The 57,671-nt window shown below is 41.0% G+C and carries 43 protein-coding genes and 1 tRNA gene (1 of these 44 cut by a window edge); 18 read left to right on the top strand and 26 right to left on the bottom strand.

Translation table 11 applies throughout. The features are described from left to right. Window positions 1-513, bottom strand: partial view of an RNA methyltransferase gene (locus tag AACU25_RS27535; RefSeq protein WP_096581125.1) — the 5' portion only. It extends 234 nt beyond the left edge of the window; 513 of the gene's 747 nt are visible here — the first part of the coding sequence; it begins with the start codon at window positions 511-513; the stop codon falls past the left edge of the window. Window positions 514-1,501: 988 nt separating this feature from the next. On the opposite strand from AACU25_RS27535, the gene AACU25_RS27540 reads away from it, so the two are divergent. After that, window positions 1,502-2,710: a restriction endonuclease gene (locus AACU25_RS27540; protein ID WP_096581127.1), complete on the top strand. Its 1,209-nt coding sequence runs from the start codon at window positions 1,502-1,504 to the stop codon at window positions 2,708-2,710. A gap of 308 nt (window positions 2,711-3,018) precedes the next feature. Next, a complete protein-coding gene (locus AACU25_RS27545; protein ID WP_096584142.1) occupies window positions 3,019-5,565 on the top strand; it encodes a penicillin acylase family protein in 2,547 nt (848 codons plus the stop codon). Window positions 5,566-5,769: 204 nt separating this feature from the next. Here AACU25_RS27545 and AACU25_RS27550 read toward each other — a convergent pair whose 3' ends face one another. Beyond that, window positions 5,770-6,990 carry a tetratricopeptide repeat protein gene (locus AACU25_RS27550; RefSeq protein ID WP_096584146.1) on the bottom strand — a complete coding sequence of 407 codons (1,221 nt, stop codon included), beginning with the start codon at window positions 6,988-6,990 and terminating at the stop codon, window positions 5,770-5,772. A gap of 358 nt (window positions 6,991-7,348) precedes the next feature. Here AACU25_RS27550 and AACU25_RS27555 point away from each other — a divergent pair, with 358 nt between their 5' ends. Next, window positions 7,349-7,939 (top strand): chromophore lyase CpcT/CpeT, encoded by a 591-nt coding sequence (locus tag AACU25_RS27555; RefSeq protein WP_096581129.1) that lies wholly within the window; start codon window positions 7,349-7,351, stop codon window positions 7,937-7,939. 163 nt (window positions 7,940-8,102) lie between these two features. Further along, window positions 8,103-8,174, top strand: a tRNA-Cys gene (locus AACU25_RS27560). Between the two features lie 342 nt (window positions 8,175-8,516). Here AACU25_RS27560 and AACU25_RS27565 read toward each other — a convergent pair. Beyond that, the gene (locus AACU25_RS27565; protein ID WP_321206828.1) at window positions 8,517-8,831 is read right to left on the bottom strand and encodes a type I restriction-modification system subunit M N-terminal domain-containing protein; all 315 of its coding nucleotides are present in this window, start codon (window positions 8,829-8,831) and stop codon (window positions 8,517-8,519) included. A 1,038-nt stretch (window positions 8,832-9,869) separates the two neighbouring features. On the opposite strand from AACU25_RS27565, the gene modA (AACU25_RS27570) reads away from it, so the two are divergent. Together modA (AACU25_RS27570) and modB are read left to right on the top strand one after the other, a co-directional pair. After that, window positions 9,870-10,700, top strand: coding sequence for a molybdate ABC transporter substrate-binding protein (gene modA / locus AACU25_RS27570; protein ID WP_096581133.1), 831 nt, complete (start codon window positions 9,870-9,872; stop codon window positions 10,698-10,700). A 122-nt stretch (window positions 10,701-10,822) separates the two neighbouring features. After that, complete coding sequence (modB, locus tag AACU25_RS27575) at window positions 10,823-12,634, top strand: molybdate ABC transporter permease subunit (RefSeq protein WP_096581135.1); 1,812 nt, start codon at window positions 10,823-10,825, stop codon at window positions 12,632-12,634. A 568-nt stretch (window positions 12,635-13,202) separates the two neighbouring features. Here modB and AACU25_RS27580 read toward each other — a convergent pair. The 3 genes from AACU25_RS27580 to modA (AACU25_RS27590) all read right to left on the bottom strand — a co-directional run bounded on the left by AACU25_RS27580 (window position 13,203) and on the right by modA (AACU25_RS27590) (window position 16,604). Continuing rightward, a complete protein-coding gene (locus AACU25_RS27580) occupies window positions 13,203-13,394 on the bottom strand; it encodes a hypothetical protein (RefSeq protein WP_321206829.1) in 192 nt (63 codons plus the stop codon). A gap of 201 nt (window positions 13,395-13,595) precedes the next feature. Then, window positions 13,596-13,940, bottom strand: a complete 345-nt coding sequence (locus AACU25_RS27585; RefSeq protein WP_096581139.1) for a hypothetical protein — start codon at window positions 13,938-13,940, stop codon at window positions 13,596-13,598. Between the two features lie 1,866 nt (window positions 13,941-15,806). After that, the gene (gene modA / locus AACU25_RS27590) at window positions 15,807-16,604 is read right to left on the bottom strand and encodes a molybdate ABC transporter substrate-binding protein (protein WP_096581143.1); all 798 of its coding nucleotides are present in this window, start codon (window positions 16,602-16,604) and stop codon (window positions 15,807-15,809) included. 410 nt (window positions 16,605-17,014) lie between these two features. Here modA (AACU25_RS27590) and AACU25_RS27595 point away from each other — a divergent pair, with 410 nt between their 5' ends. Next, on the top strand, window positions 17,015-18,823 hold the full coding sequence (locus AACU25_RS27595) for an iron uptake porin (protein ID WP_096581145.1): 1,809 nt from the start codon (window positions 17,015-17,017) through the stop codon (window positions 18,821-18,823). Window positions 18,824-19,064: 241 nt separating this feature from the next. Continuing rightward, window positions 19,065-19,739 carry a hypothetical protein gene (locus AACU25_RS27600; protein ID WP_096581147.1) on the top strand — a complete coding sequence of 225 codons (675 nt, stop codon included), beginning with the start codon at window positions 19,065-19,067 and terminating at the stop codon, window positions 19,737-19,739. Window positions 19,740-20,540: 801 nt separating this feature from the next. Here the strand turns inward: AACU25_RS27600 and AACU25_RS27605 are convergent. The 3 genes from AACU25_RS27605 to AACU25_RS27615 all read right to left on the bottom strand — a co-directional run bounded on the left by AACU25_RS27605 (window position 20,541) and on the right by AACU25_RS27615 (window position 23,138). Continuing rightward, window positions 20,541-21,152: a Uma2 family endonuclease gene (locus AACU25_RS27605; RefSeq protein ID WP_096581149.1), complete on the bottom strand. Its 612-nt coding sequence runs from the start codon at window positions 21,150-21,152 to the stop codon at window positions 20,541-20,543. Between the two features lie 45 nt (window positions 21,153-21,197). Then, on the bottom strand, window positions 21,198-22,322 hold the full coding sequence (locus AACU25_RS27610) for an aldo/keto reductase (RefSeq protein WP_096581151.1): 1,125 nt from the start codon (window positions 22,320-22,322) through the stop codon (window positions 21,198-21,200). Between the two features lie 318 nt (window positions 22,323-22,640). Continuing rightward, the gene (locus AACU25_RS27615; RefSeq protein WP_096581153.1) at window positions 22,641-23,138 is read right to left on the bottom strand and encodes a bifunctional nuclease family protein; all 498 of its coding nucleotides are present in this window, start codon (window positions 23,136-23,138) and stop codon (window positions 22,641-22,643) included. 341 nt (window positions 23,139-23,479) lie between these two features. On the opposite strand from AACU25_RS27615, the gene AACU25_RS27620 reads away from it, so the two are divergent. Next, entirely contained in the window at window positions 23,480-24,160 is a 681-nt protein-coding gene (locus tag AACU25_RS27620; RefSeq protein ID WP_096581155.1) for a riboflavin synthase, read from the top strand. Window positions 24,161-24,427: 267 nt separating this feature from the next. Here the strand turns inward: AACU25_RS27620 and AACU25_RS27625 are convergent, their stop codons facing one another. Beyond that, window positions 24,428-25,990, bottom strand: a complete 1,563-nt coding sequence (locus AACU25_RS27625) for a M23 family metallopeptidase (protein ID WP_096581157.1) — start codon at window positions 25,988-25,990, stop codon at window positions 24,428-24,430. Between the two features lie 91 nt (window positions 25,991-26,081). Beyond that, window positions 26,082-26,894 (bottom strand): biotin--[acetyl-CoA-carboxylase] ligase, encoded by an 813-nt coding sequence (locus tag AACU25_RS27630; protein WP_096584149.1) that lies wholly within the window; start codon window positions 26,892-26,894, stop codon window positions 26,082-26,084. Between the two features lie 81 nt (window positions 26,895-26,975). Here AACU25_RS27630 and pgeF point away from each other — a divergent pair, with 81 nt between their 5' ends. Further along, complete coding sequence (gene pgeF / locus AACU25_RS27635) at window positions 26,976-27,779, top strand: peptidoglycan editing factor PgeF (protein WP_096581159.1); 804 nt, start codon at window positions 26,976-26,978, stop codon at window positions 27,777-27,779. A 393-nt stretch (window positions 27,780-28,172) separates the two neighbouring features. On the opposite strand, the gene AACU25_RS27640 is transcribed toward pgeF, so the two are convergent. After that, window positions 28,173-29,534, bottom strand: a complete 1,362-nt coding sequence (locus AACU25_RS27640; RefSeq protein WP_096573981.1) for an IS4 family transposase — start codon at window positions 29,532-29,534, stop codon at window positions 28,173-28,175. A 452-nt stretch (window positions 29,535-29,986) separates the two neighbouring features. Here AACU25_RS27640 and AACU25_RS27645 point away from each other — a divergent pair, with 452 nt between their 5' ends. The 6 genes from AACU25_RS27645 (at window position 29,987) to AACU25_RS27670 (ending at window position 37,035) form a co-directional block, all read left to right on the top strand. After that, entirely contained in the window at window positions 29,987-30,151 is a 165-nt protein-coding gene (locus tag AACU25_RS27645; RefSeq protein WP_190445910.1) for a hypothetical protein, read from the top strand. Between the two features lie 370 nt (window positions 30,152-30,521). Beyond that, entirely contained in the window at window positions 30,522-32,381 is a 1,860-nt protein-coding gene (locus AACU25_RS27650) for an NAD(P)H-quinone oxidoreductase subunit F (protein WP_096581161.1), read from the top strand. Window positions 32,382-32,522: 141 nt separating this feature from the next. After that, a complete protein-coding gene (locus tag AACU25_RS27655; RefSeq protein ID WP_096581163.1) occupies window positions 32,523-33,242 on the top strand; it encodes a carbonic anhydrase in 720 nt (239 codons plus the stop codon). A gap of 134 nt (window positions 33,243-33,376) precedes the next feature. Continuing rightward, complete coding sequence (locus AACU25_RS27660) at window positions 33,377-34,876, top strand: NADH-quinone oxidoreductase subunit M (protein ID WP_096581165.1); 1,500 nt, start codon at window positions 33,377-33,379, stop codon at window positions 34,874-34,876. A 156-nt stretch (window positions 34,877-35,032) separates the two neighbouring features. After that, entirely contained in the window at window positions 35,033-35,632 is a 600-nt protein-coding gene (locus tag AACU25_RS27665) for a CDP-alcohol phosphatidyltransferase family protein (protein WP_096581167.1), read from the top strand. An 83-nt stretch (window positions 35,633-35,715) separates the two neighbouring features. Further along, entirely contained in the window at window positions 35,716-37,035 is a 1,320-nt protein-coding gene (locus tag AACU25_RS27670) for a CO2 hydration protein (RefSeq protein ID WP_096581169.1), read from the top strand. Window positions 37,036-38,184: 1,149 nt separating this feature from the next. Here the strand turns inward: AACU25_RS27670 and AACU25_RS27675 are convergent. From AACU25_RS27675 to AACU25_RS27690, 4 genes are all read right to left on the bottom strand, one after another. Beyond that, window positions 38,185-39,360, bottom strand: a complete 1,176-nt coding sequence (locus AACU25_RS27675; protein ID WP_096581171.1) for an AbrB family transcriptional regulator — start codon at window positions 39,358-39,360, stop codon at window positions 38,185-38,187. Window positions 39,361-39,628: 268 nt separating this feature from the next. Beyond that, a complete protein-coding gene (locus tag AACU25_RS27680) occupies window positions 39,629-39,967 on the bottom strand; it encodes a hypothetical protein (RefSeq protein WP_096581173.1) in 339 nt (112 codons plus the stop codon). An 89-nt stretch (window positions 39,968-40,056) separates the two neighbouring features. Further along, complete coding sequence (locus AACU25_RS27685; protein WP_096581175.1) at window positions 40,057-40,443, bottom strand: nuclear transport factor 2 family protein; 387 nt, start codon at window positions 40,441-40,443, stop codon at window positions 40,057-40,059. Window positions 40,444-40,631: 188 nt separating this feature from the next. Then, window positions 40,632-40,997 carry a Lin0512 family protein gene (locus tag AACU25_RS27690; protein ID WP_045867512.1) on the bottom strand — a complete coding sequence of 122 codons (366 nt, stop codon included), beginning with the start codon at window positions 40,995-40,997 and terminating at the stop codon, window positions 40,632-40,634. Window positions 40,998-41,019: 22 nt separating this feature from the next. Here AACU25_RS27690 and AACU25_RS27695 point away from each other — a divergent pair, with 22 nt between their 5' ends. Then, entirely contained in the window at window positions 41,020-42,039 is a 1,020-nt protein-coding gene (locus AACU25_RS27695) for a S66 peptidase family protein (RefSeq protein ID WP_096581178.1), read from the top strand. 260 nt (window positions 42,040-42,299) lie between these two features. Here the strand turns inward: AACU25_RS27695 and AACU25_RS27700 are convergent, their stop codons facing one another. From AACU25_RS27700 to leuS, 10 genes are all read right to left on the bottom strand, one after another. After that, window positions 42,300-43,124, bottom strand: a complete 825-nt coding sequence (locus tag AACU25_RS27700; protein ID WP_096581180.1) for a hypothetical protein — start codon at window positions 43,122-43,124, stop codon at window positions 42,300-42,302. Between the two features lie 162 nt (window positions 43,125-43,286). Beyond that, on the bottom strand, window positions 43,287-44,642 hold the full coding sequence (locus tag AACU25_RS27705) for a DUF4910 domain-containing protein (RefSeq protein WP_096581182.1): 1,356 nt from the start codon (window positions 44,640-44,642) through the stop codon (window positions 43,287-43,289). 433 nt (window positions 44,643-45,075) lie between these two features. Further along, window positions 45,076-46,416: a glutamate-1-semialdehyde 2,1-aminomutase gene (locus AACU25_RS27710; protein WP_096581184.1), complete on the bottom strand. Its 1,341-nt coding sequence runs from the start codon at window positions 46,414-46,416 to the stop codon at window positions 45,076-45,078. A gap of 56 nt (window positions 46,417-46,472) precedes the next feature. Continuing rightward, entirely contained in the window at window positions 46,473-47,375 is a 903-nt protein-coding gene (locus AACU25_RS27715; RefSeq protein ID WP_096581186.1) for a phytanoyl-CoA dioxygenase family protein, read from the bottom strand. 600 nt (window positions 47,376-47,975) lie between these two features. Beyond that, window positions 47,976-48,533: a dTDP-4-dehydrorhamnose 3,5-epimerase gene (rfbC, locus tag AACU25_RS27720; protein WP_096581188.1), complete on the bottom strand. Its 558-nt coding sequence runs from the start codon at window positions 48,531-48,533 to the stop codon at window positions 47,976-47,978. Between the two features lie 35 nt (window positions 48,534-48,568). Then, window positions 48,569-49,222: a PIG-L deacetylase family protein gene (locus AACU25_RS27725; RefSeq protein ID WP_096581190.1), complete on the bottom strand. Its 654-nt coding sequence runs from the start codon at window positions 49,220-49,222 to the stop codon at window positions 48,569-48,571. Between the two features lie 354 nt (window positions 49,223-49,576). Beyond that, window positions 49,577-50,374, bottom strand: coding sequence for a sugar phosphate nucleotidyltransferase (locus AACU25_RS27730; protein ID WP_045873432.1), 798 nt, complete (start codon window positions 50,372-50,374; stop codon window positions 49,577-49,579). A gap of 230 nt (window positions 50,375-50,604) precedes the next feature. Next, window positions 50,605-51,870, bottom strand: a complete 1,266-nt coding sequence (locus AACU25_RS27735; RefSeq protein ID WP_096581192.1) for a class I SAM-dependent methyltransferase — start codon at window positions 51,868-51,870, stop codon at window positions 50,605-50,607. A 33-nt stretch (window positions 51,871-51,903) separates the two neighbouring features. Further along, window positions 51,904-52,932 carry an NAD-dependent epimerase/dehydratase family protein gene (locus AACU25_RS27740; RefSeq protein WP_096581194.1) on the bottom strand — a complete coding sequence of 343 codons (1,029 nt, stop codon included), beginning with the start codon at window positions 52,930-52,932 and terminating at the stop codon, window positions 51,904-51,906. Window positions 52,933-54,481: 1,549 nt separating this feature from the next. Further along, window positions 54,482-57,109 carry a leucine--tRNA ligase gene (leuS, locus tag AACU25_RS27745; protein WP_096581198.1) on the bottom strand — a complete coding sequence of 876 codons (2,628 nt, stop codon included), beginning with the start codon at window positions 57,107-57,109 and terminating at the stop codon, window positions 54,482-54,484. A gap of 87 nt (window positions 57,110-57,196) precedes the next feature. Between leuS and AACU25_RS27750 the strand changes: the two genes are divergently transcribed. Then, window positions 57,197-57,646 (top strand): gamma-glutamylcyclotransferase family protein, encoded by a 450-nt coding sequence (locus AACU25_RS27750; protein ID WP_096581200.1) that lies wholly within the window; start codon window positions 57,197-57,199, stop codon window positions 57,644-57,646. The last annotated feature ends 25 nt before the right edge of the window (window positions 57,647-57,671 follow it).

Below are 57,671 nucleotides of genomic sequence, written 5' to 3' on the forward strand. Positions count from 1 at the left end.
GGCTAATGTGGGTTGAGCTTCTGGTTGCTCGATAAATTGAGCCATTTCATAACAACAAATCGCTACCGCTGTTGCCAAGTTCAAGGATTGATAATTTTTATTGCTGGGAATTGTGACGAACCTTTGAGCATAATTTAATTCTTCGTTACTCAATCCCCTATCTTCCCGACCAAAAACCAGCGCTACTGGTTTTTCTGGTTCTGCGAGTAACCAAGGAAGTGCAGTGCGGGGATTTTCTAAAGGGATGTCCCAACTGCTAACTCTTCCCGTTGTGGCTATAACTCGAACACATCCTTGTAAAGCGGCTGGTAAAGTTTCCACCACCACAGCAGATTCTAAAATTTCTTTGGCATGAACTGCCATTTTCATTGCTTCCATCGACAGGCGATCGCATTGGGGATTGACGATTACCAGCTGATGCAAGCCAAAATTTTTCATTACCCTGGCGATTGAACCGACATTCATGGGGCCAGCTGGTTCTACCAACACAATTCTCACCCCAGCTAATCCCATTTTTTGCCTCCCGCTATCCCAGCTAAATCAAGTAATTCTCGTTATTTTACCTTTTGCGGAAGATTCTCCTAGAAATTATTTTCGCGATTTTGGCGGATGGCGTAATTTTTGTAGTGAATATCTAATATCAGTCTAATATCATGTTCTATAGGCTACCGATCAAAAATTAGGGCCAGCGTTACGCAGTTACGCTTAGACGCAAAGTAGTGAGAAAGTCGCAGTATATTCTCGGAGGCGCGATATATAGCGAGTTTCCCTCTCTGGCATTAATGATGTTAAGAAAGTTACATCTAAACTAGGAGGTGTTTTATTAGGATAGCGATCGCATCATCTTAGTAAGATTAGTATTTTTTTTGACACAAAATACTCTATGACTGATCAATACTTTTGCTCATGCTTGAGCAAGGACACACAAAGGTTGAAATTTAGTATGAAATTTAACTACTTTAAACTCAGAGTTTCAATAAATATCTGAGTAAATATTTGGTTAAGTTCAAAGAAATATTACAGCAACAATAAGATGTTTATTCTTTATACCTATATATAGCTATATGTTTATAGAATAAATTGAATAGCTCACTGTCAGTCAATAGTATAAGCTTCACAAGGGTTATGGTCATGATTTATCCTTTACTGGCAATGAACTTGTATTGAGCTAGACATCAGATAAATTTTTGTAGGAGGTTTTTTTATGTTGATGAAGTTATAAATATTACATAAAACTATGAGATTTTTACAGTAAAAAAAATGTGAAATCCCGGTAGCAATATCAACCAGAGTTGATGATCAGTAGACTAGCTTCTACAATTTTTTTGCTCAGTATTTCAATAGTTGAATTTTCAGTATTTTCACTGAAAAGCCATCTTGAATATATGATTGTTGGTTTCTTTTCGTCACGCTAGCATGATTATTTATAATCACGGGCAAATAAAATGTATCTTGCTACCATAAAAGTTTTTATGACCCCAGACATTAGGAGCTGCTAAAGATGAAAAAAGATATACCATCTAGTCTGGTTAAAGATACTGCCAAAGAGTGTGCTCGCTCTCATAGACAGAAGGAAATAGAAAGAAAACAAGCTACCAATAAAGCGAAGAAACTATTACAGCAAAAGAAAAAACTGCATCAGCCAAATTATTTAGAACAAAGATTGAGCGATGTTGATGAGATTAATGCAGAAATAACAGATTGGATAAATGAGTTGCAAACTATCTTAGAGCATACTCTAGCGGTAGAAGATATAGTTTCATTTGATAACTTGCGGATTCGCGATACATTCCCCGCAATGGAAACTCCTAAGCAATTATCAATGGCATTACCAAAACCCAAATTTTACAAACTGCCTGTGTTACCTAATTGGTTAATACAAAGGCTACCTTTTTTACAGCAAATATATCAGCAAGCTTTGCAAAATGCAGAATTAAATTATCAACTTGCCAAGCAGAAATATGAAGAAAAAGAAACTAGTCGCCAATTATCAATAGAGCGCTTAAAAGCCAATTATGAATGGCGTAAACATACCGCAATTTTAGAAACTAAAAAGCGCAATGCAGAAGTAGATGAATTAGAGGAAGCTTACTACGCTAGATTTGAAACTGCTGTAGTTCTTTACAATGAAATGGTATTGGAACGCTCAGAATATCCAACCTTAGCAGATTTGCAATACATATCCTATACCGATGAAAATAAGGTGGCGTTTCCACAGCAATTTCAGGTAGCTTATATCTCCGAAGCGAAACAATTAGTAATTGATTATGAACTCCCTGTGTGGAGAATTATTCCGACAATTGCAGAGTTGAGATACGATGGTGGCAAAGATGAGATTTACGGAATTCCCAGAACGCTACGAGAAATTGAGGAATTATATGAAAATATCATCGCGTCCATCACGTTAAGAACAATTAGTGAAGTTTTTGCAGCAGATTTAGGTCAACATCTAGATTGGGTTGTATTTAATGGCTTCGTCCAAAAATTAGACTCCAACATCAAAAAATCTATCCCTCTCAACTTAATTTCTGTGCGAGCCGCTAAAGAGATTTTCAGCAATCTCAATTTCACTACAATGGATAAACTTACTTGTTTGCGTAAATTAGGGGCACAGATATCATCACATCTCACTGCTATCCAACCAGTACAATCAATTGCTGATCTCAACATAGCGAATGCCAAGGTGAGATTACAAGAAGATATTGGTTAATGATAAAAGTTATATTTGGCTACTCATCGACTCCAAATAGGAATTTCATAAAAAGCTAAAAATTGTCTGGTAAGGAAGATATCGCCAGAAATTATGAGTCGAGGTGAGCAAATCAGGATTGAGTGTCGGGATTGCGTTTTCAGGGTGCAAGAATCGGTGACAGATGCAAAAGGGATGAGATAGAAAAATCTGCTGGAAAATACTCGCTTTTGAGCGATTAAATCTAAATCTTGTGTCGAGAGAATAAATAGCGCGCTCTAAGCAGTACAATGTCCGATGGTTTCATAAAATATGCCACGGCCCGCGCAATGAGAAGAGCCAAGAAGATTTGGTTGCAAAAGTTACTCAAAAAGACAATTATCTTACTATTATTATTGGGTTTATTAATAGTAGGATTTGCCACTTATACTGTAAGGCAATCCTTTCCCCAAGAAAATGGTGCGATCGCACTTGCTGGGCTAAAGGCTGAGGTGACAGTCCAACGTGATCAATGGGGCGTACCGCATATTTATGCTACCAACTCCCATGATTTATTTATGGCGCAAGGGTATATCCACGCTCAAGACCGCTTTTGGCAAATGGACTTTTGGCGACACATTGGTTCTGGGCGATTGGCAGAAATGTTTGGATCTTCTCAGGTAACTACTGACAAATATCTGCGGACTATGGGTTGGGCTAGGGTAGCGCAGCAAGAAATCCAACAAGTGAATGCAGAGATGAAGGCATATCTGGAAGCTTATGCCCAAGGGGTAAATGCTTATCTAGCAGAGCATCAAGGCAGTGCTATCAGTTTAGAATATGCAATGTTGAAATTGCTTAATCCTGGGTATAAGCCAGAACCTTGGCAACTGCTACACTCCCTCACCTGGGGTAAAGTCATGGCTTATGATTTGGGGAGAAACTTTGAGCGCGAAATTGAACGTACCATTCTGCTGAAAACCTTAAATTTGGCTCAGGTTGAAGAACTATTTCCCCCATATCCCCAAGATTTACCAGTCATCTTACCTGATTCGCAAAAACGCAAAACAGGCGAACAGGATGATTTTGACGAAACACAACTAATTGCTGCTCATCTTACAGACTCTCAATTACCCATTACCCAAGCCTTAGCCACAATTACCCAACCTATGAAGGCTTTAGAAGAGTTAATTGGCTCCAGAGCAATAGGTATAGGTTCTAATAATTGGGTAATCTCTGGTTCTCGCACCACTACAGGCAAGCCCATATTAGCAAATGACCCCCATTTAGCAGTACAAATGCCTTCGATTTGGTACGAAGTTGGTTTGCACTGTACGCCGAAAAATAGTGAATGTCCCTACAACGTCACGGGTTTTTCCTTTGCGGGGATGTTAGGAGTAATTATCGGTCATAGCGATCGCATTGCTTGGGGTGTCACTAATGTGGAACCAGATGTGATGGATTTGTACATTGAGAAAATCAACCCTGCAAACCCGAACCAATATGAGGTAAATGGTAAATGGGTAGATATGCAACTCGTACCAGAGACAATTCAAGTTGCGGGAAGTAAGCCCATTGTCCAAACAGTACGCTACACCAGACATGGCCCCATTCTTTCGGATGTCTCACCTAAACTCCAGCAGTTTCCCACAAAAGGCGGCGTAGAAGTTCCGCCAAAATATGCGGTAGCCTTACGCTGGACAGCTTTAGAACCTTCCACTTTAGGATATGCCATTCCCCTAATTAATCGCGCTCAAAATTGGCAAGAGTTTCGCCAAGCTGTAGAGAACTTTGATGTTCCAGCCCAGAACTTTGTTTATGCTGATGTTGATGGCAATATTGGCTACCAAATGCCTGGTAAATTCCCCATTAGGGCTAAAGGTAAAGGGCGCTATCCGGTTCCTGGCTGGACAGATGAATATGAATGGCAAGGCTATATTGATTTTGAGCAACTACCCACAAGTTTTAATCCATCCCAAGGTTATATTGCTACCGCCAATAACTTAGTACAAAATAATTATCCTTATTTAATTACTACAGATTGGGTTTACGGCTACCGCGCCCAACGTATTGTGGAGATGATTGCCAAATCACAGCAAATTCTCTCCTTACTAGAAGTAGAGTTGATTCAGGGTGACAACCAGAATTTAAATGCCCAAACCCTAGTACCTTTATTCAATAATATTTCCCTAAATAATCCACGACACGAAGCCGCCAAACAGCTGCTACTAGATTGGAACTTACAGCTAGAAATGCGATCGCCCGCAGCAGCTTTATTTGAAGTATTCTGGAAACACCTACTAGCCAACACCTTTCACGATCAATTACCCCTAGAATATTATCCTGATGGAGGCGATCGCTGGTATGCTGTGGTGAAAAATCTTGTTAAAAAGCCCAATAGTAGCTGGTGGGACAACCGCAACACAGCAAAAGTAGAAAACCGCGACGAAATTCTCCGCCAGTCTTTCACCAAAGCCGTAGATGAACTCGAACGCCTTCAAGGTAAAGACCCCAAATCATGGAACTGGGGTGATTTACATACCGTGACTTTTCGGAATGCTACTTTGGGTAAATCTGGGTTAGCACCCATTGAGGCTTTATTTAATCGTGGCGCATTTCCCACTGCGGGGAACGGGGAAAGCGTGAATGCTAATCGCTGGAAAGCAAATAAATCTTTCGAGGTAACTGATATTCCCTCCCTCCGCATGGTCGTAGACTTAAAAAATCTCGACAACTCCGTAGCCATCCACACCCCCGGTCAATCAGGTCACGCTTTCCACACCCACTACACAGACATGAATGACCCCTGGCGCAAAACTGAATACCACCCCATGCTTTGGGAAAAGCAAAAAGTCGATGCGAATACAACTGCAACATTGAAATTGCGGGGGAAGTAGGGAATGGGGATTGGGTAATGGGGATTGGGTAATGGGTAATGGGTAATGGGTAATGGGTAATGGGGAATGGGTAATGGGTAATGGGGAATGGGTAATGGGTAATGGGTAATGGGGAATGGGTAATGGGGAATGGGGAATGGGGAATGGGGAATGGGGAATGGGGAAATATCTATTTTGACCCTTGACCCTTGACCCTTGAAAAAATCAATTCGCCTTCGGTAGCTTTTCAATTTGCTGAGTAAAGTATGTTTCATCATACTTAAGTTGTTGGGCTAGTTCTAAGCCTTTTTGAAAAGCGGCTAGTGCTTGAGGATACTGTTTGCTTTCAACATACATTTGCCCTATTTGGTCGTATGCTTGCATCATGCCGTAAAAGTTACTGGCTTTTGTCTGGGCTTCTACTAAAATTTGGCTAGTTTGCAAAGCATCGTTAATTTGTCCTTGAGAACGATATAGCGCGATTAATTGCTGCAAAGCTTCACCAGCATCGACATATTGCTCTAATTCCCAAGCCGTAGAGTATGCTTGTTGATAATTTTTAAATGCTTCTGGTAGCAAAGCGGGATTATCCTTGGCTAATGCTTGGTAGTTAGAAGCGATCGCCAATTTTAATTTAGGTAATGCAGTAGTATTATTCTGGGCAGTGTAAACTTGTGCCAGCTTATTAAGTGTATTTATGGATTCTTGGAAGTCTTTGCCCTGTTCATATATATAAGCTAGCTCTTGCAAGTATGCGACCTCGTTTAATTTATCACCTTGAGCCGTCGCTAAACTTAATAGTTGTTGGTAAGTAGTTGCAGCTTGCGGATAATCGAACCAAGCCAGATGTACTTCACCAATATTTTTGAGGGTATCAATAATCGCAGTAGTATTTTTTTGTTCTAACACTACAGCCAAAAGCCGATTGTAAACCTCTAGAGCCTGTTTAGGCGATCGCACTTGTTCATAAGCACCACCAAGCGATCGCAATAATTGTAAATCTAGTAATGGTTGAGATAGTGCCTGCTGTTGGATAGCTTGCAAGCGTTGGGTAATAAATTGCACCTCTTCGCGATTATTTTGATTAAAAGCTATTCCTCCCACCCGCGATAATGCTTGCACTTCTGTTAATAAACCATACAAGCGGCGTAAACGTAATTCTCGGTTCCACAGTTCAAACGCCGCTACCGAATCTCCAGCTTGCAATTTAGCCGCCGCTTCCTGATTTAATTGATCAAGTTGCGGTTCTAGCTGTTGTAGTTGTGTAGGAGTCAACTTTTTCGGATCGCCCAAAGGTGATAGTAAAGGATCGGGGAGAATATTTTCTAAGGGACTAGGCGGAAATTGCTCTGGCTGTTTCGGCTTTTTGTTCTGCGCCAATGTCAACGAAGCGCTAAACTGCCAAATTATAGCCGCAGCCACAATTACGCTTAAGGGACGTAGCATAGATACTTTACTTGGCTGAGAGTAATTTACATAGTGAGTCATTAAACTTTTACCCCAGCCAAAACGCTTGCTATAGTTACCTGCTTTCATTTTCAACTGTTAATCTCCCAACCCCTAACCTAAACTACCAGTTTGATGGACGCATAAAGCGATCGTAATTCTCCCGATGAGGGACTGGGGAAAAAGCAGGGGGGCAGGGTGCAGGGGGCAGGGGGAAAAAGAACAAATTCAACATTCCTATTACCAATTACCCATTACCAATTACCCATTACCAATTACCAATTACCCCTTCCCCATTTCCCCCTTCCCCTTTCCCCAAATAACATAAAATACATCCAGTGGACTTTATTTATCTGTAATGACTCACTCTACAGACATTGCTACCTTAGCTCGTTGGATGGCAGCTGATTTTAGCAATCAAGAACAAGCTTTTGAAAACCCGCCTTTTTATGCACATATTCGTGTGTGTATGCGTCCCTTACCCTTAGAACTTTTATCAGGGGTGAGTTTGTTTTTAGAGCAAGCTTATGACTATGCACTTAATCAACCTTATCGTTTGCGAGTATTGAAGTTTGTCACTGAAGGCGATCGCATTCAATTAGAAAACTACACCGTGAAAGAAGAAGAAAAATTTTACGGTGCTTCTCGCAATCTCGAAAAACTCGCCACCTTAACTAGTGATAACGTCGAAAAGATGGCAGGGTGTGACATGATTGTAGAATGGACTGGCAACAGCTTTAAAGGTAAGATACAACCAGGAAAAGGCTGTATAGTCGTTCGCAACGGGCAAAAAACCTATCTTGATAATGAATTTGACATTAACGAAGAGAGACTTCTGAGCCTTGACAGAGGAAGAGATCTAGAAACTGATGAGCATCTTTGGGGATCAGTGGCTGGGCCATTTCACTTTGTGCGGTGGAATAGTTTCGCTGATGAAGTAAAAATTTGATGGTGAGACGCGATCGCTCCTAGTAGGGTTTCTCTGAAATCAGATGCGATCGCGCTAAGTACAAAAACTTAATTTCTACTTGATTGTCTGCAAACTCAGAAATTTCTCCAAACAGAGGATGTCTTTTAGCTAGAATCTTGTTAATATAGATAAGCGCAACTGCGGCGGCATAGCCAAGTGGTAAGGCAGAGGTCTGCAAAACCTCCACTCCCCGGTTCAAATCCGGGTGCCGCCTTTAACAAATTATCTGCCCATTTAACAAATCAATGTCCTACAAACCCTTGCAAAACAAGGGTTTTATTATTTTAATACCCTATGCCGCAATCACCAACTTTCTGTAAGTCAACCCATTGACTGGGGTAAAACTGGGGTAAATTTATCCCCTTGCAACCTTGTCAAAGATAGTCAAAAATAGTCAAATGCTATCAAAGATAGTCACAAAGTTAGGTACAAAATTTAATGCCAAAAGGCGATAACCCTATTGATGCCAAGATTGACGAAGCTAACGCAGCGCTAAAAGATAAGCGCACTGGTGAGACAAGAGTGACAATCTTTCGGAGAGGCGATCGCTTGCACCTCAAAGGCACGCTTCCACCCAAGCCTCACCTACCGAAGGATTCACCCTACCAACAAACAATTTCTTTGGGCAAGCAGCATCAGGCAAGTACATTACACCCTTTGCTTGGTAGTCTGCTTTGGTAATTCCCCGTCTTCTACTACCTGCATTTTTCAGTTCCTCCTCAGCATGGGTAAATTTCCAGTCAGCGTAGCGGAGGAAGATTAACCCCAATACCGGGATGGAATACTCACTGGACTTTAGCTTGGAGTTGGCGCGTAACTCATCCACCGCTTCCCATAAACGTTTCTCCAAGTCAGTAGTATTAGCAGGCATAGACAGGCATTACATTTATCAAATCTACCGATTATAGGATAGTTCTGTGTTTGTTAGCACTGGCGATTTACCAACTTGAGCAGAAATCCGCGATCGCCTTTTTTGATTTCAGGCAGAATTAGGTGATCTCAAGTAACTAAACTAGGGTAACTTGACTTCCCTAGCAAAGTAAGGACTTTGTTTAAGAAGCTAAACACTTTGTTTAACAAGGCGAAGACTTTCTTTAACAAACCAAACACTTTGTTTAACAAGGTGAACACTTTCTTTAACAAACCAAACACTTTGTTTAACAAGGTGAACACTTTCTTTAACAAACCAAACACTTTGTTTAACAAGGTGAACACTTTCTTTAACAAACCAAACACTTTGTTTAACAAGGTGAACACTTTCTTTAACAAGGTCAATTATTTTACGGTAATTACTGAAATATAGCGGAACATAAGTACAAGCTCCGCCCTGGAAGGGCGCTTCCTGTCTTCCCCCTCGCTCCCTTGCCCTTTTTCCTCTTGCTGACCATGATTCTTTTGCCTAATTTGGTCATAGAACTCTAACAATCTCTGATTCTTTTACCAACTTTTTTTAGTTTCTGGGTGAATAGGTTGGTAAATTATGAATTAAGGGACTTCCAAATAAAAAAATATCCCAGTATTTCTTGTGGGGTGGACATCTTGTCAGAGGTGTCAACTTAACGTGAAACCCGCTTAGTTGCAAGGTTTCGCCCTCACCCCCAGCCCCTCTCCCACAGGTAGCTAAGGTGTACACACAAGTTATCGAATCACTACCAGTCCTAGAATTACCCCACCCTAACCCTCCCCTTGCAAAGGGGAGGGAACTTGATTTTCTTGTTTCCCCCCTTTCTAAGGGGGGATTAAGGGGGGTAAAACCCGGATCTCAAAATAACTCCTATTTGTGTGTACACCGTAGCTCCCACAGGCAGAGGGGAGCAAGAAATTTAATTCCCCTTCTCCCCCTGGAGAAGGGGTTAGGGGATGAGGGCGGGAAATCCCTAATTCCGCAAAAATGCTTGAGAGAGTGCTAATGATTAATAAACCCATTGTGACTTTTTTGAGTTGGGTATTGATTTCGTTCTTACTCATTGTGGGCTGTAGCCCAACAAAGACAAAGAACTCAGCTTCAATAACTGCTAGTCCAGAAGCGCCAACAGCAAGGTTGACAATATCAGCTGCTGCTAGCCTCAAGGATGCAATGGATGAAATCAAGCCTCTGTACAGCAAACAAAAGCCAAATGTCGCTTTAAGCTACAATTTTGGTTCATCGGGTGCTTTGCAACAACAGATTGAACAAGGTGCAGGTGTTGACGTTTTTATTTCTGCTGCAACTAAACATATAGATGCTTTAGCGCAAAAAGGTTTGTTGGTTGATGGTACTCCCAAGGATTTGCTAAAAAATCAAATAGTGTTGATTGCACCTCAAAATTCAACAGTTGTCACCGATTTTAAAGACTTAGCTTCACCAAGCATTAAAAGGATAGCTCTTGGTGAACCTAAAAGTGTCCCGGCTGGACAATATGCACAACAGGTTTTAACTTCATTAAATCTGCTTGACCAAGTTAAAGGTAAGACTGTCTACGCTAAAGATGTTCGTCAAGCTCTTAATTACGTAGAATCAGGTAACGCAGATGCGGGGCTAGTTTATTTCTCCGATGCTAAAAGTACGCCAAAAGTCAAAATTGTCGCCACTGCATCTGAAAAAACCCATTCTCCGATTGTCTATCCCATAGCGGTGCTGAAAAGTAGTAAAAATGTCGATGCTGCTCAGGATTTTGTGCAATTTTTAGCGAGCAATGAAGCTAAATCTGTGTTTGAAAAACAAGGATTTACATTAGCTGGTAGCTTAAAGACGCGATGAATCTAAATCTGTGTTTGAAAAACAAGAATTTACATTAGCTGGTAGCTTAAAGACGCGATTCATCGCGTCTCTACAAATTTTGACTTGCGCGCAGTACTCAGTACTTTTTTTACCAAAAAACTATGGCACCGGATTTATCGCCTCTTTGGATATCGCTAAAAACTTCTTTATTAGCTACATTTATTACATTCTTTTTAGGTATTGCTGCTGCCTACTGGATGCTGGGATATCGGGGTAAAGCAAAATCGCTGATTGAAGGTATCTTTGTTGCACCATTAATTTTACCGCCTACGGTTGTGGGCTTTTTGTTATTGATGTTTTTCGGGAAGAATGGGCCTGTGGGGAAACTCATGCAGCCATTTGACTTCAGTATTGTGTTTACTTGGTACGGTGCTGCGATCGCAGCTACAGTTGTTTCTTTTCCTTTAATGTATAAAACTGCACTGGGGGCTTTTGAGCAAATTGATAGTAATCTGTTGCGGGTAGCGAGAACTCTAGGCGCAACGGAGTCTACAATTTTTTGGCGTATCAGTTTACCTTTAGCACTACCAGGAATTTTAGCCGCAACTACTCTAGCCTTTGCCCGTGCTTTAGGTGAATTCGGTGCAACCTTGATGCTGGCTGGTAACATTCCCGGACAAACACAAACGATTCCAATGGCGATTTATTTTGCTGTGGAAGCCGGAGCAATGGATGAAGCCTGGTTTTGGTCGATTGTAATTATGGCAATTTCCCTATCGGGGATTATTGCTGTCAACTTCTGGCAAGAATCGCGAGAGCAAGGGAGGCGAGGACATAGAGAAAAAAGGGGACGGGGACAAACACCAGCAGAAGAATCATCTGTTTTACCTAAACTATCCTCAACTGTGGGGCTAATTATAGATATTGAAAAACAACTGCCGAGTTTTCATCTCAAAGTTGCTTTCAATAGCGACGAGCAAACCTTGGGATTGTTGGGAGGTTCGGGAGCAGGTAAGAGCATGATTCTGCGCTGCATTGCTGGAATTGAAACACCAACCAAAGGACGTATTATCCTCAATGGTAAAGTACTGTTTGATTCCGAAAAAAGAATTAATTTGCCTAGCCGCGATCGCCGCATCGGTTTTTTAGTACAGAATTATGCTTTGTTTCCTCACATGACTGTGGCACAAAATATTGCCTTTGGCTTACCTAAAGGATTATCTAACGGTAGTATTCGGGTACAGGTAGAAGAGCAATTATTAGCAATGCAGTTGCAAGGATTAGGCGATCGCTATCCACATCAACTGTCTGGGGGACAGCAACAACGTGTAGCCTTAGCTAGAGCCTTAGCCTCTCAACCAGAAGCCTTACTTTTAGATGAGCCTTTCTCTGCACTCGATACTCACCTGCGGAGTCAATTAGAACAGCAAATGACTGAGACTCTAGCTGATTACCGGGGTGTATCTTTGTTTGTCACCCATAATATGGAAGAAGCTTATCGAGTTTGCCCAAATTTATTGGTTTTAGAACATGGTGGAGCTGTTCAATATGGTTCTAAACATGAGATTTTCGAGCATCCTACAACTGTAGGTGTGGCTCGCATTACTGGTTGCAAGAACTTTTCTGTGGCGCAGCTAGTGCGATCGGGTTTGATTGAAGCTAGTGATTGGGGTTGTCATCTCCAAGTTATGGATACAATTCCCAACAACATATCTCATGTTGGTATTCGTGCCCATCACATCAGCTTTACCAAAGACCCTAATCAAGAAAATACTTTTCCTTGTTGGTTAGCCAGAACTAGTGAAACACCTCACCGCATGACCTTATTTTTAAAACTACATTCTGCTGCTAATAATCCCCAAGACTACCATTTGCAAGCAGAAGTTTTTAAAGAAAAATGGGCAACAATTAAAGACCAGCCTTTTCCTTGGTATTTACGTCTAGATCCATTGCGCTTAATTTTAATGGAATAATAGCAATTCAAATAATTTTTACAACAGATAAATTCTTTGTAGGGGTACGGCATCAGTCATTGGTGTTAACTTAAGCTAAAAGCTATATACGGCGTGTGTTGTACAAATCCTTCTCGCCCTCATCCCCTAACCCCTTCTCCCCCGGGAGAAGGGGAACTAAATCTCTTGCTCCCCTCTCCCACAGGAAGAGGGGCTGGGGGTGAGGGCGAAACCTTGCAACCAAGCAGGTTTCACGTTAAGTTGACACCACTGGGCACCAGTAAGATAATTTGGAATACCAAAAAAATATGGTTGCCGTGCCCTTAATTATATTTTTTTAAAATTATGAAACCACAAAACTTAGCAGGGTTTATCTTTTTGAAACCGTTGCTAATACCAATTCAAATAATGTTGGCGACACATCAATCTATTCTAGAATGCACGGCACAAATTGCCCCTACAACCTGTCGTATTATTTTAAAAAATTGGTATAATTTTAGCTTGAATAATAAAAAGATTAAAGGGAAAAGTTTATTCCCTTTCCCCCTTTACCTTTCCCCCTTTAACCTTCTTTATATAGGTTTATTTGTTAATTACTAGGGTAATCTTCTTCAGACAACAGATGCTCGACATTAATTATCAAAGGAATACCATTAGCAATAGGAGGGCTAACGCTAATAATAGCTTTGTTCGCAAATTGTTTTAATTGCTTCACAAGCTGGGGAATAATGCTCGTAATATTCTGATAGCTTTCTATGTCATAGCAAACTAAAATTAACATCAAAATCCCCGAGTTAATTCGGAAATACCAATGACAATTAGATAAAACAATTTGTGTTAGGTGAACGCAGCTTTGATAAAAGCTCTGTTTGATTTTAGCTTCAAGTTGTCTGAGCAGTATTTCACTCAGTTTGATTGTCCGTTCTGAAGGGAAATCATCAGGATGCACTAGCTGATACCTATAAATTTACAAGTGAAGTTGCTATTCTTGTGTAGAAATCCAAAGCAAGTCTAACCACAATTGAGGATGATTTTCTTTAAGTTTTGATAGCGGATCGCTCATTAAATGTGTGGCATTTAAGCAAACCACATCAACTAATCCGATCAACCTAGCTACGTCTTTGAGGATATGTTTCTCAGCGGCTACAGTAGCAATCATTTGATCGGGGCAATAAATGCCAATATATGGCGGATGGGGAATTCTGGCGCGTGTTAAGTAAGGATTAATTACTCGGATATAACAGTGACGCAACAACTCCCATACTTGTGGATGATTTTGCTCGACAATTGCCGTAAACTGAGAGGCTAGAGCTTCTTCGGTAATCACAATTTTCTCCAATACTACTTGGGCTGGGGTGAATATGTGCAATTTTGTTTATTTATTCACAGCTGGGTGAACATATCAGGCAAACATCCACTAACCTGAGAGATAGCTGTGATCTGGATGCGTAGCTGTGTTTGCAAGAGATGAATTTGCTATGGAGTATATTTCATTCATGTTCATGGCATCTACCTGTCTGGTGCGATCGCTCTAGGTATTTCCTATAGCTGATACGGATTGCCTATCACCCATCAAAGACTAAGTTCAGCAGTGAAAACTGTATTATATGTACTCTTTTACCAGTTTTATTGGTAAAAAAATCATTAAATTGCATCACCATAAGCTTGAATCGCTGATAAATAGAGGCTTTTTATCCATAACCTGTTGGTAATTCTTCCCTTCGCAAGTAAATTTTACTTATCTGGATACCAATATCATCACAAAGCATTTGCAATTTTTATGTCTGCATTGCTATCACTGAAGTTATACCAATGCACAAAAAATATAGGAAAAGCTAGAAGCTCTGCTGATTGAGTACGCTATTTTAGAGAGTGATGAAGGTAGAGAAAAATTTGATTTATTTATCAGTAACGCACCACCGCGTGGATGATGCGTTAGGCGCTAGGATAGTTCTTTCGTGACAAATCATATTGGAAACCAGCGCCTAACGCATCCTACGATAATTTTATTTTTACTTTATAAATAACCTCTAAACAAACCAAACTATATTACGAAACTTCAAATAGAATTGAAACCCTTACCAATGACTAATGACAGTCCTTGCCAGTCATATTTAATTACACCAACCTACTTATAAATTTAATAAATAATAAAATTTTATATAACTCTAAGCATTTCAATCTATCATCGAATAATCTCCATTTATGGTTGTTTAATTCATAGCGTAAGCACCAAATTTAGCTAAGATAAACTATTTAGCTTTGATGTAACATTAGCCAACTGATTTGAGAGTCAGAAAGATGGGAATTTGAGTATTTCTATCTCTTCTACAGCAATAATTCTGTATCTAAGCAAATTATTTGGCAATATGCTATGCTATGATTTACCTATAGGGAATCACAACAGCAAAAGCAAGAACTCTTCAACCGAGATTAGGTAGAACCCAAAGTGAAAAACTTTGCTTTTGTGTAAGCAAATCCAATTAAGTTTAATGTAGCATTTTGTAACCAAAAATTGGGATGCGCCTGTATCAATCCAAAATGAGATATTATCATCTTCCCTTGGTGTACGAAGCTTTGGCTGATAGGGAAATATTGATAACTATTGAAATTTGGCATTAAGGATTCTGAGACTAGGTAGCAACCCAAACCGCAACAAAAAAGTTATCAAATTAATTTCAGTTGCAAGCACCATTGTTAGCCACGAACAATCTGTTGGTTAATGTTTGTCTAACTCTGGTGAGGTCAAAAAATCCCATCCGTGGGTAAACCAATGGTCTGATGAACTGATGGTCTGATTCTACATTGCTCTAGAGGAATTGTGGCGTTCATCAATCATTTGGGTTTCTGTACATTATTACTCACACACAATGCTAACGTTTTTCTATTCATCGATTGCGCTTAGTCTAGCTTTACTTTGTTTGAGCATCACTACAAAAGCCACCAATCATTATTTGCAAATAATGGCTCTATTATTTGCAATGTTTTGGTTTTGTTCCAGTCTGTTTTTTTCTTTGATACCACTTGAATTGATGCTTGCGATCGCTCTTTTTTACCTCACTCCCAAAATGCATTTTTGGTATCGGATAAAATAGCAGTAGTAACCATAAATCATGCATCAAAATTTAGAAGCTAGACTTATTGCATAAGTCTAGCTTCTGAACAATGTAAATTTCCCAATTTTGATCAAAAATTAAGGCAGAATAAAGCCGTATTTTTGCAGTACTGCTTTAGATTGATTACTAGTTAAGAATTTAGCAAATTCCTTAGCAGTATCAGGATTTTTACTACTTTTGAGGACTGCAAATGGATAAATAATTGGAGAATGATATTTTTCGTCAGCCGCTACCACAATTTTGACCTTATCAGAGATTTTGGCATCAGTGACGTAAACTAAACCTGCATCAGCATTACCACTTTCTACAGATGCTAATACTTGACGCACATTGTTAGCGTAAACCAACTTAGACTTGACTTGTGGCAAAATCTTTAATTTCTGCAAGACTTGCTCTGCATATTGTCCTGCGGGTACGCTTCTAGGTTCACCAATGGCGATTTTTTTAATTTTGTTGCTATCTTTAAGGTTGTAAAAGCTGGTAATACCTACAACGTTTTTAGGTACGATTAATACCAGACGATTCTTTGCCAGAATAGAACGAGTTCCTGATAGGAATAGTCCTTTTTGCTCTAAAGCATCTACTTGCTTTTTACCAGCCGAAATGAAGATATCTGCAGGCGCACCTTGTTCAATCTGTTGCTGCAAAGCACCAGAAGCCCCAAAATTATAATTAATGTTCGTATTCGGATTAGTTTGCTGGTAAAGAGGCTTAATCTCTTCCAGTGCTTCTTTTAAACTGGCGGCGGCAGATACAAGGAGGTTAGCCTTGGACTGTGCTAGTACCGGTGAGGGCGCAACTGCGGGTAAACTAGTGGTTACCAAAAAGCTAGCAACTGCTGTACCAACTAATTTAAGAATTTGTCTTCTGTTCATAGGAAAACTGCACGCCGAAGAATTTTTTTAAATTGATGCTTGGTCGAATCTTAATAAGATTACCAAAATATTACCAAACAAATTGGTAATTTATCTGATTAGTTTTGGTATTGTAAGTTCTTGGTATTGGTAAATTTGTAACTAATACTACATTTTATCCAACTTAATTGGTATAAATTATATACCAACTAAGTCGGCTTTAACCTGGAATTTTATGGCAATTATTTGTTTGCAGACAAAGCTTAATCTTGCCAGAAAAGTAGTGTGATGCTGGCATTAGCTGTATAGCTCAGTAATTTGGTAGCACTAGAATAATTAGTTCTAAAATTCCGTTATCTTGCTAAAATATACCAACATAGTTGGATTAATACCAATAATATTGGTTTAAATAGATTTGAGGTGTGAGGGTAATGTCCACTTTTGTACAGTCTTCATTGTTACTAGTGCTAGCTAGTATGATGCTAGCTCAAACTGCATCAGCAACTCCAGTTGCAGAAAATACCAACCAATTAGAGGCTAATAGCCAAATTAATCAGTCTAGTCAGTCGGTTGTAGATGAAAACGCACAGCCAAACGCTGCAATGGATCAGGTAACATCAGTATCGCAACTTTCTGATGTCCAGCCAACAGATTGGGCCTTTGGTGCTTTGCAGTCTCTAGTTGAACGCTATGGTTGCATTGCAGGATATCCAGATAGTAGCTTTCGCGGAAATCGGGCGCTGACTCGCTATGAATTTGCAGCGGGTTTGAATGCTTGTTTGAATCGAGTTAATGAACTGATTGCAACGGGTACAGCCGATTTAGTCACAAAGCAAGATTTAGAAACTTTACAGAAATTGCAACAAGAGTTTGCTGATGGACTTACAGAACTTAGAGGTAGGTTAGATGGCTTGGAAGGTCGGACAGCTACCTTAGAAAGTCAACAGTTTTCTGCTACTACCAAGTTGAATGGAGAAGTAATTTTTAGTCTTGGTAGTGTGTTTGGTGGCGATCGCGCGCTAAACTCCGATGTGTGGAATGAAATCAATGCTAGACCTGCAGGCGCAACTAGAAACACTTTTGCCAATAATCAATATGCTGCATCAGGTGGCAGGAGATTACAAGATAAAGCGACATTTAGCGATCGCATCCGACTCAACCTGATTACCAGCTTCACAGGTAAAGACCAACTATTCACCCGTTTAGAAGCCAACAATACTACAGCTTTTAGTGGTGCGGTCACAGGTACAAACATGACGCGCACATCTTGGGATACTACTAATAATGCTGATAACAGTGTTCAACTAGGCAAGTTGTATTATCGTTTTCCTGTGGGCGAAAAACTCAACATCATCGTTGATGCTATTGGTGGTGAGTTCTACGACAACTTCAACACCTTTAACCCCTTGTTGTCTTCCACTCCAGTTGGTTCTTTATCTCGCTTTGGTCGTTTCTCTCCGATTTACCGCGCTAGTAATACCTCCTCCGCCAGCAACACAGGTTCGGGAATCAGTGCAATTTTCAAGTTAAGTGACACCATCACCTTATCAGGCGGTTATTTAGCACGCAGAGGTAGCGAACCAAGTGACGGTAAAGGTTTATTTGACGGTAGTTATGGCGCTTTAGCACAATTAGCATTTCAGCCCAACAAAGATTTTACTTTAGGTTTGACTTATGCACATTCCTACCTCAGAGGCTCTAATAATGATGGTGATGTGGTAGTTTCCGGTTCCTATGGGAGTGCATTTGCGAATAATCCCTTCAACTCTAGTGCTACTACTCCGGTGAACACCACAACCAACAACTATGGTTTCCAAGCCAATTATCGTTTCAGTCCCCAATTTACCCTTGGCGGTTGGGTGGGATATACTCAGGCGATCGCAGAAAATAGTTCAGGTGCGAATGTTAATCGTGGCGATAAAGCAGACATTTGGAACTGGGCTGTAACTTTAGCTTTCCCTGACTTGGGTAAAAAGGGAAATCTTGGGGGTATTATCTTTGGACAACCACCGAAGGTAACTAGTAACGACTTTGGCAACAATAGCGTTAGCGCCACAAATCTTGTTCCCGATAGACGTATAGATACTGGTACATCTTTCCATTTAGAGGCTTTATATAGATACCAAGTAAATAGCAATCTTTCGATTACACCTGGATTAATTGTGATATTTAATCCCGAACATAACAGCAATAACGACACCATCTATACAGGCGTTCTTCGGACTACATTTAGGTTTTAAATTCTTCACTAATATGCAACAAATCCCAATACCAATGGGTTAAGCGTTTTGAACTCAAAATTTTTTTGGTAAAAGGTTAAGGGTTAAAGGTTTTTTATTTCCCTTTTACCATTCCCCTGTTTCCCCTTAACCGACAAGTATTGCAACAACTCCAATTCGAGTAGCAACAATCTGGAGAGGAGTTGTTATGCATCTAATTTTTTCAATATTCAATATTCAATAGTTAATGGAGAAATGTTTTATGCATTTGAGTCGCAATCTTCCTATTACATCTTTAATACTATCGTTGCTAGTTTTATCGCAACCTAGTTTAGCTGATTATAGGAATGATGCCCCTTGGAATCGAGAAGAAACACCATCCATTTGGAATAAAAATAAGTGTGCTGGAGGTAGTTCCCAGAATTTTCGCTTGGGTGGAGAAATCAATAACCCTAATACCTATAACTTACAAAAGCTGAGAACTTTACGAGATACTTTAAAAAACCAAAATCCAGCATTAGTTACAGAAGTCACTGTCAGCTTTCAAACTGGTTCAGGCCCGCGTACAGAAACATACTTAGGAATTCCCCTATGGGAATTAATTAATAATCCACAAGCCGCAGGTGGTCTAAAGGCTGGAAATCCTGGGGTAAATTCTAAAAACTCTTTTCTCAGACAATCTGTTTTAGTTGATGCTACAGATTGCTATGGTGCTGTTGTCACTATTGGCGAAATTCATCCTAACTTTGAAGCCAAAACAGTGCTAGTTGCATTTGAAAAAAAAGGTAGTGATGGTACAGTCATACCTTTAATAGATGAAGGATTCGCTCGTTTAGTAGTTCCAGGAGATAAAGCTGGCGGTCGTTATGTTAGTAATGTGAGAAATATCATCGTATTTTCTGCGCCTCCTTCTCCTATAAAAGTCAGAGATTTCTGATTGATTTCACTACTTTTAGTATTCAAAAAAACTGTACAGATTTAGGGTTATACAAATTCCCTAAAATTATAACGATTCAAATAATACCAGTTCAAATCGTGTTTGCGACACATCAATATATTCTAGAGGGCAAGGCAATGCCCATTGGTGTCAACTTAACGTGAAACCCGCTTGGTTGCAAGGTTTCGCCCCCACCCTGTGCCCCTCTCCCTCAGGGAGAAGGGAGCAAGAGATTCAATTCCCCTTCTCCTGCGGGAGAAGGGGTTAGGGGATGAGGGCGCGAGGTATTTGTACAACGCCCGCCCTATATAGCTTTTAGCTTAAGTTGACACAGGTGGGCAATGCCCATTGGTGTCAACTTAACGTGAAACCCGCTTGGTTGCAAGGTTTCGCCCTCACCCTGTGCCCCTCTCCCTCAGGGAGAAGGGAGCAAGAGATTTAGTTCCCCTTCTCCTGCGGGAGAAGGGGTTAGGGGATGAGGGCGCGAGGTATTTGTACAACGCCCGCCCTATATAGCTTTTAGCTTAAGTTGACACAGGTGGGCAATGCCTTGCCCCTACAATCTGTCGCATTCTTTTTTCAAATTGGGAAATGTGATAATATCAATTAAATTTAAGGCGTTGCTGATTGATGGGATGATTTTTATCTCACGCAAAGGCGCAAAGGCGCAAAGAATCGACTTTTAGTTTTGTCCAAAAGTCTGAATTCATCTCGCAAATATGCAACGCCAAATTTAAATTTGTCGCTTGATTATCTGGGAAAACACACATCTAAAATAAAAAGCATTGCTCGTACTTTATCTCATTCTTCTAAATTAAGTTCTTGAACTTCCGAATCCACAAGCTCAAAATTTACCTTGTTATATAAATCGCTTAAGGAAATAGTAAAAGGTACAGTTACAAGTGCGATCGCTTCATCTTCTTCATCGTACTCGCGCAATGTCCATTGTTTCTTACCCGTTTTGGAAAATTGTTCTACATGAATCCGGGTTTGGTCAATTAACAGATATTCTTGAAAGCTGGGAATTGTGCGGTATGCTTGGAATTTAGCTTCGCGATCGTATGCTTTGGTAGATTGTGATAAAACTTCTACAATCACCTGGGGATTGACGATTATATCTGTGCGGTTGTTGAAATACTCTGGTTCATCTGCCAAAATCATCACATCGGGGTAAGTATAGCTACGCTTTTGGGCTATCCACAATCGAACATCACCCATATACACCCGGTAGTTTTGCTTTTTGAAGGCAAAATTTAATTCAGTACTTAAGTTGAGCGCTATTTGATTGTGATTTACTGTACCACCAGCCATCGGAATGATATACCCATCAATATATTCACTTTTGTAGTCAGCAGTTGCTTCTAGTTCGAGATATTCCTCGGGGGTGTAGTATCGCTGTTGTGTAACTTGCATAATTTTAAGGGATAGCGATCGCTCTCAACGAATAGTGTAACGCGCTCACCCCCACAATCTTCTCCCTGCTTTGCCGCTTAATCTTTCGTGGGTATCTGCTAATAAAGCGGGAATATTCAACTCTTCTGGACATCGGGGTAGACAATCACCGCATTCTGTACAACGGTTAGCTTTCATTCCGGGAAACCAGTGACCGGCATTTTCAAACATTCCATAACGATATTTGCCATAGTCTGTCATATCGTATGCTACTGCCAGGTTACGTAACCGTAATACTTCTGGAATATTAATATTTTCTGGGCAAGGTAAACAAGCAAAACACTGACTACATTTATCAGTTGCTAAGGCAGTTTTGGCTTGATTTTCTATACGTTGAAAAGCTGAAATTTCTTCTTCTGTAAGTTCATTAATGTGATCAGCAACTTGCAAAGGTTCAATTAATTCCTCTGGATTTGCTGGCCCGACACTGAGGGTAGTAATACGGGAATCACTCAATAAAAATCGATAATTTAACTCTAAGGGCGAAAATGGGTGACATAAGTCTGTTAAAGTTTGGGGTGGGGTGTAAAGTCTTCCTCCTTTATCCGCAGGAGAAATGATAAATATCCCCATATCTTTAGAGGCTGCTAGCTGTATTGCTGCTGCATGACGCTGGAAAAAATAGTAATAGTGCAGATTGACAAATTCAAATAAATCTGTGTTGATTGCCGCTAAAATGACATCTAACGATCCGTGAGTAGAAAAACCAACGTGCTTTACCCTACCATCTGCGATCGCTTCTTGCACAGCTTGTATACAACCAGCTTGCACCATTTCTAGATGTTCCCAAGTATTTAACCCATGAATCCCCAAGCAATCTAAATAATCTAGGTGCAATTTTTCAAGAGATTCATCGATATAGCGACGCATGGTGTCAGCATCGGCTGTAGGCGGAATTTTGGTAGTGATGTGAAGTTGAGAACGGGGAACTGACAAACCAGCTTGGAGTGCTTTACCCAAATACTCCTCACTTTTGCCATAACCTCTAGCAGTTTCTATATGATTAATGCCTAATGCTAAGGCTTTTTCAATAGTTTGCCGAGCAGTTTCTGCATCAGCTAGGTAGCGCATTGTTCCTAAAGAAAAAACGGACAAGCGCAAATTAGTTTTGCCAAAGCGTCGATATTGCATTTTTTATTTGTCGTTTGTCATCTGTCCTCTCTTACAAAGTTCTGATGCCTGCGGCAAGCCGCTGCGCGTCTACGGAGGGAACCTCCGCTCCGACTTTGCGCTTTGTCATTTGGCATTTGTCCTCTAAAACGCAAACGCCAAATACCAAACACCAAATACTATTTTCCAGCGAACTCTTGACGGACACATCTCACACCTAAATATGAAAATTGCTCTTACCTACTCCCTAGCCCCTAGTACCTCTGTGCGGAAGTCAAAAGTCAAAAGTTTGATACATCAAGGCTTGTGACTGTTTGAAATTGTAGCTCTTCAGTTCTTCTAGCTTTCGCTATTACCAAAGCGCTTGATTAAATCTTCAGGACGGATATTAGAAATAAATTCCCGGAAGGCTTGTTGTTCTGCTTCGTCAGCGTCACGGTCAACGGGGATAGAAGCATCAGCGATTACTTCTTCCATTACCCAAATGGGGGCATTTGTCCGCAAAGCAATGGCGATCGCATCGCTAGGACGCGCATCAATTTCTTTGGTGGTTTCACCTTGCTTAACAACTAAGGCCGCATAAAATGTATCCTTTTGCAAGGAGTGAATAATTACTTTATCTAGAGTTAAGTTCCAGGTTTCTAAAATATTCACCATTAAATCATGAGTTAAAGGCCGTGGAGGCTTTTGACTCTCGATGGCTCCCGCAATTGCCCTAGCCTGTTCTTGACCAATATAAATTGGCAAAGCACGGCGATCGGATGCATCTTTTAAAAGTACAATGGGGCTGCGGGTTATGGCATCTAATGCTATGCCAGCGACTCTCATTTCAATCATTGGCTCAGCCTCTACACTCCTTGAATTACTTGGTTAAGTAGTAGCAAATAATACCCTCGAGGGTTTAAGTTAAGGACAGGAATAAACATAGGCATTTGTTTTTTATAATTGCTTCTATTAAACTCCCAACTTGATGTGAACACCAGAGTAAGTCAAAGTTGTCTATTTCGACAATATCCTTCTTACCCAAGTATGCCTTGTTCTGGATGCTAATGTGAGATTATCCTTAACCTAAATACCGTCAGAAAATATACCCAGATTTTGCTACATTTATACAGATAATTACCAGTGGATTTTCGGCAAGATTAGGCAATAAATAGAGTTAGTTTCACAAAAAAGCCGTGTTTACAGGATTAATTCAAGCATTGGGAACGATGAAACCCTTAGGGGGTGATTCTTGGCAAATTACTTGCGTAAGTCAGTCATCTGATTTAATTATGCAGGATATAGCTTACGGCGACAGTATAGCTGTTGATGGCGTTTGCTTGACAGTAGAAGAAATTTTAAAAGATGGTTTTATCGCCACTGCATCCCCAGAAACCCTGCGCCGCACGACTTTAGGAAGTGAAGACACGCCACAGAAATATGTCAACCTAGAAGCCTCGTTGCGGGTAGGAAGCAAAGTAGGCGGTCATTTTGTCATGGGTCATGTAGACGGTACAGGTCGTTTAGTGACAGCAGAACAAACAGCGACTTCTTGGGAAATGACCTTTATTGCATCTGAGGCGATCGCGCGGTACATTGTACCCAAAGGTAGCATTGCCGTGAATGGAATTAGCCTGACAGTTGCCGCATACGAACCAGAACTCTCTCAGTTTACCGTGGCGGTTATACCTCTCACCTACGCCGAAACCAATCTTCGCTATTTAGTCCCTGGCAGTTTAGTGAATCTTGAGGGAGATATTCTTGGCAAATACGTCGAAAAATTCCTTTATTCCGGCAAACCTAACCCTAATAGTATCGAAGATTCCCATTCCGATGGCATTACACCCGCATTTCTAGCAGAACATGGGTATTTGTAATGGGCATTGGGCATGGGGCATTGGGCATTGGGCATGGGGTAATGGGTAATGGGTAATGGGTAATGGGTAATGGGTAATGGGTAATGGGTAATGGGTAATGGGTAATGGGTAATGGGTAATGGGTAATGGGTAATGGGTAATTGGTGTTTGGTGTTAGGGGTTTGCCATTAATCATTTCTCCCCTGCTCCCTGCTCCCTGCCCCCTTGCTTTTCCCAATCCCCAGTCCCCAGTCCCCAGTCCCCAGTCCCCAATCCCCAATCCCCAACCTAACTACCAGGTTCCTTGGTCAGCTGCGCTGTTTGCGCTGGTTGAATTACTGTACTTAAAGCCGTGTTTAAGTATACGCCGGGGTCGGTGGCTACCCAACCATTTTGTGTCAGGTGGCGGACTTCAAAGTGTAGGTGGGGGCCTGTGGAGTTACCAGTGCTACCAACTTGACCAATTACGGTTCCTGGTTCGACCATTTGACCGGGTCGGACAAAGATTTGTGATAAGTGTCCGTAGAGAGTTTGTTGAGCCGAAGGGTGGTTGATGGTGACAGCTAAACCGTAGCCACCCATCCAATCAGCGCTTTCTACTTGACCTCTAGAGGCAGCTAAAACTGGTGTACCCATCGGCGCGCCTAAATCTGTACCGGCGTGGAAGCGGCGATCGCCTGTGATGGGGTGAATCCGCCAGCCAAATAATGAGGTAATTGGTGCGGGGATGGATAAGGGGAACATCATTCCCTGACCGTTATAGGCGACTTTGGGGGCGAAGGGGATTTGCGGTAGTGTGGAAGCTAAAGGAAAGTCATAAGCCACCATGCTAGGACGAGGTGCAATATTCCCATCTGCCATTGGGGGTGGTAATGTACCGCCACTGGGTGCGATTGCAGTTTCGCTCACTTTGGTGGGAGCAAATTCGCTGGGGTTAGGAATAAAGCGATTGGGATGATAGGATGCCTTATTGACGCTAGCAGCAATGCGAGTTGCCACAGTATTCTCTGCTGCTACTTGGGGACTCCGCCATCTGCTGCTGGTAGCTGTATTGGCAATTGGTCTCACAACAGGCGCAGTTGCTAACTTAGAGCTTTGGCTTCTTCTGAGCCAAGAGGGTGCGGCTTTGCTACTACCCTCAGCTACACGCTGATTGCTAGGTTTCGCACAAAAACTACCTGATATAGCTTGTCCTGTAGGTAAAGTAGTACGACAACCACTAGAACGTTCGGTGATGATTACAGAGTTGGGTGCTTGGTAGTTAGAACCGCCAACTTTGTAATCGGTGGGGTCAATGTAGGCGTTATTGTAATCTTGTTTTGGTTCAACTTCCGTGCTACCAACTGGGCTTTTAGAAGTATTGGCTGGTGTGGCAACTTCTGGCAGTTTTTCCGGTACAGTTCGTAAAGGCTTAGGTGTGGCGATTGTGGTTTTGGGTTTTTCTTCTCTAACGCTGGTTTCAACTTGGGGTTGGGCGCGTCTAATGATCACAGGTTCAGCCGCTTCTACTTTTGGTTTTGCTGGTGTGACTGGCTGTGATGATTGAGAAACATTTTCCCGATTTAATCTCTTTTTCAGTCTGACTCGCCGTTCGGAAAATTCTACCTGTGGGTGAGTAGCTTCTGGAGTTACAGTATCTTTTTTAACAGGAACTGTGGCAGCACTAGGCTGAGGATTTTCAATAGTAGGAACGATGTTATCTATAGATGTTTCCGTTTGCGCCAAGACTAAACCGTTACCTAAAAGGCTAACGCTACTCAGCCAACAGAGACTCTGTGCTGGTAGCGTTGCGGCAAAGCGTTTGGTTGTTTTTGGCAAACGTTTATGGGCAGAGTTATTGAGCTGCGTCATTTGTTGTCTCGGTTTTTTGTAAATAAAAGTAAACAGATGATGCTAGTGGTTTGTCTTGCCCAAAGAGCTGAATTGTAAACAAACCTAAAAGTTAAACAGAAGATTTTTTGTAACCCAGACTGATTGTACCGGGTTCAATGTAAATTTCTGATGAGATAACTTCCTTTGTATTATAAGTTTCGAGATTTACACGTAAATTACCTTGAGGGGTTACCCCAACTACGGTACCCGCAAGCTGATTGACGTGTATGCGATCGCCCATATTAATCAGTAAATTCAGATAGTCAGACAAGAGTATGTTTACTCCTTCTTCAAATAAGCACTTCAGACCGGATTCTATTCCTGATAAAACTTGAGAAGTTAACATTTCTAGAGAAGGAATCGCTTTATTAAGCTGTGAAGCTTGCCACAATTCCAAGTTAATTCCAGTTTCCGGTACCGGGTTTGCCCAGTTAATACCAACACCAATTACAGCTTGGGTAATTTGTCCGTGATTGATTTTCGTTTCCGTTAAAATTCCGCCTAGTTTGCGTCCGTCTAAAACTAAATCATTAGGCCATTTAATCCCCAAAGTGACACCACATTTTTGTAATTGTGAAGCTATTCCCCAAGCACTTGCTAAAGTTAGTTGGTAACTATCAGCAGCATCTAGTTTAGGCTGAATCGCTACCGAAAGATATAATCCTCCAGAAGGAGAACTCCACTGGCGACCCCATTGTCCACGTCCAGCAGTTTGCTGAGTAGCGATAACGACACATCCTGGTTTAGCGCCCTCTGCTATTAAGCCCCAGAGAGTTTGGTTAGTAGAAGCTACACTATCAAAAATGTGTAGAGAAAATGGTAAATAGGAATACTGTCGCCCTGCTTTCAGGGCTGCTTCTAAATATTGCTGATCTAATTTCACGCAGTTAACCCAAATTCCGTTGTACAAGTTAGCATTAATTGACTGGCTAATTTTGATGTTTCTGTTTAGGTTTGGTTGACGATGCACACTTGGCACTGGCGCAATTGGGAAGGAATGCCTTACCTGACTTGTAGTATCCTAGAACCTTGGCAACACGGCTTCTTTACCCAGCCGTTTTGGCCACGTTCACCACAAGAATTAACACAGGTACTGCAACCTGACGCATCAGTTTATCGCTTAAAACAGGTTCATGGCAATACTGTGCTTACCCCGCAAGAAATTGATCATAAGTTAAGCAATGGCGGGGATGATGTGGATGGTGAAGGTGATTCAGCGTTAGCATCAGCAGATGGTTTAGTTAGCGAACAACCTTTGCAAGCAGTGTGGGTAGCCAGCGCTGATTGTACACCTGTGCTAATTGGTGATATCACAACCGGACAAGTCGCAGCCATTCATGCAGGCTGGCGGGGTACAGCGAAAAAAATTGTCCCCCAAGCGATCGCACGATTAAAAGCACAAGGTAGCAAGCTGGAAAATTTGCGAATAGCAATGGGGCCTGCGATCGCAGGTGAAGTTTACCAAGTCTCAGTTGAGGTGGCTGCGGAAATTGGATCTAGCATCGTCACTCACGAAGAAGAACAAAAAATAGTTGATGCTTTACATGAACTACCCAATTCCCCATTAATTCCCGATCCAGATCCAGGTAAAGTCCGGGTAGATGTAAGGCGGGTAAATACATTGCAGATAGAAAGCTTAGGAATTAGCGACGAACAAATTGCGATCGCACCTTATTGCACTTACCAAACTCCAGAGCATTTCTTCTCTTACCGCAGAGAACAGCAGAAAAAAGTCCAGTGGTCTGGGATTGTTAGTGGGAATGGGTAATGGGGAAGGGGTAATGGGGAAGGGGTAATGGGGAAGGGGTAATGGGCTATTGATCAAGTAATACCAATTTAAAAAAAGAATGCTACAGATTGTAGGGGTAAGGTACTGCCCATTGGTGTAAACTTAAGCTAAAAGCTATATACGGCGGGTGTTGTACAAATACCTCGCACCCTCATCCCCTAACCCCTTCTCCCTCAGGGAGAAGGGGAATTGAATCTCTTGCTCCCCTCTCCTGGTGGGCTATCCATTAGTCACATCTTTCTTAACAAAGCTGAAAGCCATTTATAGGAGTAATTTCACGTTGAGGATTCTTAGCTGTGGTTGACAGAGTGAGAAAAATATGTATCCATATGGATTGTTGTTGACATACCCTTGCGGATTTTGTTGATTTGGCTAGTGGGTTAGCCGGGCTAATTTCCAAGTAGCAGCGATATCATGTAATCGTCGCAATCCACGCCAAATAGTCTTAACTCCAGGTTCGCCATCGCTTTTGCGCCCTAAAAAACCACCGAGAGTGGCAATCATACGTACAGCTTCTCTAAGAGTTGGTGGCTTTTGAGGTGGAATCGGATTTTTAGTAAAATGTACGCATAACGACTGCCATTCAAATATCTCTAAAACAGTTTCACAACTAATATCTGGATTATGTCTGGCTTCGTAAGTGAGCCATAATAAACGCCAAGCGACAATTGAATATGTAGCTAATGCCATATTGATTCGCTTTGCAGTTTCGAGTTGTAATTCTTCGATTTGACAACCGCTTTTTAAAGCATAGTGGTAGCGTTCAATTAACCAACGATAGGTATACCATTTGACGCAACGTATGGCGGCGGAAAAATTCTTAATTTCTAGGGTCGTTAATAATAGCCAACTAATCGGGCTAACACCTACTGGTGGATTTTCTTCTTCTGCTAAAATCACCTGTAATTTTACTGGTTTAAGTTGTGAACGTGCTATGTGATGCCGTGGTACATCTACTTCAAATGTTGCATATTTAATGATTAGTTTTGCAGTTCTAGCTGCCGCTTCTGGATTACGTTTTACTTCTACTAATAATGTTCCCCCTACTGAGGTAGCACGGATTGCTTGATGTAAATACTTGGCTGTGTGATTGACTTTTCTATTGTGGGTTCCCCGGATGAGTAAATGTGAATTTCTCGGGCGTTGTTTCCGAAATAAGTCAAATATATCAGCTTCGGAATCTCCCATAGTGACAACTGTTGTTTCTGTGGGCACAAACTCTTGTGTTCTCTCTAATCCATCTAACCATCTTTGACTTTCTTTTTCTTGTATTTGTCGTTGACGGCGTTTTTTCGCTATTCCTAAATCTTCTATATCTCTTGTCCAAACTTGTTGATTAATGATTCCCAGTGGTACTCCGTTTGTACTGGCTGCAAACGCTGTATGTACTTTTAATCCCAAGCTTTTTCTATGATCTAGATAACCAATTCCTCTTGTCGCTGGATGTTTTGTCAAATCTATATTTGTTGTATCCTGAATCATCAACACTGTCTCATGTTCTTTGATTCTAGAGACTGTACTTTTGATATGGGCATTCCTAATATCATCTGCTTCAAAGTATGGTGAATTCCAAAAATCATACGCTGCTGTGGTTGCTGCTACATTTCCACAAGCTTGCGGTATGCTCGCACTAGGTTGTGCTGCTAAATCTTCCACTATCCTTATTAAACGTTTATTTCTTCTTGCATCTCCTAAGTCTGCTTGTCTCAATTCTTCTGATGCCCACTTTTCCATCTTCCATTACCCGTTTTTACTTCCCATGACAAAACTATACCTACTCAGCTTTCTAGCTATTTTTAAGTAAATTGTAGTTTTGTTGAGAAAGATCCGGGTAATGGATAGCCTCGTGGGAGAGGGGAGTAAGAGATTTAGTTCCCCTTCTCCCGGGGGAGAAGGGGTTAGGGGATGAGGGCGCAAGGTATTTGTACAACACGCGCCGTATATAGCTTTTAGCTTAAGTTGACACGTATGGGCAATGCCATGCTCTGATGCTCAATGGCTACGCATCGCATTCATATATATATGAGTAAATGTGTGGTCTGTGGCAATGTGGATATATAGCGGTTCTCGTTTCGATGCAATACACAATAGGGCATAGCAATGCTACGCCCCTACGAATGGTTTGTATTTTATGCAATAGAGAACCCTATCGGCACAGGATAAACATTCATTTACCGGAAAGATTAATGGAACGCTCGAAAATCATTGCCATTATTACAGGTGCGATATCGATTATTTTAGCGATCGCCTACCTCATCATCGTCCAAATCCTCGACTACCGCGACATGAAACCCGCCCCCATTAGCCAACTCAACCAACCACCAGCAATTATGGCTACTAGTTGGCACTAAAAATTTACTCGTTTTATTTTCCTAAAGATATAAACATTGATCGAGACGCAATCAACAGCGTCTCTTGTCATTTATGTCAATTGAAATTATTGATGATTACTATTGGTTTATTTCGAGAATAATTCATAGATATAAATCAATAGTTGTTATCGGTTATTTGAATAAAGTTCACCTATAAGAATTAATTAGAGCACGTATCGATCATTTATTTATTTGAAGTATTTCCTTTTTGTCATAGATAAAGGTAAGCTATTCCTAACAAAATTAAGCAAAAATAAAATTGAAGTATTGGTGATAGCTGGGTTGGTGGGGATCAAAGCTATTTGATTCACAACCCCAAGGTTGTGCTGGAAGTTATAGAGGTAAGTTCATGGCTCAGTTTCTGGTGGAGACTGTGTGGCTAGTTCCGTTATATGCGTTAATAGGTGGGCTGTTAGCGGTTCCCTGGTCGCCAGGGATCATTCGCCGCACTGGCCCTAGACCTGCTGGTTATGTCAATTTGGTAATGACATCTCTAGCGTTTTTGCATAGTGCGATCGCATTTATTGCTACTTGGAATCAACCACCTGTAGAGGTATTTATTCCTTGGCTTTCTACAGCTGGATTAAATCTTACCATCGCTTTAGAAATTTCTTCTATTAGTGTGGGAGCATTAACTGTAATCACTGGCTTAAATTGTTTAGCGCAAATTTTCGCCATTGGTTACATGGAAATGGATTGGGGTTGGGGACGCTTCTATTCTTTATTAGGATTGTTTGAAGCGGGATTATGTGCCCTAGCTTTGTGTAATAACTTGTTCTTTAGTTATGTAATTCTAGAAGTTCTGACTTTAGGAACTTACTTGCTAGTAGGGTTATGGTTTAGCCAGCCGTTGGTAGTTAGTGGTGCTAGAGATGCTTTCCTGACCAAACGGGTGGGTGACTTGTTCCTACTGATGGGTGTGCTGGGATTATGGCCTTTAGCTGGAACTTGGAATTACACAGAATTAGCTGAATGGGCGACAACTGCAAATGTTGACCCCACTGTGATTACACTAGTAGGTCTAGCCTTGATTGCAGGGCCAATGGGTAAATGCGCTCAATTCCCCCTGCATTTGTGGTTGGATGAGGCGATGGAAGGCCCGGTTCCCAGTACAATTTTGCGGAACTCGGTGGTAGTTGCGAGTGGTGCATGGGTACTGATTAAATTGCAACCAGTGTTAACTTTGTCACCTTTCGTTTCTTCAGCCTTGGTAGCAATTGGTGCAGTTACCGCCATTGGTGCTTCCTTAATTGCGATCGCGCAAATTGATATTAAACGCTGTCAATCCTACTCTGTCAGCGCTTACATGGGTTTGGTGTTTATCGCAGTAGGTACAAGACAAGATGAAGCTGCACTGTTGTTAGTACTGGCTAATGCGGTATCAGCAGCACTGCTAGTAATGAGTACTGGCGGCATTATTTGGAACAGCATTACCCAAAATGTTACCCAATTGGGTGGGCTATGGTCACGTCGTCCAATATCTGCGATCGCATTTATTGTGGGAACATTGGGATTAATCGGCTTTCCCCCCTTAGGCGGCTTTTGGGCGTTGATGGAATTAATCGATGGACTGTGGGGAACTCAACCTGTGTTGGTGGGTGTGGTGATAGCTGTGAACGCTTTAACTGCTGTGAGTTTAACCAGAGAATTCGGTTTGATTTTTGCTGGTAAACCCAAACAGATGAGTGAGCGATCGCCTGAAGTACATTGGCCTATGGTGTTGCCAATGGTGATTCTACTAGGCTTCGTCTTACACCTACCTTTAGTGTTGCAAAGCTTATCATTACTACCCAGTTGGGTAATTCTGAATAAGGATGTTGCACTGTTATTAATTTGGTCAAGTGTGTTTGGCTGTGGTGTAACTGGCGTAATTTATCTCGGGAATATTCCTAAACCAATTCGCCTACCTTGGCAACCTTTACAAAACTTGTTGGCTTACGATTTTTACACCCCAAAAATCTATCGGATGACGATTATTTTCAGCGTCGCCCAACTTTCTAAATTTGCCGATATGCTCGACCGTTTTGTAGTCGATGGTATCGTCAATTTGGTTGGTTTGTTCTCACTATTAACTGGCGAAGGTTTGAAATATAGTACATCTGGTCAAACCCAATTTTATGCCTTTACTGTGCTGTTAGGCGTTGGCGTATTTGGTATGTGGGTAACTTGGCCATTCTGGGGAGTACAGTTTTTGGATTTGATGTTTTAGGTATTAGGGACTGGGGACTGGGGATTGGGGACTGGGGACTGGGGATTGGAGATGGGGGACTGGGACGAAAGATTTTATCCTAATCGATTTTTGAAGACCATTTAATTTTTGAAACCTGGTGTTGTGTTGGGAGGAAAGATAATGAAAAAGCAATATAACCAAACTAATTTTTCTCGCAGAAATTTACTGAAACTAGGTGCAGGTGCAGTTAGTTCAGGAGTATTAGCAGCCGGATTAGGTGCAAATTTAGCTGCACCAGAAAGAGTCTCGGCACAAGATAAGAAAGAGATTACGCCTGATGCAGCATTAAAAGAATTACTAGACGGCAATGATCGATTTGTCAAAGCCAAAAAACGCAATCCCCATCAAAGTTTAAAACGCCTGCAAGAAGTTGCCAAAGGTCAAAATCCCTTTGCCTCAATTCTTGGTTGTGCAGATTCCCGAGTCCCTTCAGAAATAGTTTTTGACCAGGGATTAGGAGATTTATTTGTTTGTCGTGTAGCTGGTAATATTGCCACACCAGAAGAAACTGGTAGTTTAGAATTTGGTAGCTTAGTTTTAGGTTCTAAACTAATTTTAGTACTAGGTCATGAAAGATGCGGGGCTGTAGATGCAACTATTAAAGGTGCCGCAGTACCAGGAGAAATTGGGAGTTTATTAGCTGCTATTAAACCTGGTGTAGAGCAATCTCAAGGAAAACCTGGGGATAAATTAGAAAATGCTTGTAAAGCTAACGTTTTAGTGCAAATTGAGAAGTTGAAATCATCGCCAGTTCTTGCTGGTTTAATCAAAGAAAACAAACTGAAAATAGTTGGTGGTTACTATGATTTAGACACTGGCAAAGTCAGTTTAGTTAGTTAGATTTTGGGCATGGGGCATTGGGCATTGGGCAATAGTTATTTCTTCTCTGCTTTCTTGTCTACCCTATGCTCCCATTTCCCTAATCTCTTTTGAATATTGAAATTTCTCCTGTTTACTCAATTACCCAAATTGCCATGTTAAGTGTTCTGATTTGGCTCCCGATTTTGGCGGCGGCTATCATCGCAGTCATACCTAAAAAATTACCTGCCAATACTGTAAGGTTAAGCGCCTTATACTTTGCTGCTATATCTTTACTTTGGAATATTTTTATTCTGTTCAAATTTGATATCAGCAACCCAGGGATGCAATTTCAAGAGTATCTACCTTGGAATGAAACTCTTGGTTTAAGCTATCAATTAGGTGTTGATGGGCTTTCGATATTGATGCTGGTTTTAAATAGCCTACTTACCTGGATTGCTATTTACAGCAGCAGCAAAGAAACCCAAAGACCAAGGCTGTTTTATTCGCTAATTTTATTAGTGAGTGGTGGCGTAGCAGGTGCATTTTTAGCGGAGAATTTACTGCTATTCTTCTTGTTCTACGAACTAGAATTAATTCCCTTCTATTTACTAATTTCTATTTGGGGAGGGGAAAAACGCGCTTACGCAGGGATTAAATTCCTGATTTATACTGCTGTTTCTGGGGCGTTAATCTTAGCAACTTTCTTGGGTATGGTGTGGCTAACTGGTTCTACCAGCTTTGCCTTTGATGCAGTTTCTACGCAAACAATATCTCCTGTATTACAATTCCTCCTACTTGCAGGAATTATCTTAGGTTTTGGTATCAAAATTCCCTTGGTTCCCTTCCATACTTGGTTACCTGATGCTTACGTGGAAGCTTCTGCACCGATTGCGATTTTGTTGGGTGGTGTGTTAGCAAAGCTAGGAACCTACGGACTCTTAAGGTTTGGGATGGGAATGTTTCCCGAAGCTTGGAGTACCTTTGCACCAACATTGGCAATTTGGGGTGCAGTGAGTGCAATTTATGGGGCTGTAGTCGCGATCGCGCAAAAAGATATCAAGCGCATGGTAGCATACAGTTCCATCGGTCACATGGGTTACATCCTGCTAGCTGGTGCTGCTAGTACTTCCTTAGCGTTGGTTGGTGCTGTCGCTCAAATGTTTAGCCACGGTTTAATTCTCGCTATTTTGTTCCATTTGGTGGGGGTTGTAGAAACCAAAGTTGGAACTCGAGAATTGGATAAACTCAATGGTTTAATGAGTCCAATTCGGGGTTTACCTTTAATTAGTGCTTTGCTGGTATTAAGCGGAATGGCGAGTGCGGGTATTCCCGGTTTAACAGGTTTCGTGGCAGAATTTATCGTTTTCCAAGGAAGTTTCTCAGCGTTTCCCATCTCCACAATCTTGTGTGTAGTTGCGAGTGGTTTAACTGCGGTTTATTTTGTCATCCTGCTTAACCGCACCTGTTTTGGTAGACTCGACAACTCAGCTTACTATCCCAAAGTCGAATGGTTTGAGAAAACACCTGCGTTAATTTTGGCAGCTTTAATTATCTTTTTGGGAGTGCAACCAACTTGGTTAGTGCGTTGGAGTGAACCCACAACTACCGCAATGGTAGCTGCAATTCCCGCAGTGGAAAGAACCATTAACTCGGAACTCGCTGTAAAACCATAACTCCTCCTTCTCTCTGCGCCTCTGCGCCTTTGCGTGAGAATTATTTTAACAACGAACCGCAAAGGCGCAAAGTACACAAAGGAAGAAAAAAAGAGAGATTTTTCGTAATGATTTAGGATTTTTATAAGGACTTATGCACCAAGATTAGGAGGAAGGATGAACCTGAAATTAATTCCCAGTGGACTGGTACTATTTCGCTTTTTAATTGCGCCTTTTCTCCTCTGGGATGCCCTTGATGGTACAACTAGTATTTGGTTCATTGTTGGCTTTGTCGCCGCCTTCCTCTCAGATATTTTTGATGGCATTATTGCCCGAAGACTTGGTGTGAGTACTGCTGAATTAAGACAAGCTGATAGCTGGGCGGATGTTTGCCTTTTTAGTTGCATATTTGTGAGTGCTTGGCTAGTACATCAAGATGTTTTAATTGCTTATCAATTGCCTTTACTCACAGTGGTATTTGCTCAATTGGTATGGTGGATAGTGAATTTAGTGAAATATGGTAAACCTGCTAGCTATCACACCTACTCAGCTAAATTTTGGGGCATCACTCTTGCCATTGCCATTATTTCTTTATTCGGCTTTAACTATGCAGGAATTTCTCTTTGGCTAACTTGTATTGCTGGCGTAGTCTACAGTATCGAAGAAATTGCCATGACAATGATTCTGCCTGTGTGGACACATGATGTATTAAGCATTTTTCACGCCCTAAAATTACGCGAACAACTATTAATACAAAAAGACGAAATTGCATCATAGTCATCACAAATGACATTGTCAAGACGCGATGAATCGCGTCTCTACAAGATAACAAAATCTTACAACTCCAACGGCATTTATATATGACAGCAACTGTTGATAAAACTACTAAATTACCTCCTTCCCGTCATGAATTTGCGGAAGTAATTCATCGCTTAGAAGCTGGCGGTTCTATGCTACCAGATACGCCAGAAAACTTGATGCAAATTATCGGTATTTATAAAGCTTATGCAGTGCCGATGGATTTCTACTGGCGGGATTTACTTTATATTGCAGAACGCGAGTTTTTAAATCCCTTTCCCTTCTTTAAATACTTCTTACCTAAAGAATATTTAGACCTCCATAATCATTATGCAGGTGATGATGCCGATTTACGCATTTGGCGTGGCCCAGCTACAGCCCATCCTGAGTTATTAGCATTTATGGAAAAGGGTGAAACTGGCAAAATGCCAACATTATTTCACCATTTATTCCACGATCGCGTTAACATGGAGTTTGCTGAAGCTTGTATGCGGGCTATGCTTTGGCATCGTCAAATGTACGCACCAGTAAACCAGTTTGACGCTTACCTAGATTCGGACGAATATAGAGCTAACGCTGATAGGGCAATTAAAGCTTACTTCAAAGGCAACCCGGTAATGTTGGCGCTGCACAAGATGTTCCCTGATATGTTCATCGAACAGTGCCGCCAGATGTCATATTACTCTAACCTGGGCTTGTTCTGGGAAGTCATGGCCCCCGTGTTCTTTGAAATGTCGGATATTTACGACGAAGGCGGGTTTAAAGGTGTACCAGATGCAATGAACTTTTTGATAAATGGGATTTTTGCGATCGCAGGTCGTCCAATTTATCATCATGTATATATAGATGGCGAATGCTACGAAATCATTCCCAAATCTAAGGGTTTCACCTGGCTATACGAAGCAGCATTACCTTACGTAGAAGCAGTTTTCTACCGTACAGCACCTTTCCGTGGGACAAAATCTTATAATGCTCAAGCAGGGCAAGTACCTGATGACCAAAAAGATTTCCACTATGGCATTCTTTACGCTGATGTCTTCCCAGTAGGTACTGCTGGTATCCCACCCACATTATTAATGCAAGATATGCTGCACTTCTTGCCTCAATATTTGGTTGATTATTACCAAAAATATTGTCGTGGCGAAGAAGATATGTTGATTCAGTTGGGCGTTAGTTTCCAACGTTCCATGTACAATGTAACTTCGGCGGTAATTCAAGCATTACGCACAGCATTGTTATATCCTTTAGATGACACCAATCCCAAGCATTTGCAAGCAAACCGGGAATTTTTTGAAGCCCAGTTAAATCGCTTTACCCGTGCTGATTACAATATGCGTGATGCTGCACGTTTACGCGATGTTCAACGCCAAGACTATAGGTAATTCGTAATTCGTAATTCGTAATTATTTTGGTAGGGTGTGTTACGCCGCAGGCTAACGCACCTTATCTTTTTGCTTTCTCAGAATTAACTTCCGCTTTCCCAGAATCAACTTACGCTTTCCCAAAATCAGCTTCCGCTTTAGCATTTCCGTGTTTCGCGCAAGTTGTAGCAGCTTCCGCTTTCCCAGAATCAACTTCAGCTTTAACGTTTCCGTGTTACGCGCAAGTTGTAGAAGCTTCAGCTTTAACGTTTCCGTATTACGCGCAAGTTGTAGAAGCTTCAGCTTTAACGTTTCCATGTTCCGCGCAAGCTGTAGAAGCTTCAGGGTTTCGAGATCATCTTAATATTCCACCAAGAATATTTTTCTTTCTTCCCCTTGTATCAATTTCAATAATATTTGCGACAGATAAATTCCATGTAGGGAACATCCACCATTGGTGTCAACTTAAGCTAAAAGCTATATAGGGCGGGCGTTGTACAAATACCTCGCGCCCTCATCCCCTAACCCCTTCTCCCTCAGGGAGAAGGGGAACTAAATCTCTTGCTCCCCTCTCCTGGTGGGCTACGGTGTACACACAAGTTATCGAATCACTACCATTCCTCGAATTACCCCACCCTAACCCTCCCCTTGGAAAGGGGAGCCACTGCGTTGCGGTGAGACCAGCGCTGCGGGAGGGTTTCCCTCCACAGGCGACTGGCGAACCCGAAGGGGGGTTCCCACGGCAGTCCGCTCAAGTCGGGAAACCCGCCCACGCGGCTGCCTCCCCGTTGTAGCAAGTGGCGTGAGGGAACTAGATTTTCTTGTTTCCCCCCTTGGCAAGGGGGGATTAAGGGGGGTAAAACCCGGATCTCAAAATAACTTCGATTTGTGTATACACCGTAGCTCCTGGTGGGAGAGGGGCACAGGGTGAGGGCGAAACCTTGAACAAGAGCGGGTTTCACGTTAAGTTGACACCACTGGGCATCCACAATCTTTTGGTATATTCAATTATCTTACTGGTGCCGTGCCCCTACCCATGTATAGGAATCATGCTTAAAGTCAAATGGTATTAGGGACTTCCAGAAATTACATTATCCATTTTTCAAAGAGAAATCCGGGAATTGTATTCCTCCTCCACTTGGCTGGTGATGCGCTACCCGACAACGCATCCTACGATTGGCTTTCAAGCCGGCGAAACAGAAATAACCAAATAGGTAGGGAACTGTTAATTGCAATTAATCTGACTAAATGACCTGCGGTGACAACTTCCACATTATGATTCAATACCAAGGCAACGAGAATCATTTCTGCGGAACCGCCTGGGGCTGTTACCAACAGACAAGTTAACCAATCCCAAGATGTTAATTGCATAGCCAGCATAGCAGCGATCGCACCTGCAATTAAAGTCATAGCTACAGACATGACTGCATAGCCGATAGTTTTGGCATTGAAGCTAGGTTTATCTCCCCAATATTCCCCAATGGTAATTCCTAACAGCATTTGCCCAACTAAATTGATTAGTGGTGGTGCAGTAAAATGCAAACCAGATGCGATAGGCACTAAATTTAGCACTGGGTTAAATGCTACCCCAATCACCAAAGCACCAAAAAAATCGCCTGCGGGAATCTTCAAGAATATCGCCAAATAAACTACTAAGGCGGTTACCCCCAGTGCTAATAAAAGTAATCCTAATTGCGATGGCTCAAAATTGAGTAAATTGCTTTGCATGGAAATAGCTTGTTGATTCCAAGAACTGCTAAATGTGGTTCTCGCAATCAAAGGAATCAGAAAAACTACGCTTGTTACCCGCAAGGCTTGAACTAGCGCCACTAAGGTGACATTTTTATTATAATCGGCTGCGATCGCTGCCATAATTCCCACTCCGCCGGGAACTGTCGCCAGCATTGCTGTTAATAAATTAGTTTGACTGAGGCGCGAATAAATATAGCCAATACAGATGCCACAAAGTAACAGAAAAATTGTTAATAAAATGAATATGGGAATTCCAGACGCAACACTGGCTAAATCACTATGACTACTGGAAGCACCCACCGTTAGCCCCACCAGCGCCATACCAGCTTTTCTCGCAATCCGGTTAGGCTTGGGGTAATATTGCCAAAAAATCCGACAAATCTGTAAAACTATAGTACCCGCCGCAATACCCCCAAATATCCAAACTATTCCCCCAATATTCAACCTAGCAAGGCTGAAACCTAAAGGTAACGCCAGCAGCATTTCTAAAATCAAAACAGCTAACTGCTTGACAAAGAGATGTTGTTGAGCATCAATAGGATTTGCAGCAGTTGATTCCTCAACAATAGGAGCAACACTAAAGCTATGATTCATCGATGTGCGCTTTTTTCTTAGTTTAATACGCACAACAGATCATGCGATCGCACTATTAGTAAGCCAAGGCAACTTGGCGGGGTAAAGGGGAAGGGGCAAAGGGGAAAGGTTTTTCTCCCTTACCCTTTTCCCTTTAACCTTTCCCCAACCTCCATCTAACATTTTTGAGTTGGCAGACTACTATGTAGCATCAAAAACTTTGGAAGAGGTGCGTTACTTCGTTAACGCACCCTACTTCTTGTAGAGACGCGATTAATCGCGTCTCTCTCTAATCTTCATCAAGTGCGGGGAAAGCTTCCTCAAATTGCCATAACTCATCTTTATGTTCCATGAACCAAATCCGAGTTTCTGGAGTTAATTGACTCCAAATATTTTCTATAGGAATGTGGGGAGAAGAATAGCGATATTGTTCACCGAGTAATTTCAGATTTTCCACTACATCAAGGGGAATACCAAATTCTCGCCAGTCAACTTTCACATATCTTCCAGAAAGCCCTGCTGCGGGGTCAAAAATTAATTGTGCCGCCCTAACTAAATCAGCAAAATGATTTGCTTTGAGTCCGGCTATTTGCTGAAGTGGTAGTGATTGATTATGCTCTTGAGACATTGTCGCTGGAGTGGTAAAGATGATTTGTTGGTTGAACTTACTGCCAGAGATTTTTATCCCAATTTTCCTATTTTAGCGCACCGTCCTTTTTAAGAACGCAGTTGCGCTATCATTGCGGCTGGGTTCCAGTAAGCGCGAGTAGTTTGAATTTTACCTGCGGCGTTAATTTCAATAATAGTAATTCCGGCAAAAGTTACTGATTTACCAGTTTTGCTAGTTCCTTCCATTGTCCACTTCACTGCTGCTTCATTCCCACTTACAAAAATATGCTCAGTGGTAGCTTCTAGTTTTGTAAAAACTGCTTGCAATTGCCCAATAAACTGACGGAATCCCTCATGCACTTTTGCTGGTGGTTCCCCTACTGGATCGTAGCTTAATGCATCTTCAGCAAAGTTTTCTACCCAGCCTTCAGGGTTCATACTAGCCATATTAGCAAAGTAAGCAGCAACTACGTTTTCAATGGTTGCATTTGACATATAAAAATCCTATTTCAGTTGTGCAAAATATCGGTTTTAGCTGTTATTTAACTTTCTTAAATAGACTTGAAACACTTACCAATCACCAATCACCAATTACCAATTACCAATTACCAATCACCAATTACCAATTACCAATTACCAATTACCAATTACCAATTACCAATTACCAATTACCACCAACCTAATTATTCAGTTTCAATCAACACATGAACAGCAGCCACAGCTATTAACATCTCGTCATTTTTATCGTTGAGAGAAGCAATTGCGCGTCCTTGAACTACCATTCCCCCAGCTTCGACAGTCAGAGTTTTACGCCCAAAGGGTAATACTGCTAATACTTCCTCTTGTCTTACCTGTTCTGGGTATGGTACTGCTACTTGAACTTCCACAATCATCTCATTGGGGTCATTTAAACCAGCAACTTCCCACACACCAGGTAACGCATTATGTGCGATCGCATTTCTTACCGCCCTAGCTGCTGCTACTGTGGGTTCTTGTCCATGTTGATCAACTCCCATGCCCATCTCGATAATAAAGCGTTTTTTAGCCATAACTTCCTCCCATCCCTAATTTATGCACATCAACCGCCGACAATTTCTTACCAGCGTTGGGTTAGCAACTTTAGCTACCCAGATACAACCTTTTACAGCCCAAGGTCAATTATCTCGCAATAGCACCCTGAAACCACCTCATCTGCAAATTGGTGATACTGTGGGATTAATCGCCCCAGCCAGTACCGTTGACAGCGAAGACATAGCCACTGCACAGCGTAACATTGCAGATTTAGGGCTAAAAGTGAAGTTAGGAAAGCATATTTTGGATCGTTATGGTTACTTAGCCGGAAAGGATCGCGATCGCGCTTTTGATTTAAACTCAATGTTTGCCGATCCATCGGTAAAAGCTATTATTGCTATGCGTGGCGGCTGGGGTTGCAATCGTCTCTTACCTTGGCTGAATTACACTAATATTCGCAATCATCCCAAAATCTTGCTCGGATACAGCGATATTACATCTTTATTATTAGCAATTAATGCCCGCAGTCGCCTAATTACTTTTCATGGCCCAGTTGCCACTTCTACCTGGAATCAGTTTACTGTAGATTACTTTCGGCGCATTCTATTTAATAGCGAAGCTATAACTATGCAAAATCCCTCCCCTGGGGAAGTGAAAATAGAAATAATTACCCCAGGAAAAGCTAGAGGTAAACTTGTCGGCGGTAACCTATCTGTCCTCTCAGCAATGATAGGTTCAATGTACCTTCCTGCTTGGCACAACAGCATTTTATTTATTGAAGAAATCAGCGAAGATGTTTATCGTGTAGACCGAATGCTTACACAGTTAAAAAATGCTGGCATACTTAATCAAATTGCTGGTTTTATCTTTGCCCAATGCACCGATTGCAGTGTTGGTGATGCACCAAATTTTACTTTAATGCAAGTCTTGCAAGACCACATCCGCCCATTGAATATTCCCGCTTGGTACGGTTCAATGATTGGTCACATTAAAAATAAATTTACCGTACCCGTGGGTTTGCCAGTAGAAATTGATGCAAGTTCAGGCACAATTCAAATGTTAGAATCAGCCGTTATTTAATGTTAAAAATCTCAATTAATCATCTGTATCAACAAAAGCAAAAGGGTAAAAGACCGAAATTCTAAATTTTTTGCATCTAGATTTTTTCCCAATTTGAAAAAAGAATGTGACAGATTGTAGAGGCACGGCAATTCCGTGCCCTCTAGAATATTATTAATCTGTCGCAAACCTTATTTAACTTCGTATGAGTTTTCTCAGAAAGATTAAAACCTTGGTTTTGATGTAATATTTCCTTTGGAGCCTGAATCTCAGATAAATCTCTATTGATTAAGGGCCATCCTGAGAGCTGCTGCTGCAAGGTTAAGCTCCAATTTATCTGCATTCTCTAATGCCCATTCGCCAGAGTTCTTGAGTCGTTTAAATGTCTTGGGCTTATCATTTCGCTGTGCTGCCATTTCTGCTGCTGCAATCTCTCCGACAGCATCTATCTGTTCTGATGTAACTGCATTTTGCTGCATTTTTTGTTTTAGTTCAGCTAATTCCTGCGCCAAACTACTTAAATCAGAATCAGCTTCTGTATAACTTTCTTTCGCAGCTTTAAAGATAGACTGAATAGTTTCCTTATCGTCCATAACCTTGGCGACTGCTGCTTTGAGATCCTCTTCTTTAACTTGTCCTGCACCTCTGTTTTTAAGTAAAGCTGCAAGTGCTTTCATATAGATATAACCTGCTGCGATCGTAGCTCCATAAACAGTTGCGCTCATTAAAGCATAAGAAGCAACTGTACCAGCCCCAGGTAAAAACTTCAGAGCAGATCCTAGTCCAAAGACTGCTAGTACTGCCGCATTCGATGCCAAATTAGACACAATCCCTGTGGCAATGCTTTTGACTAGGTTTTTGGTAAAAGGCAAATCAAGCTCTCTATTGATACGTACATACATCGTCCATGTATTACCAAAAGCTGCAAATAAATCTGCACCAGGTACAGGAATAAAGATGCAACCGACACCAATTCCTGCATGAATCTTTACTATTCCAGCTAGTTTCCCTGGCAGATTTTCATCTGTAGCTTGATTGATTGCTCTTACTAGATCAAAAGCTGCTTGAGTTAATTGTCCTTCTTTTACTGATTGATTCCCGTTCATGGACTTTCCTTTTATATTCTGATAATCTTTATTCTGAAATCCAACTATTTAGTTGCAAGCCACTATAATTAATGACTACTACAGCTAAATTGCGAATTCCAGAAAATAGCAGGTATTAAATCGAGATAAATTTAATTTCCAACAATCTGAGCTACAACAACATTAGATTGTGGTTGCTTTATGCTGCAAAATTTCCTTTTTCAACAAATCAGTTTGCGATAATCTATCCGCCGCAGTTTTAATATCATCAAATGGCATTCCCGATTTTTTAGCAATATCCAGCAGAGTATGATCGCCATCAGCTAAATTCAAAACCCACAAAATAGCCATTTCATTTAATCCGCTATCTTTTTGCCCGCCAACTGACCGATATAAACCTCTTTTCCCTAACTGTGGCTCACATTTGGGTTTCTGGTTAACGTAAACTTGATTACTATCAAGAATATGTAATATAGAAACACATTGAGCAAAAGAATCAGCTAGATATTGTGGTTTGACAAAGTCCAAATTATCAGCTGAGGTGTGATATTCCGGGAAGCTACCATGAGGCGATCGCATAAAGCAACCTACAGCTAAATTAAACCCTGGTGAACAATATTGTCGCTCATCATAGCCATAGGGAAAAAAGTCAATAATTTTATAATTGTGACCTGAGTTGTTCAGCACATAACTGACAATCTCATCAATTTCGGTATTACCTCTGCGGCTTTTTTTGTAAGTAAAGTTACCTGCATCTCCCAAACAAGTTAAAACTAAACCATGTTTGATGCGATGCACATTTGCTTCGTTTACAGATAGCCAAGTAATTGAACCAATAGTTCCCGGTATAAAAACAAATCGATAGGAATAGTGATTTTTAGTTTGGCTGAGTCGTTTAGCGAGAAAAACTGCGATCGCAATTCCCGAAAGGTTATCATTGCACAGCGAAGGATGACAGGCGTGACAAGAAATCAACACTTCCTCGCTGCTGGCTCCGGGAATAAAATACTCACCATAAGTCAGATTTCCCGGTTCTAAAGATGAGTCAATACATACTTCATATTCTTCATCTTGCAGTTGTAAAAACTGATTATGACTAAGACAAAATCCCCAACTTTCTTTGTAATAGGAAGTCCGGTAAGGAACCCAATCAGGATAATCGGGCAGTGTAAATAAATGTGATTTTAATTCATCAAGAGATATCTTTTGATGTACAGGAATACTGTAATTAACAACGTGTAAATTTAAATTTGCAAAATCTACAATTTTTTCACCTTGAGAGTTTTTAATATAAGCATCTTTAATATTCCATTCTTTAGGAACTTTCCAATCAAAAACTTCCGTTCCTGTTGGTACTTCATGCACTGATAGCGGAATATGCTGTTGCAAAATCCTGAGAGTTTTTCTAAACCCATCACCTGTAATACTGCGGCAGATAGGATAAAGTTCAGTAATTAATTGATATATTTCTTGAGCTATATCACTGCTGTTTACAGCCTTTTCTAGCTTGGTCTCTACAGGTTCTTGAAGATTTACCATGATAATTTCCCTGGGATAATCTCATTTTTAATCAACACAGTAGGGGCACAACATTATTCATTGGTGTCAACTTAACGTGAAACCCGCTTGGCGACAACGTTCTGCCCTCACCCCCAGCCCCTCTCCCACGAGGAGAGGGGAGCAAGAGATTTAGTTCCCCTTCTCCTGCGGGAGAAGGGGTTAGGGGATGAGGGCGCGAGGTATTTGTACAACACGTGCCGTATATAGCTTTTAGCTTAAGTTGACATGTATGAACATTGTTGTGCCCTTACCAGAATTTACTGTTTAAACTGTGTATGCCATGAACATGGAAAGCGCTGGATGTATAGATGTAACCTCAGAACTTCTCCACCTAAAAGCTAAATAACAACTTGCATCAGGAATTTGAAATATCACATCGTGGAGACGTTACATGAAACATCTCTACAGTCTGCTAACAATATTTTCTAAACACAGGTTTAACTGGACGGCCAATTAGATACTCATCAATTCCATATTCTAGAGCTTGGCGGTAAACCTTTAAAGCTTCCCCAATAGCCTCAATCGTGAAATCAATATCTTCATTGCTATGGGAGTAGCTAACCACTAAAGAAGGTAGAATCAACCCGCGTTTAATAGTTTCTTGCATAAAGAGAGTTCTAAATGCTTGGGATGGTTGTTTGTTTTGGTCGCGAGTGCCATAAACTAAATTGCAAGGAAGTCCCGCAACTTGGAAGTAATCTTCCAATCCATAAGCTGCGATCGCCTGCTTAATCCCTGCAGATAATCTTTCTCCTTGCTGATACAGATACTCGATTACACCTTCTGTCCGGAAAGTGTTCATAGTCGCGATCGCCGCAGCTAAGGCGTGGTTTTCGGCTCCGTGGGTAGTAGATAGCAGAAATACGCGCTCTTTATCGTGATAAATTCCGCCTAGTTCCATAATTTCGCGTTTCCCAGCCAGTGCGGAAACAGCGAAACCATTACCCATGCTTTTACCAAATGTCGATAAGTCGGGAACGATATTGTAGCAGTTTTGGGCATTTCCCCCAGCCCAACGGAAGCCTGTAATCATCTCATCTAAGATGAAAATCACGCCATTTTCCTGACAGAGTTTTTGTAACTCATAAAGAAAACCGTTGGCTGGATGTTCATATTTAGCGGGTTCTAAAATGACACAAGCAATCTTTCCGGGATGATTTGCAAACAGAGCTTTTACACTTTCAATGTCATTAAAAGTGAATTTCACTGTCAAATCTTGAACCACTTGAGGAATCCCCGCAGACATAGGAGTGCTGCCAATAAACCAGTCATTATAGGAAAAGAAGGGATGATCGCCACAAATAGCCACCATATCCCTTCCTGTATATGCTCTAGCCAGAGTAATTGCGGCTGTAGTTACCGTTGAGCCATCCTTGGCAAATTTCACCATTTCTGCGCCAGGAACCCAACTCAGAAGCTGTTCAGCACATTCTACTTCAATGGTTGCCGGACGGGTGAAGTTATTACCCAGCAACATTTGCTGATAAGCTGCTTCTACCACAGCCGGATAAGCGTGTCCTAAAGTAATGGCACGCAAACCCATACCATATTCAATAAATTCATTACCATCAACATCCCAGACATGACACCCTTGACCTTTCACAATAAAGCCTGGTGCATCTTCGGGAAATTGGTCATCACCTTTAGCGTAAGTATGAGCACCACCAGGAATTAGAGCATGGCTCTTTTTTTGTAAAGCCTTGGACTGTGAAAAAGACTGTGTAATTGAGGGTTTAAAATCAGCTAAGGTCATCGAGATTTTTCCTTAATGAGATTTAATTTGAATAGGCGATCGCAAGCGCAATAAAATTAGGAAACCAAGCACTCTTCTCGTGCTGGGGTGTCATAGCGAGCCACTAAATCTTCAGAAATCCGGCAGAAATCAGTACCTCTCAAGAAGTCTCCTAAAGAAGTACCTGTACAGTCAGAATCGATATTTGGCGCACCCCTTCTCGCGATCGCATCATCTAGATGCACAGTTCTAAAATCAATGCTAAAGCGGGTATAACCGGATGTATTTGGTACAGTTGAGTGCATCTGCGCGCCAGAGAAGAGAATCATCCCGCCAACTTTCGGAACCAAGCGCAATTGTGGTTCTATTTCTAAAAGTTCTTCAGCGCGGGGTTGCTTGCGTGTATCTTTTTTAATATGCTGGGCAGCAGTTTTGCGGCTTTCTCGATTCCACTTAGCGTAGTTATAGTCTCGAGAACTATTTTTCACTGGCTCATTCCAGTAGCGGGGATGGAATGCCATCACATTTTCAGATGTGACATCATATACAGGTAACCACCAGTTAATTTGGCATTGCGGAGCAGAGTACCAAGTGTCACGATGGGGATGAAAAGCGTAAGCAATCCCAGAAGTCAGATAGCCATCACTGGTTGCAGTTCTTAAGCGAGGTACATCAAAATAGGTTTTGCTCAAATCGCATCCGCTTTCCTCCAAAATCCCTTGGATGAGTTCTTTGGATTTTGGGTGATGGATAAAAGCTGGTTTGAGTTTTGCCAAAATCTCAACGTACTTCTCCACAGGTAGATTATGCTGTGCTGTGGTTGGATCTAAAGGTGCAAAGGCTGCTTCCGCCATTTCTCGCGCCAACTCACAAAGAGCGATCGCGCTTTTAGAAGGAGAATAGACAAAGATTTGTCCGTTGTAGAGATGTGTCCTTCTAATATCATCATTGATATGTGAATCGAAATAGATTGTGTTCATTTTCTGTTCCTTATGTTCACACCAAGTTCTCTAAAAAATTACTTACCCATGAAAGTTTGATATAAAGATGCAGCTCGTGATCCTTAGATAGGTAGGCTAAACAGTTGACACATCATAGATAGCGCCAGTGCTTACCAATCTGATACCAATTCACAAAAATTCTGAGACTGATAGATTTTTTGTAGGGGTTTAGGGACTTCCAGAAATTAAATTATCCATTTTTCGGAGGGAAGACTATAATTCTATTCTTCTTCCTCCTCTGCCTCCTCTGCCTCCTCTGCCTCCTCTGCTTGCCAAAGCGATTGATTATTTTTTTATTTGGAAGTCCCTTAGTATTGCTAACCCTCTACCCACCTACTTGTTTCATGATTACAGTGAAACAGTCCATGAGTATGCAGCCTTAAATAAAATTGCTATCCAGATAAGTATTCAGCATCACCAGCTATGCAAACAGTGAAAAATGTCTGCATATTCCCAAGCCTGCACCCGTTGATTTATGAATTTTTGCAGGGTTAAATATCCCTGCTTTTAGCTTGTAACTATTGCTACTTAATGCTGGTTGCAAATAGCTACACATCTCAGCATTGCAGCTGAAAAGCTTTATCTTCCCGCTAGTGTTCCGATATTCTTCTGCTCAAATAAATTCCAAGCTAGATCTTTTTCGGAAATTTCACTAATCGGTAAAGGCCAGACAATTCCAAAAGCTGGGTCATCGTAGCGGTAACCTGTGGAATATTCTGGGGCATAAAAATCGCCCATTTGATACATTACTTCTGTATCATCAGTTAAAGTTTGAAAACCGTGAGCAAATCTATCTGGGATGTATAACCCACGGCGATTTTCCGCAGTTAACTCCACACCAATATACGATAAATAAGTCGGAGATTCGGGACGTAAATCGATAATCACATCATAGATAGCGCCGTGGATACAACGGACTAATTTGGTTTCCTGCGAAGGAGGAGTTTGATAATGCATTCCCCGCAGTGTCCCTTGCTTATGGTTAAAAGATACATTGCATTGAGCAATTGTGGATTTTAGACCATGAGCCTCAAATTCATTGATGCAAAAAGTCCGAGCAAAAAAACCACGACTATCTTGTTTTAACTCTAAGTCAACAATGAATGCCCCTTTTAGCTTTGTTTCTGTGAAAATCATGTATTTGGTTACAAATATTTTTATAAAAAGACTAGTTAAAAAAATATTTTGCGGCAATAGAAAGCTTCAGCATAATTACCCGGTGAATTAGATTCAATTCCTCGGATTCTGAGGATTGAACGGAAAGTTTCATCGGTAAACCATTGCTTATTATTCTGCGTAGCAAATGCATCCAGAAGATACTGGATTTTGCGCCGACAGATACCTTCATCTAAATGCACAAAGAAATTGGGAATCCCCAAGTCGCCGTCATACTTGGGTATTTCATATTCCAAAATTAAATGGTTTCTAAATGTATTCCAAGTTAAATCAGAAACTAAGCGATGATCTTGATGGCGATCATCTCTATAATGCGTAAAAATTAAATCTGGTGAAAATTCTTGCTTTAACTGCTCAAAGCATTCTTTCACTTCTATTCCGTGAAAAGGCAAAAAACCATCGCGGAACTCTTTAATAATAATTTTCTTGGATTGTACTTCTTTTAAAAATATACTAGCACTTTTCTTGGCTTCTGTGGCTCTTTGCTCATTAGAACTAAATACTACCCAATAGATAATCACATTTTTGTAATTTTCTATCAGCTTTAAAATTGTGCCGCCACAGCCAATTTCAATATCATCGCAATGAGCACCCAGACAGAGAATTTTATACTCAGATTCGGCTGTTTTATCAAAGCTAATTTTGAGCATATATTAACCCTATCTAATTTGTGAAAGCTTAGTAAACTTGAGTTTGATAGTCATTGCCCACATATTGTAATTTTTGCCTTGATTTTTGGATATATTGGGTGAGCATTAATCACCCAATACTCAAACACCTGGTTTGGCGTAGGTTGGGGTTCCCCCCTTTGTAGCAACTGGCGTTCAAAAGTCCAAAAAAATTGAATTTTTGACCCTTGACTGTTGACTCTTAAACCAGAAAATTACTGTACCAGTTGCGTAAGTCTTGCCTTAACTGAGCTGTATTAGGGAACATTGGGTGAGCAATTCTCACCCAATAATATGTAGAGAACTATCAACTGCTAGCCGAAGATGTTAGTAATGCTATGCATTGCTAACTTCCAATTGCTTATCTCTCCAAACTTCCCAAGGACGATGACCTTGAGTATACATATCATCTAACACTTGCTTTTCTTTAAAGGTATCCATCACTCCAAAGAAGCCAGTGTACTTGTAAGCAATTAGCTGTTCTTGAGCAATTAGCCTCTGGAAAGGCTCAAGCACCAACTCCTCACCATAATTAATATATTTGAAGATATCTTTCTTAAAGATAAAATATCCACCATTAATCCAAATTTCCCGTTGTTTGACATCTTTAAGATCCTGCACCAAATCGTTCTCACCAATGTCAACCAAATGGAAACTTTGGCTAGGTCTCACACACAAAAAACTACCGATTTTATCGCGACGATAAAAATTATCAATATATGTAGGTAGGTGTAAATCTGTTAGACCATCGCTGTAGTTGGCTAAGAAAACTTCTTCACCTTCTAAATATTCTTCAACAGCCTTGAATCTTTGACCAATATTCGCAGTTAAACCTGTATCTACAAAGGTGATATTCCAATCTTGAATATCATGATTGAATAGTTGAATTTTGCTACCGCCAGATAACGTAAAGTTATTAGAAAGCCATTCATTATAGTTTAAGAAATAGCTTTTAATTAAATCAGCTTTATAACCTAGACACAAAATAAAATCTTTATGTCCATAGTGGGCATAATATTTCATCACATGCCATAATATCGGTCTATATCCAATATTCACCATTGGTTTAGGAATACTTTCCGAATAATCTCTCATTCTTGTCCCTAAACCGCCACAAAATAATACGACTTTCATTATGCACCTCGTTTTGGCTAATGGTTATGCTTTGCCAGAAAAGTTTTTAATTTTTGCAGATAAATTTTTGCGGAATTATGCAACTACATAAAAGTCATTAATTTTTACTAGCTTTATGCAAGTCTGCATCTATCTTCTGCTCTGTAACTAAAAAAATTGAAAGTAATGCTGGTATATTTATTCTGAATCTTATTTAGCCCCCTGACTGGCTCAGAGGGTTGTCTAAATATTTAAGAGTAGATTTGTACCTCTGGGATTGGCACAACAAATTTACCGCCCCAATCCCGAATGTAGGAAATTTGTGACATAATTTCATCCTTGAGATTCCAAGGTAAAATCAGCACATAATCTGGTTTAGTTTCTTGAATTTTGTCAGGATGAAAAATTGGAATGTGAGTACCCGGTAAAAATTGACCTTGTTTGTAAGGACTACGGTCTACTGTGTAATCGAGAAAATCTGTCCGGATACCGCAATAGTTTAACAGAGTATTACCTTTACCTGGGGCACCATACCCCGCAATTGATTTGCCTTCTCGCTTCGCTTGAATTAAGAAATCCAATAACTTGCGTTTAGTTTCTTTGACTTGTTCACCAAAAGAAAAATAGTACTCTAACTTATGAAATCCAGCAGCTTCTTCTCTGGCTTTCAGTTCTACTACTTGCTCGCTTACAGGTTTAGAATGATCTTCAGTATGGCGAGCGTAAATTCTTAAAGAACCGCCATGACTTTTCAATTCTTGCACATCAAAAATTGTCAAACCATGAGTTGCAAAAATCTTTTCTACTGTTAGGAAAGAGAAATAAGAAAAATGCTCGTGATAAATAGTATCAAACTGATTTTCATCAATTAGCCGCATCAGGTGAGGGAATTCCATTGTAATCACACCTTGCGGTTTGAGGATGATTTTCATCCCTTTGACAAAGTCATTAAGATAGGGTGTATGAGCTAGAACATTATTACCCAGTAATAAATCAGCCTTGACACCTTTAGCAACTTGTTCTTTGGCTGTTTCTTGTCCAAAAAATTTAACAACTGTAGGAATGCCTTTTTTAATTGCTACTTCAGCAACATTAGCTGCTGGTTCTATTCCCAATGCGGGAATATTTTTCTCAACGAAGTATTGCAGCAAGTAGCCATCATTACTAGCAATTTCTATTACTTGACTTTCCTGATTTAATTGGAAACGCTCAACTACCAAATCAACGTAGTTCTTGGCATGTTTTAACCAACTATCAGAATAGGAAGAGAAATATGCATAGTCACTAAAAATATTTTCTGGACTAACATATTCTTGCAGTTGAACCAACAGACAATTCTCGCAGACATAAGCATGTAATGGATAAAAAGGTTCCATTTCATTCAGCTGTTTGAGGCTGCGATAGCTTTCACAGGGAGGAGACATACCTAAATCTACGAAGGTATGGCGCAAACCTGTTCCACAAAAAAGACACTCACCCGTGATGAGTTGATTATCAGTTATTTTTGGTAGATTCATGATTTATAAGGTTTCGGCAATCAGATTTCCAATTTAAACAGTCCGCCAGAAGAAATCTTGATCGATTTGTTGAGTGCGAATCAGATATTCTAGTTGTTTGAGGCGAGTAAAACCTCTAGATTCAAATACTTCTCTTGTCATGTCAATTTGTTTGAAGACATTATAGAGTTGTTGGGCACCACGCTGGGCATCCCACTCACACTTGAATCCCGGCAAATTTTTATTGATTTTATCGAAAGAAACCCGATAACTGCGGTTGTCAGGATCGTGTTTACCAAAGCTTAATTGACAACCTGTAAATACATCTGCAACTATCTCGGCAATTTGTTTAACTTGATAATTGCCATTTGTATCCCCAACATTAAAAATTTGGTTGTGAATCACATCTCGGGGTGCTTCTAATGTACAAATAATGGCTTTACAGATATCCAATATATGCACTAGCGGCCGCCAAGGTGTACCATCGCTATTCATCTTAATTTCTTTGATTGTCCATGCCCAACCTGAAAGATTGTTCAAGACAATATCAAAACGCATCCTCGGAGAAGCGCCATAAGCTGTAGCATTCCGCAAAAATGTCGGAGAAAAGCTATCATCAGCCAACTGCTTTACATCTTGTTCTACCAAACCCTTGCATTTGGCATAGGCGGTTTGAGGATTAATAGTAGACTCTTCGTCTACATAATCTTCAGTTGCAAAGCCATAAACGCTACATGAAGAAGTGTAGACAAAACGTCGCACCCCTGCTTCCTTAGCCAGCTTTGCTAAATGTACTGAACCTTTGTGGTTGATATCGTAAGTGATAGTCGGGGCTAACTGACCTAAAGGATCGTTAGATAATTCTGCCATGTGAACGATCGCATCAACTCCCTCCAGGTCGGAAGCCGTAATATTACGGATATCTTTATTTAAAGTTTTGGCAGTTAGTTCTGTACCATTATACAACCAACCTACCTTATAAAAGCCCGTATCCACGGCAATAACTTCATAACCTTGTTGTATTAACAGAGGTGCTAATAACGAGCCGATATAACCTTCAGTTCCAGTTACAAGTACTTTCATTGTTAAAATCTTCAGCTGTAATTGCGGTTTGCCGGTGCTTGGACTCAGTAGAAACACTAGCTAGGATACTTTTCCCTGAAAGCAAAAGCAATACTTTAAAGATAATTTCATGTTGTCAGAGCACTTCTTCATGTATGCTTTATCAAGCAAATGACTTGGCTCCTGATGTGAAGAGAAATCTATTTTAACAGCCTCTAAAATCAGATAAAAATACCCTTGCAAAATTGTCAATTTTCAGGTTCATTCCTGAATGATTTATACAATAATCAAATTGTCAATAATGGCAATCCTCTATGAGGCAGAAATTTAAGCAGGCGATCGCCATCTGAAATTCCCATCTAAATCGCCAATTCCCAGCAGCGACTACATTACTCAACTTTCTATTTGTCAGTAGACATTAATTTAGAATGCTAACTAAATGATTTATTTATATAGTTAGCATCTAATCATAAGTTCAACTTTATGCAAAGTATTTATAAACTCAAACTCCCTTAAATAATGTGGGTAAAAGTTTCATGATTATGCTCTAGGAAATATTCAGCAAATTTAACTGAATACGGCATTTTCAGGTAACTAAACTCCCATCAGCTGATGATTTATAGTGTTGCTGAGACAGTTCGAGAACTTATGATACACAGCCGTGTATTTTATGTAAGTGCTGTATTTGCAACAATGTCCAAGCGATCGCCAAGCTACTCGACGTTTTTATACTACATACCCAAAGTAGTAACTTTCTAACCGAGTCTGGGTGGATACCGTTCATGGTGAGTCGTTTTTAACTAGTGTCAGTTGAAAAAGTGTCACTCACCACATTCCTGGTTTTGTCCGAGAAAAGATATTCTAAGTTAGTGCAAGGAGTGATACCACTTCACAACATGTTTGTCACTAGTTATCCTCGTAATGCCCCTCCTTTGGGGGTTGTTGCGGATTTCAAATGTTGCATCAAACAAGTGGGTTGGTATAAAGTTATACGGGGAAGCGCTTGAGCTAGCAAAAATCTCAAGCGCTTTTTCGTGTATAAATAAAAAAATTTTCCTCTGGTGCAGAATAAGTAAGTTTTTAAAAGCACATAATCGTCAAAAGTCATAATTATAAAACTACTCCTAGATATTCCTGCTGTCCGTTTCAAATGCAAACAACTCTCTAGTAGTTCTCACGGAGATTCGCAATTTCAGGGTTTTTGCTGAGATGCAATCCTATTACCAACAAAAATATTTTTATTTAGTTATCTAGCAGTATAATGTTCACTTTCTAGCCACTAAAATCGGGCAAATTCAGACCCAAAGGTCTTTTTTTGCAGATGATTGTAGTTAGATAAGCTAAACCACATCTAGTTTGCATAATCTGAAATTATATATTTATTGTGGGGTGGGCATCTTGCCCGCCCAATATATGCAAGTTAAATATGGAACAGCTTATAACTTAAACGCACACCAGCAGCCAGTATCTTGCCGACTACAGCTTTACCTTATATCTTGAAAAATATAAGGTGCGTTAGCCTACGGCATAACACACCCTAAAAAATTCATAGCTGGTATCGCTGCAATTCTTAGCCGATGACAAAATTCACCAACTTTCCAGGTACAACAATTACCTTTTTAATTTCTTTGCCTTCAATGTAACGCTGGGCAACTTCTGATTCTCTGGCATATTTCTCTAAAGCAGCTTTATCTGCTTGCGATGGCACTTGAATTGCACCGCGAGTTTTGCCCATGATTTGAATTACCAAGGTAATCTCATCAGCAATTAACGCTGCTGGATCAAAAGCTGGCCAAGTTTGAGTATGCACAGAATCGCTATTACCCAATAAATGCCACAATTCATCAGCAATATGTGGCGCAAAGGGAGCAAGCAATACCACTAAAGTCTCAATTCCTTCGGCATAGATTGGTGAAGTTTTGCTGCTGCTATCAGTTAGGGCATTACTCAACTTCATCAATTCCGAAATAGCCGTGTTGAATTGATATTCGTCCTCCACATCTTCTGTGACTGCTTGGATAGCAGTATGAATTGCCCGCCGCAGTTCTTTTTCCGGCTTCGTCAAATTAGAGATATCAGCTTTCTTTTTCGATACTCCAGCAGCAATATAATCTGTTACCAACCGCCAAACCCGATTCAAAAAGCGGAATTGCCCTTCAACATCAGCTTCATCCCATTCCAAATCTTTTTCTGGTGGCGCTTTGAACAAGATGAACATTCGCGCTGTGTCTATACCATATTTGTTAATCACATCTTCTGGTGCGACACCATTACCTTTAGATTTAGACATGGTGGCATACAGGCGTTGTAAAGGTTCCCCTGTCTGAGGATCTCGTGGGTTAGCAAGATCTACTAAATGGGAAGCAATCCATTTATCTTTGCCACCCTTATTGGGATTCATGTATGTTAAACCTTGCACCATCCCTTGAGTCAACAGACGTTGGAATGGTTCATCAAAGTTCAACAAGCCTCTATCTCGCAGTACTTTAGTAAAGAAGCGCGAATACAACAAATGTAAAATTGCGTGTTCAATTCCACCCACATACTGATCTACTGGCATCCAGTCGTTGGTTTTACTGGAATCAAACACCTGTTGTTCGTTTTTCGCGTCAGTAAACCGCAAGAAATACCACGAGGAATCAATAAAGGTATCCATCGTGTCAGTTTCTCGCTTTGCTGGAGTGCCACAAGTGGGACAAGGGACGTTTACCCAGCTTTCTAACTGAGTTAAAGGCGAACCGCCACGTCCAGTAAATTCCACTTCTTCTGGTAACTGCACGGGTAAATCTTTGTCAGGAACTGGCACTATCCCACAGTTAGGACAGTGAATCACGGGAATTGGCGCACCCCAATACCGTTGCCGCGAAATCAGCCAATCACGCAGGCGATATTGCACCCGTGCTTTGCCAAAACCTTGCTGTTCGGCATATTCAACGATTGCTTGCTTGGCATCTGTAGAAGCTATGCCACTAAATTGACCAGAATTAATCAAAATTCCTGGTTCGGTATATGCCTCGTTATATTCAACCTGAATAATATTAGAGACTTCACCGTCTTCATCCGGAGTTGTGATACTGAAATCTTTATCTGCAACTGCCTCCGGTTCGACAATGACAAACTCAATGGGCAAATTATATTTATTGGCAAACTTGAAATCTCGAGCATCATGGGCAGGTACACCCATGACTGCACCTGTACCATACTCATACAGTACATAGTCAGCAATCCATATCGGCAGTTCTTCCCCAGTAAAAGGATTGATTGCCTTACCGCCTGTGGGGATACCGCGTTTTGGTTTATCTTCTGCAGTCCGTTCCAGCTCGCTTTGATTGGCAACCTCCTGCACAAAAGCATCTACAGCTGCTTGCTGCTCTTTTTTGGTAACGCGCTGGGTTAAAGGATGCTCTGGTGCTAACACCAAATAGCTCACACCATAAACTGTATCTGGGCGTGTGGTATAGACACTAATTTTTTCATCTAAACCGACGATGGGAAATTCCAAGTAGGCACCTGTGGATTTGCCAATCCAGTTAGCTTGCATCAACTTGACGCGTTCTGGCCAACCTGTTAATTTATCCAGGTCATTGAGTAATTCTTCGGCATAGTCAGTAATTTTAAAAAACCACTGCCGTAATAATTTCCGCTCCACTTTTGCGCCACTGCGCCAGGAACGTCCTTCATTATCAACTTGCTCGTTAGCCAATACAGTTTGATCGATGGGGTCCCAGTTAACTGCGGCTTCTTTTTGATAAGCTAGCCCCGCTTGCAAAAATTGTAAGAAAATCCATTGTGTCCACTTGTAATAGTCTGGCGAACAGGTGGCAACTTCACAGTCCCAATCTATAGATAGCCCCAAGCGCTGCAATTGCTGCCGCATCTGGGAAATATTTTGATAAGTCCACTTGGCTGGCGGTACACCACGGTCAATGGCGGCATTTTCTGCTGGTAAGCCAAAGGCATCCCAACCCATTGGGTGCAGTACCCGATAACCTTGCATTCGCTTGAGGCGGGCGATCACATCAGTAATTGTATAATTACGAACGTGGCCCATGTGTAGGCTACCCGATGGGTAGGGGAACATGGATAAAGCGTAGAACTTTGGCTTGGCGCTATTTGTAGGGGTTTTATCTAAGCCCAGTTCAGCCCATGTTTGTTGCCATTTTTCCTCAATTGCTGCGGGGTTATATCGGGAATCCACCAAAAAATGCTCCTACTGGAATCTTGTTCTATGTCTGCCTCCATATTGTAATGGTAGGCAAACAATTTCAGTTGGGTAAAATAAGCTATGACTGAATTAAAAATAAAATTTTCTGGAATTGTGCGCGTTTTTGTTTACGGCACTCTCAAACCAGGCGAAGTTAATTATAAAAGATACTGTGCTGGCAAAGTCCTAGATACCAAAAGAACTATAGCTTCAGGTAAACTATTTGCGCTACCGATGGGCTATCCTGCTATGACTCTAGAGGACAGTCAAGTTCAAGGATATTTACTTTCATTTGCCGACTCAAAAGCTTTGAGTCAACTAGATGAGCTGGAAGACTACCAGCCGCAGCGACCCATTTCCCAAAATCTCTACAATCGCCAGGAGATTGAGATTTATAATTTCCAAGGTTTATCCTTGGGTTTGGCTTGGGTTTATTTTATGACACCAGAGCAAGTTCAGCAGCTAAGAGGTATGCTGCTAGAAGATGGCTGGTGGACTGGCTGCGGCTTAACTGCCAGCGACCTGCCGTAATGATTTGCCAATTTACAATTAATTA

The sequence above is a fragment of the Tolypothrix tenuis PCC 7101 genome, assembly GCF_963874875.1.
Taxonomy (GTDB): Bacteria; Cyanobacteriota; Cyanobacteriia; order Cyanobacteriales; family Nostocaceae; genus Aulosira; species Aulosira tenue.

What these genes read in the sequence shown, in the direction of transcription:
- AACU25_RS27660 (WP_096581165.1), top strand. Translation starts at nt 33,377, where the DNA reads ATGTTAAGTGTTCTGATTTGGCTCCCGATTTTGGCGGCGGCTATCATC.
- AACU25_RS27700 (WP_096581180.1), bottom strand. Translation starts at nt 43,124, where the DNA reads ATGAACGGGAATCAATCAGTAAAAGAAGGACAATTAACTCAAGCAGCT.
- AACU25_RS27610 (WP_096581151.1), bottom strand. Translation starts at nt 22,322, where the DNA reads ATGCAATATCGACGCTTTGGCAAAACTAATTTGCGCTTGTCCGTTTTT.
- AACU25_RS27625 (WP_096581157.1), bottom strand. Translation starts at nt 25,990, where the DNA reads ATGACGCAGCTCAATAACTCTGCCCATAAACGTTTGCCAAAAACAACC.
- AACU25_RS27705 (WP_096581182.1), bottom strand. Translation starts at nt 44,642, where the DNA reads ATGGTAAATCTTCAAGAACCTGTAGAGACCAAGCTAGAAAAGGCTGTA.
- modA (WP_096581143.1), bottom strand. Translation starts at nt 16,604, where the DNA reads ATGAACAGAAGACAAATTCTTAAATTAGTTGGTACAGCAGTTGCTAGC.
- AACU25_RS27715 (WP_096581186.1), bottom strand. Translation starts at nt 47,375, where the DNA reads ATGAACACAATCTATTTCGATTCACATATCAATGATGATATTAGAAGG.
- AACU25_RS27540 (WP_096581127.1), top strand. Translation starts at nt 1,502, where the DNA reads ATGAAAAAAGATATACCATCTAGTCTGGTTAAAGATACTGCCAAAGAG.
- AACU25_RS27640 (WP_096573981.1), bottom strand. Translation starts at nt 29,534, where the DNA reads ATGGAAAAGTGGGCATCAGAAGAATTGAGACAAGCAGACTTAGGAGAT.
- AACU25_RS27680 (WP_096581173.1), bottom strand. Translation starts at nt 39,967, where the DNA reads ATGTCTCAAGAGCATAATCAATCACTACCACTTCAGCAAATAGCCGGA.
- AACU25_RS27670 (WP_096581169.1), top strand. Translation starts at nt 35,716, where the DNA reads ATGACAGCAACTGTTGATAAAACTACTAAATTACCTCCTTCCCGTCAT.
- AACU25_RS27580 (WP_321206829.1), bottom strand. Translation starts at nt 13,394, where the DNA reads ATGTTAATTTTAGTTTGCTATGACATAGAAAGCTATCAGAATATTACG.
- AACU25_RS27735 (WP_096581192.1), bottom strand. Translation starts at nt 51,870, where the DNA reads ATGAATCTACCAAAAATAACTGATAATCAACTCATCACGGGTGAGTGT.
- AACU25_RS27595 (WP_096581145.1), top strand. Translation starts at nt 17,015, where the DNA reads ATGTCCACTTTTGTACAGTCTTCATTGTTACTAGTGCTAGCTAGTATG.
- AACU25_RS27550 (WP_096584146.1), bottom strand. Translation starts at nt 6,990, where the DNA reads ATGCTACGTCCCTTAAGCGTAATTGTGGCTGCGGCTATAATTTGGCAG.
- AACU25_RS27710 (WP_096581184.1), bottom strand. Translation starts at nt 46,416, where the DNA reads ATGACCTTAGCTGATTTTAAACCCTCAATTACACAGTCTTTTTCACAG.
- AACU25_RS27645 (WP_190445910.1), top strand. Translation starts at nt 29,987, where the DNA reads ATGGAACGCTCGAAAATCATTGCCATTATTACAGGTGCGATATCGATT.
- AACU25_RS27655 (WP_096581163.1), top strand. Translation starts at nt 32,523, where the DNA reads ATGAAAAAGCAATATAACCAAACTAATTTTTCTCGCAGAAATTTACTG.
- AACU25_RS27740 (WP_096581194.1), bottom strand. Translation starts at nt 52,932, where the DNA reads ATGAAAGTACTTGTAACTGGAACTGAAGGTTATATCGGCTCGTTATTA.
- AACU25_RS27665 (WP_096581167.1), top strand. Translation starts at nt 35,033, where the DNA reads ATGAACCTGAAATTAATTCCCAGTGGACTGGTACTATTTCGCTTTTTA.
- AACU25_RS27565 (WP_321206828.1), bottom strand. Translation starts at nt 8,831, where the DNA reads ATGCCTGCTAATACTACTGACTTGGAGAAACGTTTATGGGAAGCGGTG.
- AACU25_RS27615 (WP_096581153.1), bottom strand. Translation starts at nt 23,138, where the DNA reads ATGATTGAAATGAGAGTCGCTGGCATAGCATTAGATGCCATAACCCGC.
- AACU25_RS27730 (WP_045873432.1), bottom strand. Translation starts at nt 50,374, where the DNA reads ATGAAAGTCGTATTATTTTGTGGCGGTTTAGGGACAAGAATGAGAGAT.
- AACU25_RS27695 (WP_096581178.1), top strand. Translation starts at nt 41,020, where the DNA reads ATGCACATCAACCGCCGACAATTTCTTACCAGCGTTGGGTTAGCAACT.
- AACU25_RS27600 (WP_096581147.1), top strand. Translation starts at nt 19,065, where the DNA reads ATGCATTTGAGTCGCAATCTTCCTATTACATCTTTAATACTATCGTTG.
- AACU25_RS27650 (WP_096581161.1), top strand. Translation starts at nt 30,522, where the DNA reads ATGGCTCAGTTTCTGGTGGAGACTGTGTGGCTAGTTCCGTTATATGCG.
- modB (WP_096581135.1), top strand. Translation starts at nt 10,823, where the DNA reads ATGGCACCGGATTTATCGCCTCTTTGGATATCGCTAAAAACTTCTTTA.
- pgeF (WP_096581159.1), top strand. Translation starts at nt 26,976, where the DNA reads ATGCACACTTGGCACTGGCGCAATTGGGAAGGAATGCCTTACCTGACT.
- AACU25_RS27690 (WP_045867512.1), bottom strand. Translation starts at nt 40,997, where the DNA reads ATGGCTAAAAAACGCTTTATTATCGAGATGGGCATGGGAGTTGATCAA.
- AACU25_RS27725 (WP_096581190.1), bottom strand. Translation starts at nt 49,222, where the DNA reads ATGCTCAAAATTAGCTTTGATAAAACAGCCGAATCTGAGTATAAAATT.
- AACU25_RS27555 (WP_096581129.1), top strand. Translation starts at nt 7,349, where the DNA reads ATGACTCACTCTACAGACATTGCTACCTTAGCTCGTTGGATGGCAGCT.
- AACU25_RS27545 (WP_096584142.1), top strand. Translation starts at nt 3,019, where the DNA reads ATGAGAAGAGCCAAGAAGATTTGGTTGCAAAAGTTACTCAAAAAGACA.
- AACU25_RS27685 (WP_096581175.1), bottom strand. Translation starts at nt 40,443, where the DNA reads ATGTCAAATGCAACCATTGAAAACGTAGTTGCTGCTTACTTTGCTAAT.
- AACU25_RS27750 (WP_096581200.1), top strand. Translation starts at nt 57,197, where the DNA reads ATGACTGAATTAAAAATAAAATTTTCTGGAATTGTGCGCGTTTTTGTT.
- modA (WP_096581133.1), top strand. Translation starts at nt 9,870, where the DNA reads ATGATTAATAAACCCATTGTGACTTTTTTGAGTTGGGTATTGATTTCG.
- rfbC (WP_096581188.1), bottom strand. Translation starts at nt 48,533, where the DNA reads ATGATTTTCACAGAAACAAAGCTAAAAGGGGCATTCATTGTTGACTTA.
- AACU25_RS27605 (WP_096581149.1), bottom strand. Translation starts at nt 21,152, where the DNA reads ATGCAAGTTACACAACAGCGATACTACACCCCCGAGGAATATCTCGAA.
- AACU25_RS27675 (WP_096581171.1), bottom strand. Translation starts at nt 39,360, where the DNA reads ATGAATCATAGCTTTAGTGTTGCTCCTATTGTTGAGGAATCAACTGCT.